The organism is Bacillus sp. IS1 (assembly GCF_032461585.1).
GTDB classification, from domain to species: Bacteria; Bacillota; Bacilli; order Bacillales; family Bacillaceae; genus Bacillus; species Bacillus velezensis.
This window is the reverse complement of record NZ_JAWCWR010000002.1, coordinates 173,014-230,684: the sequence shown is the minus strand read 5'-3', so window position 1 is coordinate 230,684 and position 57,671 is coordinate 173,014. Positions and strand designations below refer to the sequence as shown.

The following is a 57,671-nucleotide window of genomic DNA, read 5'->3' as shown; positions in this document are numbered from 1 at the left end:
GTCATCTGTTAGAAGCAGTTATTTTGCATATTATAAGGTTTTTTAGGGTACTGAATAACACAAGGCAAACGAAAACAACGAAGTGGTTAATTAGACTCTTACAAAAAATAGTGAAAAAGTTATATAAACGATCATCATTCATCAGCCGATACAATCTATAGAACCACAACAAGAGCAAAATTTCTTCAACCCATAGTCATTTTTACGGAAAATGACGTTATTTTTTAAAAAAGTGACAATTGTTTGAATACTTTTCGTTTGTTTTTTCGTACAATAATAATACCAAAACTTTTTTTGGGAGGTATGTAAAATGATGCTACTTATTTTTGCTGCTTTGACAGGGTATCTTGTTTTCTCTTTCAGTAAGGACAACCGCCGGAAAACGCCAAAGACAAGCCCGCTGGTGACAGCTGCCGACACGAATAACATCATTGATTTAAATGCGATCCGTCAAAAACGCCGGATGCCGCTATCATAAAAACGACAGCTGCCGCAAAATCGGCAGCCTTTTTTTTATGCACCCGGCCGATATGAAACCATCCGCCTCCTTTTTTCGTACAACATAAAAAAGGAGTTTTTTTATGTACCATTTTTATATCAAAGAGCGGATGTTGACGTTTAAGAATCGTTTTCAAGTGTTTCTTGAAAGCGGGAAAGAAGTCTACAATGTTGAAGGAAAGCTGTTTTCATTCGGTGATGAACTGAAGCTGACTGATTTGGACGGCCGCACGCTCGCCAGCGTCAATCAGAAACTAATGTCGCTCGTTCCCCGTTACGAGATTTCCGTCAGCGGCAAACCCGTCTGCCAAGTCATCAAGAAAGTCACGTTATTCAAACCGAAATTTGAAATTTCCGGACTCGGCTGGGATCTTACCGGCGATGTGTGGGGCCGGAATTTTCAAGTGACAGACGGAAAATCAAACCGGATGACCGTCACCAAATCATGGATGAGCTGGGGCGATTCCTATCATTTGCAGATTGAAAAGGAAGAGGATATCGTTCTTTGTCTCGCGATCGCCATCGTGATAGATATGATTCTATTTGAGGGTGACAAATAAAAATATTTATCGAAATATATTGACAATATAAGATAATATACTAAGATTAAGAGTATTACAGTTTATTCTGAAAAATAGCATATTTCCTTATCAAGAGAGGTGGAGGGACTGGCCCTATGATACCCGGCAACCGCTGTTCGCAGAATGGTGCTAAATCCTGAAGATAAGGTTGAGATTTGCGGACGCAAGCTCTTCCCTATCCGAGGGAAGAGCTTTTTATATTTCATCAGGAAAGAAGGAATCGTTCATGTCACAGCAAAACACAGAACAACCATTGCATACGCTTCTAAGAAAAAACCCGCCGTTTCGCGCGGATCAGGTCGGAAGCCTGCTGCGGCCGGCGGCTGTGAAGCAAGCCCGCCTGCAAAGAGCGGCGGGTGAGATTTCGGCAGAACAGCTGCGCGAAATCGAAAACAGAGAAATCATCCGCAGTGTGGAAAAGCAGAAAGAAACCGGCCTCAATGTCGTGACTGACGGCGAATTCCGCCGTGCCTGGTGGCATTTTGATTTTCTCGAAAACTTAGACGGCGTCGAAGCGTTTACGCCTGAAAGCGGCATTCAGTTTCACAACGTACAGACGAAAGCGCGCGGCATTAAAGTAACGGGAGATATTGATTTTTCTCAGCATCCGATGCTCGAAGATTATAAATTCCTGCACAGCATTGCCGGCGATGCTGTTCCGAAAATGACCATCCCAAGTCCGAATATGCTGTTTTTCCGCGGAAAATTGGAAAAAGCGTCCTACCAGAATGATTACAAACAATTTCAGCACGATGTGTCAAAGGCGTATAAAAAAGCGATTCAAGCTTTCTATGACGCCGGGTGCCGCTACCTTCAGCTCGATGACACCGCATGGGCCGTTTTCTTATCAGAAGCGGGGCTTCGTCAGATTGAAGCTTTCGGCACAACGCCGGATGAGCTGCGCAAGCTGTTTGCCGCTTCCATTAATGACGCCATCAAGGACCGCCCTGACGATCTGAAGGTTACGATGCATATCTGCCGCGGCAACTTCCAATCCACATGGACGGCTGAAGGCGGCTATGATGCAGCGGCTGAAACGATTTTTGACGGGCTTGATCTTGACGGATTGTTCCTGGAATATGATGATTCCCGCTCCGGCGGCTTTGAACCGCTCCGCTATGTCAAACGCTCTGATCTTCAGCTTGTGCTTGGATTGATTACGTCGAAACATGGCGAACTTGAAGACAAGGACGCGATTAAACGCCGGATTGAAGAAGCTTCACAATATGTCAGCCTGGATCAGCTTTGCCTCAGCCCGCAATGCGGATTCGCCTCCACTGAGGAAGGAAACCTGATCACAGAAGAACAGCAATGGGCGAAACTGCGCCATGTCGTCAACATTGCCGGTGAAGTCTGGAAATAAAAAAAAGACACGCGATTAGCGTGTCTTTTCCGTTTTACAGCGGACCGGTTCCGATTAAAATATCGATATCTATCGTGACAGCAGCCTCTTTCCGGCTGATAAACCGCCGGATGCTGTCATCAGTACATTTCCATGTTAAGGGCGTCATTTTCACAAGCCGCTCGAGGTCAGGCTGCGATAAGGTCTTCGTGTAACACAGCCGTTTGCGCTCAAAGGTTTGAAAGCCCGCTTGGAATCGTCCGGCCGCAGAATCGGCGGTGTCGTTCCGCCGAGGACTGTCTCCGAAGAAGAATTCCCTCACTTCTTTCAAATAATCACGCCGCGGCACCGCTTTAATGACTGTGCCGCCCTTTTTTAAAAGCCTGCTGCATTCCTTGTAATTCCAAGGTGATAAAACGGACATGACGACATCAAAACAGCTGTCGGCAAACGGCGCATCCGCCACATCAGCGACGGCAAAAACCATATGATTCCCGAAGGCCTTTGCGGCGTGCAGCACACCTTCTTTCGAGAGATCAATGCCGATTCCCGTCACGGAAAAAGCGGGCTGAAGCAATTTGCATACGGCGGCTAAATGAGAGCCTTCTCCGCACCCCGCATCCAATATCGCCGCCGGTTTATGCGGAGATTGCTTACGGCTGATGATGGCGGCGATCTCCTTTTGAACCGGCCCAAAAAATTCCCGGCTGTCAAAAAGCTCGCGTCTCGCTTCGAACAGCTGCCTGTCATAGCGGGTTTTGACCGATTTATTGAGGAAATTCACATATCCTTGTTTTGATATATCAAATGTATGCCCCTGTCCGCAAATCAAGCTTTTGTATTGTGAGACCGCCATGGCCGACCGGCATAGCGGACACCTGAACACGGACTGGCATGATTGCAGTAATTCCGCGCGTTTTCTTTTTATAGACGTCAAAAAAAACACCTCATTCATTCGTTATTCCGATGAAATGAAAAAGGCATAGACAAATAAACCTCGCCAAATTGGAAGGTTTAACCTATTTATCTATACCTCTCATTATCTGTAACGAATGAACTGAATGATCACGAAAATGACCCCTTTTCTGCCGTCTTTTGAAGGCTGTGCCCTCAGATCCATTTTATCAGCTGCATCCCGTCTTTACAATGAACCGGAACGGTTTTTGGGGGTATTTTAAACCTTTATTATCCAATTACTTATGAACATCCTTTATTTTCTTTATTTATAATATAAATTTATTATTTTGAAAATATCTAAAAAGGTTGATTTTCAAAAATTGAAACGATAAAATACTGCTATCTCATGTAATATCGTTATTCTTGTATATGATCAGTAATATGGTCTGATTGTTTCTACCTAGTGCCGTAAAAGACTAGACTACAAGAAAGTTTGCATAAATTTGAACGAGTGAAAAGCATATGACGCTGTCTATTCTTTTCTTTTGGCTCTTATTTATCACACTTTCTGGCTTTCAGGAATTTGTGACGAATAAGAGCTTTTTTTATTTCCATAATACCCTTATAGGAGTTGCTCACATGTACTTTTTATTGAACATTGTCGGTCTCATTGTTGTCATGGCTGTTGTTTTCTTATGCTCTCCCAACAAGAAGAAGATTAAATGGCGTCCGATTGTCATGCTCCTCGTCTTTGAGTTTCTGATTACTTGGTTTATGTTAGGGACAAAAGTCGGCGGCTTTGTCATCGGGAAGATCGGCGCGTTCTTTACATGGCTGATTTCCTGCGCCAGTCAAGGGATTGCGTTCGCTTTTCCGTCTGTCATGGCGAACCCGACGGTTGATTTTTTCTTCAGCGCATTGCTGCCGATTATCTTCGTCGTGACCTTCTTTGATATGCTGTCGTATTTCGGTATTCTGCCGTGGCTCATTGATAAAATCGGCTGGCTGATTTCTAAAATATCCCGTCTGCCGAAGCTGGAGAGCTTTTTCTCCATCCAGATGATGTTTTTAGGAAATACGGAAGCTTTAGCCGTCATCCGCCAGCAGCTTGCCGCCGTCAGCAACAATCGGCTTTTGACATTCGGGCTGATGAGCATGAGCAGCATCAGCGGCTCGATCATCGGATCGTACTTGACGATGGTTCCGTCCACTTATGTGTTTACAGCCATCCCGCTGAATTGCTTAAACGCCCTTTTAATCGCCAATATGCTGAATCCCGTGGACGTTTCTAAAGAGGATGATATTATTTACGTTCCTTCAAAAGCGGAGAAAAAAGACTTCTTCTCCACGATTTCTAACAGTATGCTTGTCGGCATGAACATGGTCATTGTCATTTTAGCGATGGTGATCGGCTATGTGGCGTTAACGGCCGCGTTAAACGGCGTACTCGGACTGTTCATGCACGGTTTGACCATTCAAAAGATTTTCTCATACATCTTCAGTCCGTTTGCCTTCCTTCTCGGATTAGGCGGACATGACGCGATGTATGTCGCACAGCTGATGGGCATCAAGCTCGCGACGAATGAATTTGTGGCAATGGCCGATCTGAAAGGGCAGCTGAATTCACTTCCGCCGCACACGATTGCCGTGGCTACGACATTCCTGACATCATTCGCAAACTTCAGCACCATCGGTATGATCTACGGATCTTATCAATCTCTGCTTGATGGTGAAAAATCAGCCATCATCGGAAAAAACGTCTGGAAGCTGCTTGTCAGCGGAATTGCCGTTTCCTTATTGAGCGCGGCGATTGTCGGATTGTTTGTCTGGTAATAGAAAAAAAGCGATACCGCTCCGTTTTGGAGTGATATCGCTTTTTTTTATTGATAGACGGATGCAGGTACGAAAACGTCCCGGATTCCTGCCGCGTACGGTCCGAGATCATATTGTCCGAACACAACGGCAATGCCGTTTTTCGTAAAGAAGAAAGGTCTTTCGTTATTCAGGATGATCTCCTGTTTTTTAACGTCCTGATCGAACAGATCATCATGTTTCTTGATGTAACCGTAAAGATAGTCTCTCGTCTTGTTAGCTTTCGTTTTTGTATTCAGCACATTATCGAGTGTGACCCGTTTTTTTGCGGCCAAGTCGTAATTAAAGGTCTGAACGGATGTCAGCCCGTGTGCGCCGCCTGTGTAACTGTAGTCTTCCGTCTGAATGCTGAGCTTGCCGTCTTGATTATACTTCACCTTGAAATCTGCCTGGTATTCCGCTTTGTAGCCTTGTTTCTCACCGTCTTTTTTGTTTTTCACATATTCTTTGTACGATTGTTCAATATAGCGCTTGAAGTCCTGATTGATTTTCTTTTCAAAAGATGCGTTTCCCGTATTTGTGACCTCGGGGTATGTCAGCTGCTTTACATGCTTATACGTATGGCTTTTGACAACGGGCTTTGCGGTTTGCGCGGCCTCGGCTGAAGGCGCGAAACCTCCGAACGGCGCGGCTGTCAGCACGGTTAAGAGCACAGCCGCCATCATTTTGAATGCCTTTTTCATCACAACTCCTCCTTTTCATTACCGTTCCCTTTTTGAAAACGGATTACACTCTATAGACAGCGCAGATCAGCAAATTGTTTCTGGGCCTTCTTTCACATTTTCTCCATGAAAAAAAGAGACATGGAAAATCCACGCCTCTTTTACCGTGAAGGTCTTTGCGCAATGGCTTCATAAACAGCTTCCGCCAAATCGGAGTTGCCGAACATCTCCAAAACGCCGATAACGGTTTGATCAGGAATCGGTTCTGATTCCTCCTTCGGCACGACAAGTTCTTCAGCCGTTTTTCGCAGCTCTTCGTTTAAAGGCTGTCCGGGATAAGCCTTGCTGTAAATGGCCATCGGATCAAGGTCATGATTGACGCACCATTGGGCAAACACCAAAATCATCATGTTTTCGTCACGCCGGTAATATTCTTCGAGTTGTTTTTCGGTAAACGGCTTCACTATCATTCGCTCCTCCAGAAAATCTACCCCTAAGATACACAAACACAGAGCGGAAGTAAACCAAAGAGGGTGAAACATATTATTTCATCAACCCGACTGCTTTAAATAGCGCATGCCCTGACTCTCTAAAAACTGTTGTCTGAATGTCCCGGACAGCGGAAGGGACGGATTTGCACGGAAGCCATTTTCGTTTTCTCCCAATATTAATGCTTCGTTCAGATATTTCACTTTCACAATAAAAAAGCGCCCCTCTCATAAAAGGCGCTTTTTCATTCTTATATGCTTCTGTCCCAATGCCGATGCTCAGCCACGGCCTTCAGAAATTGTTCATGGTTTCCGTCCGGAACAAGGCCGGGGCCGTTTTCGGTTCCGGCGGCGAGGGCGAGAAGTTCTTTTCCTTCACCGGAGGCGCCGATCGCTTTGTAATGGCTGAAGGCTTCGCTGACGAAGTCTCTGGCCGATTTTTGGGCTTTGAGGCTGTCTGTGCTTTGTTTTCCGCCCGGAATGAAAACAGCGTCGTACAGGACGGAATCCGCTGTCAGGAAAGTGGCTGACGCTTCGAGCTCCGTGCCGTTTTCTCCCTTGATGGTTCCCAGCGCGGGGCTGATGATATCGGCTCTGACTCCCGCCTGTTTGCATGCATCAAGCACTTGTTTGACTTTCTCATCAGAAAACCCGTGGTCGGTTAAAACCGCAACCTGTCTTGTCGCTGCCGTCTTCACCGTGTTTTCCTGGCTTAAGGCAGGGGAAGTGAACGTTTCATCAGATTCACGGTCCTTCGGCGGCGGGTTCACGCCGATTCCTTTCGCAACACGCTCGGCAAGCCCGGCGTCGACGTGACTGAAGACATCAACCACCTGCTGCTGCACATCCTTGCTGTTCACTTTTCCGACTTCAAAACAGAACGCGGAGATGATATGTTCTTTCTCAGCGGGAGACATGCTGTTCCAGAACATCTTGGCCTGAGAAAAATAGTCATTGAAGCTCTCACTGCGCTGGCGGATTTTTCTGCCTTCTACTTTTTCCTGGTAATGAACGTATCCGCCTTCTTCTTCTGAGGCCGGCGACGGATCATTGTTCTGCAGGGAATTTTTATGATAGGCGACGGGACCCTTATTAATCGTCATCCGGTGGTAGCCGTCGTATTGGTTGTTATGGAACGGGCAGACCGGCCGGTTGATCGGAATCTCGTGAAAATTCGGCCCGCCAAGACGGATGAGCTGTGTATCTGTATAAGAGAAAAGCCGGCCTTGAAGAAGCGGATCATTGGTGAAATCAATGCCCGGCACGACATTTCCCGGGTGAAAGGCGACCTGTTCCGTTTCCGCAAAGACATTGTCCTGATTGCGGTCAAGGGTCATTTTTCCGATCAGCTTGACGGGAACCAACTCCTCCGGCCACAGCTTCGTCGGATCAAGGATATCGAAATCGAATTTGAACTCGTCTTCTTCGTCAATCATCTGAACACCGAGCTCATACTCGACTTTGCCGCCGTTTTCAATCGTTTCCCACAGGTCGCGGCGGTTGAAATCGGGATCTTTCCCGGCAATTTTCTGCGCTTCATCCCATACGAGGGAATGAACGCCGAGCACGGGTTTCCAGTGGAATTTTACAAAGCGCGCTTTTCCTTTCTCGTTGACGAAACGGAACGTATGCACGCCGAAGCCCTCCATCATCCGATAACTTCGCGGGATGCCGCGGTCAGACATCGTCCACATGACCATGTGCGCGGATTCAGGATTGTTTGCGACAAAATCCCAGAACGTATCATGAGCCGTCGCAGCCTGCGGCATTTCATTGTGCGGTTCCGGTTTTATGGCGTGAACGAGATCCGGGAATTTGATCGCGTCCTGAATGAAGAACACCGGAATATTGTTTCCGACGAGGTCATAGTTCCCTTCTTCAGTATAAAACTTCGTCGCAAATCCCCTGGCGTCACGGACGGTGTCGGCTGACCCCTTGGAGCCCGCCACTGTTGAGAAACGGACGAAAACAGGCGTTTTGACGGACGGGTCCTGCAAAAATTTCGCCCGTGTATATTCCGTCATCGGTTCGTACACCTGAAAATGCCCATGAACGCCGTACCCGCGCGCATGAACGACCCGTTCCGGAATCCGCTCGTGGTCAAAGTGCGTCATTTTTTCACGAAAATGAAAATCCTCCATCAGCGTCGGGCCGCGGACGCCCGCTTTTAAAGAATGCTCATCCTCAGACACGCGAAGCCCCTGATTGGTCGTCATTTTTTTGCCGCTGTTATCAGACCGGTACTGCTCCAGCTGTTCGTCCTTTGAGTGTTCATTTACTCGTTTGTTTTGATCATCACTCATGTCAGTTCCCCCTTTTAAAACGAAACATTCTACAGCACATTTACCCGCGGCGTTCTTCATATAAACTGCTGATCCGCTCATTAGGATTTTAGGTCTGTATTTACATATGCGGTCATACACATTTTGAAATAAGCCATTTTCACAGAAATAAATCGTGAAAGCGCTTACTAATACAGCTGTTGAACAGGGGAGGTCATATCGTGCTTGCCATACTCGGTTTTGTGATGATGATTGTCTTTATGTACCTTATTATGTCTAACCGGCTTTCCGCTCTTATTGCTTTGATTGTCGTTCCTGTTGTGTTTGCCCTGATCAGCGGATTTGGCAAAGATCTCGGCGAGATGATGATTCAAGGCGTTACAGACCTCGCTCCTACCGGGATCATGCTGTTATTCGCCATCCTGTATTTCGGCATTATGATTGACTCAGGTTTGTTTGATCCCCTCATTGCCAAAATCCTATCGCTTGTCAAAGGGGACCCGTTAAAAATCGCCATCGGCACAGCGGTTCTGACGATGACCATTTCGCTGGACGGAGATGGGACAACAACGTATATGATTACGATTGCGGCAATGCTGCCCCTTTACAAACGGCTCGGCATGAACCGTTTGGTGCTGGCGGGGATTGCGATGCTCGGTTCAGGAGTCATGAATATTATTCCGTGGGGCGGGCCGACGGCGAGGGTTTTAGCTTCCTTGAAATTGGACACGTCGGAAGTCTTTACGCCGCTGATTCCCGCTATGATCGCCGGCGTTCTCTGGGTGATCGCCGTTGCTTATCTCCTCGGAAAAAAAGAACGGAAGCGGCTCGGCATCATTTCGATTGAACATGCGCCGTCTTCTGATCCGGAGGCAGCGCCGCTCAAGCGTCCGGCTCTCCAATGGTTCAACCTGCTGCTGACTGTCGCCCTGATGGCCGCGCTGATCACCAGCCTGCTGCCAATCCCTGTTCTTTTTATGATCGCGTTCGCCATCGCCTTGATGGTCAACTATCCAAATGTCAAAGAGCAGCAGAAACGGATCTCAGCGCATGCGGGTAATGCGTTAAACGTTGTCTCAATGGTGTTTGCGGCAGGCATATTCACAGGCATTCTCTCCGGCACAAAAATGGTCGATGCGATGGCGCATTCTCTCGTATCCCTCATCCCTGATGCCATGGGCCCGCATCTGCCGTTGATCACTGCGATTGCCAGCATGCCTTTCACCTTTTTCATGTCGAATGACGCCTTTTACTTCGGTGTCCTTCCCATCATCGCCGAAGCCGCTTCCGCTTACGGAATAGACGCCGCTGAAATCGGAAGAGCCTCCTTGCTGGGCCAGCCGGTGCATCTGCTCAGCCCGCTTGTGCCATCCACCTATCTATTGGTCGGAATGGCGGGCGTCAGCTTTGGCGACCATCAAAAATTCACTATTAAATGGGCCGTGGGAACAACGATTGTGATGACGATTGCGGCGCTTTTGATTGGGATTATTTCGTTTTAATTAAAAAAGGATTTCCGTTTGCGGAAATCCTTTTCTGTACATTATTTTTTTGTATAGCGCACCCAGTCATAATGAGCGTATAGCGGATTTACACCATTGTAGGAACCGAGCCAGTCATCGACACCTATCCCATTCCACAAGTTCATCATGATCTTTCCCGGTGTTGTCGGAATTTGGTTTGTTGCAGTATGTTTTAATTGCCCGTCGACATACCATTTAATAGAGTTTGCCTGCCAATCGAATGCATACGTATGATAGGCATTGGCTGCATCAAACCCGAGATCAACAATCTTCTCATGGTTTCCTGCACCATTTGTATAATAGTTAAATTGAACCTTCGTTGTGTCTTTTCCTAAAAATTCGATATCAATCTCATCCCAAGGAGTTCCATCTGTTGGACCTGTGTAAGTGAAGAACGATGAAACGATCCCTGTGTTTTTAGCTGGTTTCATTCTGACTTCATAAAGTCCATAGCCATATGTTTGAACAGAACGGTTTTCCCCGCAGTCAAACTTGTTATAAGCTGGGCTTGTTAGCGCTAAACGCATTTCACCCAATGACGTCATTGATACGTTATTAGCCCGCCACGTGCAGTTGAACATATTTCCATTCGAATAACCATCTGCTTTTTGCCAAAAACCGGAGTTATAGCCGTTAAAAGGGTCAAAAAACGATCCACCTGTTTGAGCCGAGGCAGTAGAAGTGACTGCAAACAAACTCATAAACAATCCAGTGACAAGAAGCAGCAACACTCGTTTCATACGATAAAACATGTCGGCATTCTCCTTTCTTTGAAAGCGGTTTCTTTATCGATCATACATGATTCTGTTAAAAGGGGACATCGGTCAGAATAATGATAATAATGAATCTTAAAAAACCTAAATTACCATCAGCACAAACAGAAATGATCAGCGCTCATTGTAATTTAGGTTTTGCCTGCTTATCAGTAACAATCCTAACAAGATCATATGTGAATGAAGAAAAAATGCCAACGCTTTCATTATGCTTATTTGACTACCCTTTCTATGTGAATCGTTAAATACAGCAGCTCGTCACTGGTGAGCTTGTGTTCATACGCCCGCTCAATGCATGTTTGGATTTTCTTCGTGCATTCATACGCCCGATGGTACTTTTCTTTCACTGTCTTCAGCAAAAAATCGTCCTGGCTTTCCATATGTGTGCCGTTAAAAAGACGCTGCGCGAAAAACTTTAAGTGGGTGACAAATCGATAATAGTGAAGTGATTCCTCGTTGAAGTCAATCTTAAAATGGTATTTTACGATACTCAAAATCTCTTGCATGACTTTTGTAATGTTGATGATATTGGGCATCTCTTCATTCAGCTCGGCATTGACAATATGCAGCGCAATAAAGCCTGCTTCATCCTCCGGCAGAGACACGCCAGTCTTGTTTTTTACCATGGCCAACGCTTGTTTGCCGATTGCAAATTCGTCTTTGTACAGCCGTTTTGTTTCCCACAGTAAGGCGTTTTTGATATCAAGCCCTTTTCGGTTGCGCCGGATGGCAAAGTTAATATGGTCGGTCAGCGACACATAGATGCTGTCATTGAGCTTTTTTCCGAGCTGTAATTTCGCATAGCTGATAATCTCTTCGGATACTTCCATACATTCGATCGGGATATCATACAAAAGGGTTTTGAACTTTTCGGATACATCTTTGTTATCGAGCGTAAACACTTTCTCAATGCGGGCTTCATCTACCGGGTCTCCCGTTTTCTTTTGAAAAGCAATGCCCCGGCCCATGATGACCAATTCCTGATTGCCTTCTTTGAGCACACTGACGACATTATTATTAATGACTTTCGCAATCTTCAATTCTGTCTCCCTCCCGCCTGACCATTTACCTGCTACACCTTGATTGTACATTCTTTTTGAACTAGGTCAATATCTCCATGTCAATCAGAAAACGCCGTTCAGAAATCTTTGTCCAACGATGCGGATGAGGCGCATATAATGCAGAGAACCGGTTTTTGGGAAGGAGCGTGTGTGATGAAACGGTTTTCGAAAGAAGAAAGCAGCTGGATGCTGTATGATTGGGCCAATTCAGCTTATTCGGTCATTATTATGACGGCGGTGTTCCCCTTGTTTTTTAAAGCCGCGGCAGCGGAAAACGGTGTCAGCGCGGCTGATTCTACCGCTTATTTGGGCTATACGATTGCCGCCGCGACTTTTATTTTGGCGATGCTCGGCCCCGTCTTAGGAACGATTGCCGACTACAAAGGATGCAAGAAACGGTTTTTTGCCTTCTTTCTTCTGATCGGTGTGGCGGGCACAGCCGCGCTGGCTTTGATTCCCGGCGAATCTTGGATGCTGTTATTAATTTGTTATACGATTTCCACGATCGGCTTTGCCGGGTCTAATGTGTTTTATGATGCGTTTCTCGTTGATGTGGCCGCAAAGGAGCGGATGAATATGGTGTCCTCCAGGGGATTTGGGCTGGGCTATATCGGCAGCACGATCCCTTTTCTCCTCAGCATTGCCGTCATTCTTTCAGCACAAGCGGAGGTGATTCCGCTGTCCGCCCAGACTGCCGGGCGCATTGCCTTTTTGATTACGGCGGCATGGTGGGGGCTGTTTTCGATCCCGCTCCTTCTCCGCGTCCGCCAGCGCTATTATATCGAGAGGGAGCCGCGGCTTGTACTCAGCAGTTTTATACGGCTGGCCGGAACGCTGAAGCAGATTAGGAAGCACCGGGCGCTGTTTTTGTTTCTGCTCGCCTATTTCTTCTACATCGACGGGGTCGGCACCATCATTACAATGTCCACGTCATACGGGGCTGACCTCGGCATCAGCGCGGCAAATCTGCTGATTGTTTTATTTGTCACACAGGTCGTCGCCGCGCCTTTTTCGATTTTGTACGGACGGCTGGCCGAACGGTTTAAAGGAAAAACGATGCTTTATGCCGGAATCGGCGTGTATATGATTGTCTGCACGTATGCTTATTTTATGGATTCCGCTTTTGATTTCTGGGTTTTGGCTATGCTTGTCGCCACTTCCCAAGGAGGTATTCAGGCGCTGAGCCGCTCTTACTTTGCCAAGCTTGTCCCCAAACAGAACGCCAATGAGTTTTTCGGCTTTTATAATATCTTCGGCAAGTTCGCTTCGATTATCGGCCCGCTTTTGATTGCCGTGACCGCCCAGCTGACCGGAAATTCGTCAGCCGCCGTGTTCAGCCTGATTTTATTATTTGTGATCGGCATTGCCATCCTTGCGTTCGTCCCCGAGGAGACGGCGTAAAAAAAGCCTGCGCGCGGCAGGCTTTTTTTTTATTTCTTGGCTTTATGGACTTTCAGTTTTTTGCCTTTGACCGTCGTATTTTTCATGATGTCAAGAACGTGCGGGCCTTTGCCGTTCAGAATTTCGACGTACGATGCGTTGTCCAGAATCGTGATAATCCCGATATCATCGGCTGAAACGCCGTCGATTTTCGCAATCGTTCCGACAAAATCGACCGCTCTGAGTTTTTTCTTTTTCCCGCCGTTAAAGTACAGCTTCATGATGTCTTTGTTTAACTGTTCGCTTTTGTCTGTTTTGACATCGGGGCGGGCGTTCAGTTTTTCCGCAAAAGCCGCTTTCCGTTCCGCTGTTTCTTTCTCAGACGGCGCCTCCCGCTTCTGGATGCGGAAACCGATATATGTCTCAATGTCATTCAGAAACCGCGATTCAGACGGTGTCACAAACGTGACGGCCCGTCCGCGGTGTCCGGCGCGGCCCGTTCTGCCGGTGCGGTGCACATAGCTTTCTTTTTCAAGCGGAATATCATAATTGATGACGAGGCTGATGTTTTCAATATCAATTCCTCTGGCGGCAACGTCGGTCGCAATGAGATAGCGGAACTCGCCGCGCTTGAATTCATTCATGACGTCAAAGCGGTCTTCCTGCACCATGCCGCCGTGAATTTTATCGCAAGGGTAGCCCAGCCTGTCCAGCTCATCGGTTAACTGGATGACTCTTTCTTTTGTCCGGCAGAATATGATGCAGCTGTCCGGGTTTTCGGTGATCAGGACATCACGCAGCAAAGATGTTTTGTCCTCTTCTTCTGTTCTGGTGACAAAATGCTCAATGTCTTTTGTCGTCAGGCCTTCCGCTTTTACTTCAATCAATTCAGGGTCTTTCATATATGTGCGGCTCAGCTTCTCGACGTCATCCGGCAGCGTCGCTGAAAACAGCATGGTGACTCTGTTTTTCGGCAGATGCTGAATGATGGCTTCCACCTGTTCAATAAATCCCATATTCAGCATTTCATCCGCTTCGTCAATCACCACATACGCCAGCCGTTCAAGCGGCAGCGTCCCTTTTTCTATATGATCAAGCACACGCCCCGGCGTTCCGGCAACAACATGGCTTTTTTGCTTCAGTTCGGTTTTCTGTTTGTCAAAAGAAGCTTTTCCGAAAACCGCCGTGGCTTTTATCCGTTTGAAACGGCCGATATTCGTGATATCTTCTTTAATCTGCGCCGCAAGCTCGCGGGTCGGCGTTAAAATCAGCGCCTGCGGTTTGTTTTCCTCCCATTCCGCAAGCTCACAGATCGGAATGCCGAAGGCCGCGGTTTTGCCGCTGCCCGTCTGCGATTTGACGACGAGGTCTTTTTTTTGCAGCGCGGCGGGGATGACGCGCCGCTGCACTTCAGTCGGCTCGGTGTATTGCAAGCCATTCAGCGCCCGTCGGATCTCGGGGCTGATCGCATATTCATTAAACTCATTCATGACTAAACTCCTTCTCTGTCCGGCTCCCCTCATTATACGCGAAATGCCGCCGCTTTACCCTGACGTTTTGCCGGGCCATTCGGGGGACTGCTTTTTCTTCATGTCAAGCACGACCCATTTGGCGCAATAAAAGCTCATGCTTCCTTCCCCGCCATCGACATAGTAGCGGATCGATTCCCAGCCGCCGTCGATCGGGCTGATATCCAGATGGATGTCGGTGATGCTTTCAAGATCATCCAGCCTCAGTAGAACTGCTTTCTCATGTTTGTGCCACTCCATTTTGCGCCTCCTTTTTTTCACCTGAATTGACATGTCTGACTCAAATGAATTTTTCTTACAAAGCCCCATGAACTTCTTTATATTCCTGCACCCAATCTCTTCATTCTTCTAACGTATGCAGATACGCATCAGGCGAATCTTTCAGATCAAACCCGCTCAAATATACGAGCATCTCCCAAACGGTTTCGTCCTCAACCGCCGGATCATCTGCAGCCACGTACTCGCACGCCCAATCCGACACTTCTTCCCTCGCCGCTTGACCGTTCAGGATCAGACCAGCCTTCTTCAGACATTCTGCTATTGTTGGTTCTTTCACGTCAGAAGCCTGCCTTTCTTGTTTAAAATGCTGACCAACAGCCCTCTCACCCGTTCATGCCGCCCGATTTCCCGGCTGAGCTCCGGATAATCCATTAAAGCGTTTTTCAGCTGCGCATATTGCGGATACAGCTCAAAAAAGGATTTATATAAGGCTTTACGCTGCTGCCGTGCAGGCATTTGTTTATTCGCCAAAACAAAATCTAAGCTGCCGCAGATAAGCGCAAAATACTCATAAAAATCCCCAGCGCAGGCGGCACCCTCAAAGTCTTCTTCAAATCTTCCTGCATCTGAAGGCAGCGGACCCTCTAATTCTTTTTTGTGTAATTTCAAGCTTCTGATGACGTCATTATTTAAAGAATATCTGTTGGATCTTAACATCTCATTTAGCCGCTTTCCCATTACTGATATCCCGCTTATAAATCCCTGAATTCGAGACCGCGTAAATGGCATTGCTAGTCAGCTTCAGCTGATGCCCGGAAAGCTCATCGCCATCCGCATCACAGCACGTTATCTCTTGCATCGGCAGACTGACATCAGCCGGAATGAGAGACAGTGAATGATCATCTTTGCATATCCAAAACCCGTCATCTGAAATCGCTAGCTGGTCGTAAACCCCGGAATATGTTTTATCAGAAATAATCCAAACTCGTTTCACGTCGGTTTCATCAAACGCAGCAATGACTGTATAAGCGTAATACAGCATGTAGATCAGTCCGTCTTTTTCTGCAAGTGCATAGCAGTCATCTGCCGCGGGTGCATATATTTCTGAAAGCTGCTGATCAATGTGAATTTTCTTTAGCTGCCCGTCTAAAGTGAAGCACAGCACACTGTGCCCTTCATGATTTTCATCACTATAAATACCTTCATCACTTAAACCGATCCACAGGTTTTGTTTTTCGTCCAAAAGACTGCATGAAACCCCTGAAGGCAGAGAAAATGCACTTTGTTCTGTTCCTTCTGCTGAAAATACTTTCACTTTATACTCATGCGATTCAAAGAAAATCAACACATACCTGGCAGCCGAACTCTGTTGAAACAGCATAATATCCTCACACGGAATTTGTTCATCGATATGAACCTCTCGGGTATCGCCGGATTCCTCCGTGATCGTAAACGAAAGACTGCCATTCTGATGCTGACCAAGATACTGACGTCCGCAGTTGTCAAAGTGACAAAAACATCCTTTTACTGATTCATCGTGTATCTTGTTCATTTTTATTTTCATGTCATTGCCCCTTGTATTTATAATGCGCGGCGAGCTTTTTTTGAAATTCATCCGGAACGATCTGATCCGTGAATACAACTGATATCCAGTCTAAAACATGATCCTCTAAGGGCCTCCATGATTCTAACGTTTTTCCCGCAACCTCCTGATCAATACCTAGAATACAGATTTCAAAATCTCTCTCTCCGTAAATCGCCCACTTTAAAGACGGTGAAGCCCATACGACGCGGGATGCAATTTCCATGATACAGTTGTCTTCACTGTATTTTGGATAATCCGTTAAAATGGATAGATATTCATCTTTGGTTATATTCAAGGGGATTTTTAACCAGTTAAAATATCCGAATTCCCCGTAAAACCGATTTATATCATCCGGGTGTTCCAGAACAGCCATTAAGATAAAATCATCGTGATGATGATGCGCCAAACTTTTGAGCATCTCCCAGCCTTCTTCAGACAAGACCCAGTGGAATTCCTCGAATAGATAATAATGTTTTTGTTGTTTAAATACTTGTTCGGGCAACGTTTTGTCTTCATGAAATAAGGAATATATCTGAGATTGAAAGACTGCCGATTCCTTTGTGTTCTTTATAAAAAAGGGATGCATCTTGTACCTCTTATTTTCGGCGGTTTATACGCAAGCTCACAGCCATATTCTGTGTGGAATAAACGGTTTCCAACGTATAAATGTATTTGCTGCAGATCCACGGTTTGGTTTCTGTCCTTTAAGAAAAGAGAGGCTGGGAACCTCTCTTATTTGTTTATTTATGATTTTGAATGATACGCATAAAATGATTGGTCGTCAAAGCGAACTGTTTCAGCTTCTATAGCAATCAGCATTCTGTTCATGTCAATGAGAAAATTAGCATTTGATTGATACTCCGGAATTACAGCATTTGATAGATTTCCGATTCCTTCCGGGTGGTAACTCATCTCAAATACTTGCCAATTGTATTCTTCAGGATCTATTTTTTCTAATCTCATATCACCAATATCTGCACTAAAATAAACAGATGCTACATTTTGAAAAAGAATGTTATGCGTATATTCGGCTTTATTTTCAACGACCTGAATCTTAAGTGAAAGTTCTTTTTTAAACACTTGAAAATCAAAATGAAGGACAGCGCACCCCCCATCTATGTAATCTACCCATTCATTAATTGTTTTGTACATCGTTTATCTCCCCAATGACGTTTTGGAGTCTTTGAGATCTGATTTTAAAGTCTTCACGAAAAGTTCTAGCTTCTCTTCATTACAGTTCACTTTATAGAAAGTCGTATTTAAGTGATTTTCCACAAATCTAATGATAAATCTGTAATATTCGTTTTCTTTATCAATACTCAAAATAAAAAATGGTTCAATTGTTTCTAAACGTATCCTATCTTGATTCCCTGCTAATAATGCTTCAATCCCTGATATCAGCATTTTATATTCACTTTCTAATAAAGCGGCGGAGTAATCGCGGGCGATTACTTTATTATGTTCTAACAGTTCAAACATTGTTGAGATAAAAGGATCATCCTCCGCCTCTTGATACCTTCTCGGTGTTATGTCAAGTTCCAGACAATCATCTCTAATTTTAGCCATGCTGCCTCCTCGTTTTGGGTGAAAAGAGAGGCCGGGAACCTCTCTTCACATTAATAGACTAGGATTCATTTAACATTTCAATCATTTCTGCCGCTTCTAAGTACAATTCATCTATCCTGTTTTGAATTTCTTTTGCGATTTCTTCATCACTTTCTAGATCTGATAAATATCCCACTTTCCCCGAAAACAACCTTCTTTCACAAATCCATATATCTAGGTGGTCTACACAATAGCCGACTTCATTATCGTGAAAGCCTGCGCCATCCACATAAGCTGCAGAAAAAAACACCAATGAATTATAGGTATTCTCAAAACAATCTGAGGGCTGTACTTCGTTTCCTATTACTTTTTCGTCTCCGACTCTTCCAAAAGCAGCTTCAATTTCCAATCCCATTTTTCTAAACTTTTCTTGATTGTTTCTTATTTTGTTTAATGCGATTCGTTCAAATTGTTTTTCTATTTGTAGTATCTCTTTCTGTGTAATAGAATTCAGGTTGATTTTTTTCATGTTATGCCTCGTTCAGCACTCAAAACACTTACTACTGTCAGTTTCTGTACAGTAAGTATCCTCTAACATTAATTTCAAGAATGTAAGGAATCAGTCTTTTACAATTCATTCTTTATGATTTCTTCCATTGACATTCCTTCAAAATATTTATAGAGAATAGATTCTACAGCCGAATGTCCAAATATACCTAATGGGTTAGGGATGTCCTTGCCCGTTTTCTCATCTGCCTCTGCTAATTCATCTTCTGATGCAAATGAATCGCCTTCACTTATGAGATATTTACCTTCTTCATATAAAACAAATTTTATTGAGAATGACTGTTTTTCTCTATTATCTCTTGAGGCATCTTGGATATTACTTTCCAATCTCCTTGCAGAAAACCTGTGTGCCCAGTATTAGCCGCAAATATTTTCTTATTTTCTTCTTTCATTAGACGAATGATTTCTTCTCTGCTAAGTGTATTTTCAGTGAAAATATTATAATACTGAATAAGAATGTCATCGTCTTTATTTTTTGATAGATCACCTTCAATGACCCAAGCATAAGTATACTTCCCTATCTTATCCAAAGGTATTTGAATAACAGCTCCCGGTATTACTTTAGCTATTGGTTTCACTTTCCTGGTCGTTGGCTTTATTTCTACTATTCGCTTATCAACTAACTCTGTGAACGAAGAATCTCCATTTGTATTCATTACTGTAACTAAAGTTGCTAAGAATTCTTCTAATATCGGTTCTCTATCCAGCTCTCTCTTATATAATTCACAAAATTTTTCTACAGCATCAAAACATATATCTAAGCCTTCATCACTAAGTAAAACTTTCTTGTTTTTATATTCTTCTTCCCAATATCCCAATAGAACGGCCTTCTTTCTTTTCTATTTCATACCGCTCATATCCTGAAATGTCGTGTTTAAATTCTGTACGCGCAGAGGTTAAAAAGGTTGCCTTCATCAACTACTCAATATCGTAATCCTCCCACTCCCTCCAGTTATTATCACCTAAATCAACTGAACCTGCGCCTTTTTCAAGATATTGCGCAAATGATTGAAAAGAAATTAGTTGACTTGGATCTGTCAGATAATCGGGATATTCCCAATCCTCTGTCTCGAATACTTCATCTGCTTCGCTTTTTAGATCCAGTATATTTAATGGTTTTTTGGTTTTATCCAAAGCGCCTCTCTAAAAGAAGCATCCTCAAACAAATTCCTGAAATAAGTTTTCCAAGCCCTCTCTTCGTATGATTTTGGAATTCATTTCGTTGCTGAACCTTCACAAAATAACGAGTCTCTTCAAATTCAATTTCCACTGCATTTCCTAATTGTTGAAAATCGCTTTCACCATATGTTACTTTCTCACCTGCTTCAGTCTTCAGGGCGAAGTCATCAATTATTATCGATTTGTATTTATCTGTTAAACAGTTACTGTAGAGATGAAGATCTAGAAAAGGTCCTTTAGCATCTATTTGAAAGCATTGAATAGCCAGTAACCAATATTCTTTACATTAGATTCAGCTATTCAAAAACAATCAAAATTTCTTTTTTTGTTGTCAAAAGAAAAACTCTTTCACAGGAATTTAAATTAAGAGAGACAGAAAATTGTCTCTCTTAAAAAGTTTTTAGTTATTAATAGTTTTCTAATTCATCCTCGATATCAGAAAAAACCTGAGGAATCGGTATTGAAATTGAATCAGTATTATTATAAAAAATGGATATACCGACATTATCCTCAAGCATACCAGGAAGCCAATTCTCTACAAAATCCTCTAAACTAATTGATTCCGGATTTGTATCCTTCCACTTCTCAATTGCACAATACTTTGCATGCTCTTTTGTTGGCCAAAAATGAAGTTGTATTTTCCCATTGTCGTCTTCAGATGTAACCCACCCTCTATCATTACTCAATGACCAGACTTCTTCATAGTCAGCAACTTTCTTAATAAAATAACGATACCTTTTATTGGGATCCAACTTTAATGTCATTTCAAGTTCTTTTTCGTTCATTTTTTTATTCTCCTTATTATCCTCTATATTTCCATCGGGTATTTTTATTTTTTCTTCCTTTACCATAACCATCATGAAAATGCTGTAACCTATGATTTCTTATTACTTGTAAATCAGAATGCTTGTAGCTCGCACCTTTTCTTGCCTCGTAACCACGTTTGTGAGCTAGTTCATACCCTTTTGGAACACGTATCGATTTTCTGTTTTTGTATTTCTTATGTCTAATTTCATTTTTTATCCACCCTCTAACATGCCTAGGCTGTTTATGATCCTTTAATAAAGATTTTAACTTAGCTTGTTTTCCTTGTCTGCCTGCTGTTTTTGCAAACCTATAAACCCTTTTAGCACCCTTAAATAACTTCCCAGGACCAAAGTTCGAAGCCGCTGCCCAGGCTGCACCTCTCCATCCTTTACCTGATTTATATGCCTTATATCCATCATAGGCTGCAAATCCGGCATTTACCACAAGCCACACCCAATGCCCGTCCGGATCGACATTCATGACCGGGTTGTTGTTTCCGTATGCATATCCATTCTGATCCAGTGAATCGCCGTCGCTGCCCGGGTCTGGGTCTAGTGATAAGAATACACCGTTTCTTGGTTCGTAGTAGCGGGCCATGAGATAGTACAGGCCGGTTTCTTCGTCGTATTGGTAGCCTGCGTAGCGGTAGCGGTTGTCTTTTACTTCGTCGCTTGCTTCGGTTTTTGTCGGATTTCCCCATGCATCGTACTGATATTTGGCAACGGTTTTTCCGGTGCTGTCTGAGATGGCGATGACGTCGCCGTGTGCGTTGTAGTGATAGAAATATTTCTTGCCGTTCTCTGTATAGGATAACAGCTGGCCGCTGTCACCGTACGTGTATGATTTTGTGACGTTGTTGTCGGCGTCTGTTTCATACAGGACGTTCAGGCTGTCTCCGTCGTAGAAGTAGTTCGTAACTTTTCCGTTGACGGTTTTTTGGATTCTGTTTCCTTTTTCATCGTATTTGTATGTTGCGAACGGCTTGTCTTCGCCTTTTTTCGTGACGGCGGTCAGGTTGTCTTCCGCGTCCCACGTATATGTGTATTTGCCGTCCGATGTGCGGTTGCCGTTTTTATCATAGGACAGGTCTTCGTCATTCACCTTCGTCAGCTGGTTCATGATGTTGAAGGATGCGTTGACTGATTTGCTTGCGCCGTCCTTTGTGGTGGTGACGTTTGTCCGGTTGCCGAAGCCGTCGTACGTATATTGAATGACGGTGCCGTCTTCATGAGTTTCTTTGACGAGCTGGTTGAGCTTGCCGTATTCGTACTGCACCTTTCCGCCCGCTGAGCTGTCGATGACCGTGCGGTTGCCGTTGGCGTCATATTCATAGCTTTCCCGGAAGATGCTGCCGCCGTTTTTCGTTCCGATATGAAGAGAGCTGACGAGATTCCGCTCATCATATGAAAAACTCGTGCCGACTTCATTGCCGCTGATGAATGTCTGGACATTGCCGTTTTCATCATAATCAAATGTATAGGCTGAAGTGCCGTCTTTCATTTCAATCATTTGATCAAGTTTGTTGTACGTAAAGCTGTTTGTTCCTTTTTGGCCGCCGTGGCTCCATGAGAAAGTTTTCAGCTTATCCGAATCAGCCGGATACGTCCAGCTTTGGCTGCCGCCGCGGTCGGTTAATTCGGTCAGGCGGTTTTTGTTGTCAAAGGTGCGTTTTTTCGTTGTATTTTGTTCTTTGTTTGTGACAGACGTTTCATTGCCGTTTTTGTCATAGGTAAAGTTATATTTTTCAGTGCCGTTATACGCTTTTGACTTAACCCGATCGGTGCCGTCATAGGTCAGCGACACTTCATTGCCGTTGGCGGAAACGGTTTTCGTCAAGTTACTGTTGGCGTCATATTCACTCTTCAGTACATTGCCGAGCGGGTCGGTTGTTTTGACGAGCTTGCCCATGACGTCATATTCATATTGATAGGTCTGGTCCGTGCCGGCCCGAATCGTTTTTGTCAGCTCATTTCCTTCCTTGTCATAGCTGTGAAGGATGGATGTGCCGTTTGACAGGGTCAGCTTTGTCAGCTGGTCGGCCTGATCGTATTCGTAGGCGGTTGTTTCGCCTTTCGCGTCGGTTTCAGATGTTTTCTTGCCAGTCTCGTCATATGAAGCAGTGCTTGCATAACCTAGTTCGTCTTCTTCTTTTGTGACGTAGTTTCCTTTTTCGTCATAGGTGTTTTTCGTCAGGATGCTTCCTTCGATTAAACGGATATCATCAAACCACGCCGTTCCTGTGGCGCTTTTTTGGAACAGAATGCTGATTTCGATTTTATTGATCGGCTTTGTTTTCGGAATGACTGCCGCTGCCCGGTTCCATTCTTGGGTCCCCTGCGGGAATTTGGCGGTGTAGACGCCCGTCGTTCCGTCCGCATAAGTGACGCCGGCCTGAAGAGCGTAATCATTGTCGTTCGTTAATTTTACACCGTCAGCCTTGGACATTCCTGTCAGCGTGATATATACCGGCTTATCGTCCGCGCTTTGGCCTAATGTAACGGTTTGTTTTGCGGCCGCATTGGCTTGTGATGCATTTGTGCGGGACGCTTTTAATGAGCTGTCATCATCGAAGCCTTCATCAAGGTCAGCGGCGGCTCCGCTTGTGCTCCAGCCGTCTGCTTTAGCCGTGAAACTGCTGTTTTGCACCGGGTTATAGCTTGAAGAGACTTCGCCTTTTTCCAGCTGAACCTGATCAAACCACGCTTTTCCTTTGCCGTCCTTGTCGTTATGGTCCACTTCCATATAGACGATGGCTTTTCCTGCATTGGCCGGTGTTGTAAAGGTGATCTGCCGTTTCGTCCAGTCATTCTTTCCGGCTAATGCGCCTGATTCATTGTGAATCCATTGAATGCGTTTTTGGTCTTTGTCACGCAGATCAATGTTGAAATACGCTCTTGCCTTTGTCAGATCCGTTTTGATCTGGCCGCTGAGTGTATACGTCGTATTCGGCTCAAGCTGCACTTCCTGCGTTGCGGACGCATGGCCGTGCTCTGTTCCGGCTGAAGCGGATTGTGAGGAGATCTCCAGTGCTTTTTGTCCGGACAGCGCGCCGCTTCTTGCTTTTACAGATGCAATACTTCCGCTGTCTCTCGTAGCGGTGAGATTCCAGCCCAGCTTTGTTCCTTCAAAGCTGCCGTCTTTCAGCAGGCTTGCCGAAGCTGCCAGCTCTTTGCTTGATTGAATGAGATTTCCATACTTGTCATACACGGCGGCGGATGAGGATTTTCCGCTTTGATCCGTCTCAGAAACGGCATCAAGTCCGTCGTACGCAATATCAGTGACGTTCCCCTCGGTGTCCTTCATTTTCGTTACGTCATTGTTTTTGTTGTACTGATACGTTTCGGTGCCGTAGTTGTCTTTTACGGCTGTGACGTTGCCGTCTTTATCATATTGATAGCTTTCTGTCGCTTTGCCCGTATCCGCGTCGTTCGGATCGGTGTCCTGAATGACGTTGTTGCCTTCGTATACGGTGTTGGTCGTGATTTTCAGCCCTTCGGCATCATCGATCATTTGAATCGGGTTGCCCGCCTCATTATAGCCGTACTGCACTTTGCGGCCGTTCGGCTGCGTCATGAGCAGCGTTTTTTTGTCCGCGTCATAGCTGTAGTCGTACGTTTCTTTTTTCGCATTGACGGCTTTGGCCAGGCGGTGGCCGCTATATTGGTATTCAGTGAACAGCGGTTTGTCATCCGTGCTGTTTGCGGAATACTGCTTGACGAGGCGCCCTTCGGCATCATAGTCATAGCTTGTGACGCTGCCGTCAGTATCCGTCACCTTTTTGAGAAGGTCTTTGTCATATGAATACGAAATCTTTTTGTTTTTCGGCCCTGTAAGAGATGTGACATGGCCGTTTTCATCATAGGTAAATGTCAGCTTGCGCCCTGATGCGTCTGTTATGGCGGTCAGCTGATTGCTGTCGTTATACTCGTATACGGTTGTGTTGTTGTGTCCGTCAACGATTTTTTGGAGCTTTCCGCCTTTTTTGCTGAAATAAGCGTTCGTCTGATCTTTTGTTTTTAATACAAATTGATCGCTTGTTTCCGTCAGTTCGAGATAAACGCCTGTCGGCGGCTGATACGTGCCGTCAGATTTTTTCGTGAAGACATGTGTTGTCGCGTCCTCATCAATATAAACGGCTCTGCCGTCTTCAGAAAGAATCGACGTTTCCGCATCGGCATACCAGCCTTGGCCGAACATATGGTCAGAGCTGTCAAGGCTGTTGAAGGTCCGGGAGAGTCCGAGCCCCGGCCCGCGTCCGTCGATTGACATATCTTCCTCATTGACGATGACATTTCCCGTCGCGCCGTTCAGCTGTCCGTCCGGAATGTCAATAATGGACCAGAATTCTTCCGTTCCGAGGAATTCCGCCCCTTCATGGAAAACAGGGTTAAAAGGTGCCGTCGGTATGCTGTCACCGTTTGCGTCATAGGCGGTCAGCGTAAAGGAATAGTTCTTCTTCCCTTTGTAATTGCCGTTTGCGTTTTCGTAAACAGGTGAAGGGTCAAGCGCCAGTTCGCCGCCCTTTCCGTCCGTGTGAAGCTGGAATCTTCCCGCTTTCACTTCATCGGCTGACGGCCAGATGTGTTTGTTTTGGGTCGTCCAATGATCAGTATCACCGATATCGAATGATTGATAGTCTTTTCCGTTGTAGATGTTGATTTTGTAGCCTTTCGCGTTTTTGACCTTATCCCATATGAGATTGACATAACCCGTTTGGCTCGATTTCGTGTTCGTATAGACATAGCCTGTCAGGTTTTTCGGCTTTGCGATATCAGGCAGCGCCGGACTCACTTCCGGTGAGGCGATCGCTTCTCCGTCTTTGTTATAGGCAATGACTTTAAATCCGTAGGTTTTCCGGTTCGCATCTCCGCCGGCGTTTTTATAAACAGAGCCCGGGTTGATCGGCAATTCCGCGCCTTTTTTGTCTTTCAGGTGAAGCGCATATTTTCCGGCGCTGATTTCCGCCTTTGTCGGCCAGATGTTTTGATTTTTTGTGGACCAGGATGTTTTATTTCCGAGGTCAAGCGTTTCAAAGCTTTTGCCGTTATAAACTTGCATTTTATACCCGGCAGCGCCTGATACGGCTTTCCAGGAAAGATCAAACCAGCCTGTTGCGTTGTTGTTATTAAAGCCTTTCGTGCTTGGTTTCTGAACTCTTCCAATATTCGGAATGACGGGCTTGGCGGCCGCAGACATGGCGCCTTCTCCTTGGTCAAACACCGCGCTGACCGCGACCCAGTAATTTTTACTTGCCGGATAGCTGCCGCCGGAGTTTTTATAGACCGGCGAAGGATTAAGCGCTAATTCACTTCCGCCTTTTCCGTCTGTATGCAGCTTATATTTGCCGGAGTCGATTTCCGCTTTTGTCGGCCAAATCTTTTTCCCTCTTGTGCTCCAAGAGGTTGCATTGCCGACCGGAATGGCTTGATATTCTTTCCCGTTATAAAGCCACACTTTATAGCTTTTGGCGCCTTCAGCTTTTTTCCAGCTGATATTGAAAAATCCTGTCGAATCTCCGTTATGATACGCTTTGACAGACGGCGTGTCCGCCTTCGGAATCGTGTATGTCACTTCAATGTATGGTTTTTTAGCAGAGTTTGCTGATGACATCAGCTTCTTCCAATATTCTTTTCCGTTGCCGTTTGCGTGAAGCTTAAAGCCGTAATTGGCGCCGCCGCTATTCCACGACTTGACTGCGGAGGTGACATCGAAGCTTGCCCATTGGCCTTTATAGACCTCGGCTTTGCCGATGTTTTTGGAGCCCGGCTTGTTCTTCCACGTAATCTTGGCATTGTCGTAATTGCTGTTAACGGTGTCGAGCCAAAGCCCCGTCGCCTTTGATCCGTAATAGGAGTGGGCTGTGTATGCTTTGAGCGTCGCTTTCGTCACCGTCATGTTTTTGATCGGCTTTAGATTATCAAACTTCATAAAAGCGTAGTTCGTTCCGGTTGTGCCGTCATAATATCCAGTTTTCAGCACGTACGCTTTCAATCCGGCATCCCATTTCTGCGATGCGGCAGAGTAGTTTGTCGTCGGGTACGCGCTCATGACAAAGGTATCGGATGACACAGATACTGATGTTGAAGGGTCAATAGATACCGGATAAACCCGCTTGGGATCTTTCAGCCATTTTTCATCGGCCGTTACATGGAGCAAGTAGCCTTCGCTGTTTTTTTCAAGTTTGAAGCTGACATCTTCTGACCTGTTGACTTCACCTGACTTTTCGTTGAGATCTGAGTCGGTCATAAAGGGCTTCGGCACGGTGTAGACGACATTGTCTTTATCATCAGAAAACGCGATCGAGCCGTCTTCCTGTTCTTTAGCCTGCAGGTCGGTTTTGATTTGAAAGGTGAAGGAATTGTAGCCTTCATATTTGTGAAGCACAAGGTCTTCTTTTATGTTTTCGTTAAATGTGTAGGTTTGTAAATCAATTGCAGGAAACACTTGCTGATACGTAAGCTCGTTGCTGTCTTCCCTTACTTTTGCTGAGGCATCTGTCGGAGTAATTGCAGCCTGATCGGGGCCTTTTGCGCCGGTTAATGAGTATGTGAGCTTATGATCATCGTGTTCAAATGTAGCGTATAATCCGTTTTTCATTTGCTTCAGAAAATCGGAGTTCAGCACTGTATTTTCCGTTCCGACTTCCTTTGAGCCGGTTTTCAATTCAGGAGAAATGTCTTCCCAGTCCGCATTGGCGGTTTCTTTCGTATGAATGGGGTCTGTGTAGATTTCCTGTTTGTACACACCCTCGCCTTCATAGTAAAGCTTTGAATTCTCAGTTCTTTCAGACGTGATCTCACCGTCTTGATTGATATCTTTTTGATCAAAAGGCATCTGCTCAGATGCTTTTTCTGCCGGAAGATCTTTTTCCGGGTCTGCGGCCGGAATGGCGGCGGTTTTCGCTTGAACTTGTTTATCACGCGTTTCTGCCGCAAACACATCGGCAGGCGCAATGGAAATCATCAGCGTGGCCGCAAGAGTGCCGGCCAGCCATTTTTTCCACTTGTTCTTTTTTCCTATTTTCATAGGTTCTCCTCCTTCTTTTGTAATATAGGCTTAACAATAGTAATATTATTGAAATTGTTTATCAATATTTTCCTAGGTATTTAAGGTTATTTTAAGGATTATAGGGATTTTGAACCTTTTATTCATATAAAAAAACCGCCGGCTGCCGGCGGTTTTTCGTATTATGGATAGCGGAGATTTGTATTTTGCGCTCCCGCGTAGGATTGGGCGAAGTTTTTGGCGTCCTGGGCTGAAAGCGTGCCGTAGCTGTAATTTGATCTCGGATTCCAGCTGGTGCGCGGTGATTTCGGGGCTTTGAGCGACGGGAATGAACCGGTGTCGGTGAATTGGGCCGTCCCGTAGTCGTCTATCATTCCGCCTTTTTCATTTCCGTTACCGAAATAGTTGGCTTCTGAGAAGACAGTCGCGTTTGTATGAATGGTGAATCCTAAATTGAAATTGGTCACATAGTTGTTTTTCGCGTGAAAATAGCCGTATCTCATCAGGCCCGGTGAACGCACATAGACGTTATTAAAATAGTTGTTGGTGATCGTCATATGCGGATAGCCGATATAATTGCGTCCTTCGTTATCATCATTCGGATAACCGAGAATCAGGCCGTACAGATGGTCTGTGAATTTAGAGTTAGACAGCGTCACAAAATCCGCTTTGGCGCCGACATACAGAAGCTTTCCCAAATCACTGCGGCTGTTCGGATTGTAGCTGTGTCCTTCAAACCACACGTGGTCAATCCAGTAATTCTGTCCGTTCGCTATGTACATCGGAATGTCGTTGTTGCCCGTAATGGCGGCACTATGGCTGATAATGAGATTTTTGAAAATCACATTGTTTGAGCCGGAGCCGGTGGTCAGATAGATGTTGGTCAGCCTGTGGCTGGTATAAGAGCCGACGATGGTTTTATTGGCGCCGACTGTCACAACGGCTTTACCCGGGGAAGAAATATCACTTGTGATGACGATGGTTTTGCGATCCGTTCCGCCCGCATTGTTTTTCAAATCATTGAGATTGCTGACGTAGACGACGGGGCCGCCCTGGCCTCCCGATACGGCGGATTTTGCTTTTCCGTTATGATCCTTCGCATTTCCCGCGAATCCGGTAAGTCCCTGCATCACATCCGGATAAGCCGCTGCCGCTTCTGCCTGCTTTGATACGGAACATACGATGGCCAGACAAAGCGCAAAGCCGAGTGCAGCCAAGAAAGCGAGATGACGCGTCTTGTTTATCATGCCCTTCACTCCTTTAATCTCTTAAATTGTAAACACAAGAAGTATTATACAATTACTATCCTCTTTTTCCATGATCTGTTTGTCTGCTTTTTCGTTATGGCTGAATAGACCCAAAATAAAAAAAGCAGCCGGTACGGCCGCCTATATACGGGTGCTGTCTGCCTGAGTTTCCGCCGGCACGGCTTTTTGCTTTCGAATCAGGGACAGCGCCATTCCCGCAAAAATCAATACAATCCCCAAAGATTGATAAAGGTCGGGGCGAAATCCCGTAAATACGGTGTCAAGCACAATCGCCACCGCCGGATCAAGAAATACGATGATTGAAATAAACCGGGTGGATAAAAACCGCAAGCTGTCAAAAAAGAGCAAATACACAATTCCCGTATGAATGATGCCGGTCGACACAATCATGATCCAGTTCACATGCGACAAATCAGAAAAAGCGCCGAAACGGACGAACGGGAGAAGAATGATAACGCCCAATCCGGTCTGCAAACAGGTGACGGCGTATGGGCTGAGGCTGTTGATGCCTTTCCCGGCCAGTGTCGTAAAAGCATAAAAAAGGGCGGCCAGCACGGCCCAAATAATACCCGATCCCATCAGCTGAGAAAATGATGTACTTCCGTTGATGCCGGAAATCAGGGCGGTGCCCAGAAAGCAAATCACGATGGAAGTGATGGATATGAGATGCAGTTTTTCCCGGTATATAAGGCTCCCTAGGAGAAGGACGAGAACCGGAGCCAGATGATAAACGGAAATCGCTATCGTCACTGATGTCTCCTCAAATGATTTAAATAAAAACACCCAGTTCAGCACGAGAAAAAATCCGCAGGCCAGTGTCTGCAGCACCTCACGCCGGTTCCATTGTTCGGTGCGGTACCGTCCGGAACCAAACCAGCAAACGCCCAGAAACAATGAGGCGCACAGACATCTCACAAAGACCAGTTCAATTGAAGGCACATTCGTATGTTCCGAGAAAAAGCCGATTGATCCGAAAATGACCATGGAAATGACCATTTTGATAACGGCATTTGATGTTTGTTCAGCTTGCATTGATTTGCTTCCCCCATATCATTGACTGTTTATTCAGACAAATACTAACAGCCATTTTACTTGATTCAGAGGAAGATTTCATCCTATTTTTCGAAAGCCGGCGGTCTTTTCTCATTAAAAAAACCCCGCATCAGCAGGGTCTTCTGTTTAATGAACGATCAGTACAGGACAAGGAGACAATTGTGAGACCTTATGGCTCACACTTCCGAGCATCATTTCTTTAAATCCGCTGATTCCGCGGCTTCCGACGACAATCAGATTGAAATGCTGTTCTTTCGCTATGTTTAAAATTTGATGCGCAGGTTCGCCTTGGACGTACAGGCTTTCCGCGTTTACTCCGCTTTCTGCCGCTTTCTGCTTGGCATCTTCCAGAATGGCCGCTCCTTTTTGCTCGACTTCATGTTTGATGTCTTCAATGAAGTTTTCCGGAACATAGACAATCCCTGTTAAGGCTGATGTGGAGACAACGGCTTCACGTCCCGCATAGAGAATGGTGAGTTCAGCCTGCTGTTCTTTCGCCAGATGGATCGCTGCGTCCAAAGCTTTGCCGCTCATGTCTGAACCGTCTACTGCTGCAAGAATTTTTTTAAACATATGAATCCCGCCTTTCTGCTTTTATTGTCCTCCTCTCTTTGCTGAATGTCAATTTTGCCGGCTTTCTCCGGAACATTGCGCTTACAGACTTTCTCCGTTTGTGGCGATGACGTCTTTATACCAAACCAAACTACCTCAGCGTTATTTTTTTAGCGCTTAATAAATAGGACTTTATTCTCTTCTTTTTTAGTATTACCTATTGGTAAGAGTAGTGATAAAATGGAATTATTGATATAAAAAAGGAGATTATGATGAGAAATCATAGAGGCTTCCATGAGGAAATTCAGCAACAACAAAAACTTTATCCAACATCACATCGCATTCAACCGGTCAGCCCAAAAGAATATGCAGAGGTTTTGACTTTACATACGGCAAAACAACTGAGCGAGACATTTCAAACACTTGTGGATCAAGATCAATATGAACAAGCGATTCAGCTGAGCGAGAAGGTTGCCTCTCAGCTTGGACAACATACGAATTTTTCATTACCACTTTCCACAGTGCTTTATAGTTTAAACGAAGTGGAACTTCCTATTTCAGAGGAATTTTCTCTACATCGTCTGAAACTGCTAGGAAATCATCAAACTCATGATAACTTTTTCAAAGCATTAAAACACGAGATGTTAACGGCGGATCGGGTAGACTTTATGGTTAGTTTTACAAGGTGGTCTGGTGTTCAACTTTTGATCCCTCCGCTTCAGGAGCTTGCGAAAAGACATGTCCCTGTACGTATCATTACATCTACCTATATGGGTATTACAGAACCGAAGGCGTTAAGACATCTTCTTCAATTTGAAAATGTTGAGTTGAGAATTGTAAATGAATATAAAAAATCTTTCCATACGAAAGCATACTTATTTGAACGCTGTTCTGGACAGCATAGTGTCATTGTAGGATCTTCAAATCTATCACAAGCTGCACTTACGACCGGGTATGAGTTAAATGTTAGACTGCCCGAAACCAGATATCTCCCCGTTTATCAACAAACAAAAGATTTGTTTGACACTGTTTGGAATGAAAAGACACAGCCTGTTGACGAACAATTTTTACAAGCCTATGAGGAATTCCAAGCAGGAAGCCAAAAGGTAAGTGCTTCCTTTGCCGCTCAAAACTCTCTTTACAAAACGAAAATGTCCCCGAATGCCATGCAAAAGGAAGCGTTACGAAACCTTAAAAAAACAAGAAACGAAGGGGAGACAAAAGCAGTCATCATCGCCGCCACTGGAACCGGAAAAACATTTTTAGCAGCATTTGATTTTGAGCAATTTAAACCAAATAAATATCTTTTTCTTGCCCACCGGGAAGAGTTACTTACAAAAGCAATCGAAACATTTCAGAAAGTCACCAATAATCATGAAGATTTTGGTTTATTGACTGGAACCAAAAAAGAAAGAGATAAACGTTTTCTATTTAGCACAGTACAAACGTTACATAAAAAAGAAACGTTGGAATCCTTTTCAACAGATGAATTTGACTACATTGTGATTGATGAATTCCATCATGCCGAAGCATCTACTTATCAAGCTATATTAAACTACTTTACACCAAAGTTTTTATTAGGGTTAACTGCAACTCCAGAGCGCCTTGACGGTAAAGACGTCCTTCAGATTTGTGATCATAATGTTGTTTACGAAATTAGACTCCGCGATGCTCTAAAGGCAGAGCTACTTGCGCCATTTCACTATTTTGGAATTTCAGATCATACTGTAGATTACGAAAAAGTAAAAGTGAAAAATGGGCTGTACGAAGAGAAATCGCTAGTAGATCATTTAAAAACTCATAAACGAGTAGAATATATCATTAAGATGATCAACATGTATGGATTTTACGGCGAGAAAATGGTTGGCTTAGGTTTCTGTACAAACGTCGAACACGCAATATACATGAGTGATGAATTTAACAAATTGGGTTTTTATACAACTTACTTAACAGGCAATGATTCTCCTTCAAAAAGACAAGAGGTCATTCGCCAATTGGAGGACCCGCACCACAGTTTAGAACTTATATTTACAGTAGATATTTTCAACGAAGGAATAGATATTCCAAAGCTCAATCTACTATTGTTCCTTAGACCAACAGAATCACCAACGATTTTCATTCAGCAATTAGGACGGGGACTTAGAAAAACTGACGACAAAGAGTTTGTAACGATACTGGATTTTATCGGAAACTATCAAAAGTCATTCGTTATTCCACTCGCACTATCTGGACAAACAAGTCAAAAATCGTTTGATAAAGATTCCCTCCGAGTGGCTGTGACGCATGAGTTTTCAGATTTACCTGGAGGATCTTATGTTGACCTTTCAGCCGTAACGAAGAAAGAAATTTTAAATAAGATCGATCATATTAAACTAAATTCAGATGCCATGCTGAAAACGTTATACAAGCAATTTAAACAAGAGCTAGGACGCTCTCCAGAATTAATTGATTTTCTATACTCTGAACAGGCACCTGGGCTTACCTTTTTTATAAAGAAATACAAATCGTGGGTACAGACCAAAAAGAAAATGGACGATTTGAATGTTACAGATGAAGGAATTCTCAATAACCCCTTGGTTGTAGGTATAGTAGCAAGATTAGAACAGCAATTACCTATTAAATGGCCTTATGAATGGTTAATTTTACAGAGTGGTTTTCACAAAAATATCATCACAATAGAAGATGTAAAAGAATCGTTAGAAAAACAGTTTCATATTCAAATCACAACAGATACACATGATGACCTCATACAGCGAGCAATGGAGCGTTTAACGAAATCAGATCAAAAACAGAATTGGCGCTTTGGTACATTACAAGGTGATACATTCAAGTTAGATACAGAAGTGAGCGACATATTAAACGATCCATTATTCGGACCGTATATTAAGGAGCGCGTCCACTATGGACTGATTGAATTTAGACGTATGAACAATATAGAAGCCCTTGCTTCAAAAGAGATTAAGCTTACAATGTATCAAACCTATACAAGAAATGAGCTTATTTATCTTTTTCAGTCAACTGATCAGGAAGGGACTTGGCGAGAGGGTGTACGTAGAGTTAAAAATCACTATTTAATCTTTATCAATTTGAATAAGTCAGAAAAAGTAGAAGATCATTTGCTATATAAAGATTATTTTATTGATCCTAGCCATTTTCACTGGCAAAGTCAAAACCAAACCTCACATACATCAAGCGTAGGGCAAAACTTTATTCACCATAAGGAAAAAGGATACCGTATTCATTTATTTGTGAGGAAATTCACTGAAATGCATAACATCACTTTACCATTTATTTATGTAGGAGAAGCGGATTATGTATCAAGCCACGGAGACAAGCCAATGAATGTCAAATGGAAGCTCCATCAGCCTGTCCCAGAAAACTTGTATGTGGATTTAACGAATTAAAGCAGATACGGTCGGAAGATCAGCGGGTGCCCACTCTAGTGATTCTAGCTCACGAATAGGCACCCATCTGAATTCCGCATGCTCTTTTGCTACCGGCTCCCCTGATACAATCTTCGCTTTTATTGAAATTAAATTGACGATGACCTTCTCATATTCATGATGAATATCGGCTATCACATCGCCCGCAACAATTTTACAGTCAAGTTCCTCTTCAATTTCTCTTACAAGTGCTTCTCGTGCATTCTCCCCTTCTTCAAGTTTCCCACCAGGAAACTCCCACAGATTAGGAAGAGACATAGTTGGAGAACGTAGAGCACATAGAATTTCATTGTTTTCATTTTGTATGACTGCGGCGGCTACTTTTATTGTTTTTTTCAAAATTAAACTTCCTTTCGTTTTTTCTTAGTCGGTAGATCAGTTAAATTACTATTTAATTATAATTCATGTTAGGAAAGCTTTTTTCTATTTTCTGAAAGAGTTCAGTTAGTTAACAAAATTCTCACATCTTAAATATCTTGTTAGTTCACTTTTATTATATAAAAAAATAGCACTTTTTATAACGAGGTTGAAAATGTGATTATCCTCATTTGTCAAGGTTGTTTTCTTATAAATGCTTATTCAAAAACTGTTTTATACGCTCAGGCTCTCTACTTTCGTTGGTTCTCAATCTGAGGATAGGTATTCCTGCTTTATCTAAAATTGTGTTTTTAATTCTATCTCGTCTCTTTTGATCTTTTGAGTGATGGTATGCAACACCATCTACCTCAATTACTCCAAGAGGTTCATTACCCATCTTATAGTGAAGAAGAAAATCAACTCTTGCCGCTGTTTTAATAAATTGTTTTTCGTCTTCATGTAGGTGACTTGTATCATTCACCAGATCTTTCAAACGATACTCTCTTTTAAAGTTGATTTTTTTAAATTTTTCTTCTGAAAGAATATCCCTAAGTAAGCTGGCTATAATTCTTTCTGTCTTGTATTTTGAATCACTTTTCCGAAGTTTATTTTCTCTTTCAATAAGTACTTCAGAGAATTCTTTATAAAGTAAGTCAAACACTGAAATTACTTTGCTTTCATGGTATAAACTCGATTCAGTATAGTATTCCATATACCTAATAAGTTCGGAAATTTCTTTGTTGCTTTTTTTAAATACTTCAACATCTGATACTAAAACAAAACGCTTTTTAGCTCGTGATATAGCAACATTTATTAAATTTGCGCTATCAACGAATTGAACATCATTCTTACTTCCTTTTTTATCAAGCACAGTAGAAAAAATAATACCATCGCATTCTCTTCCCTGGAATTTATGAACTGTATCTTTCAAAATCTCCTCAGGTAAACGCTGTTCGGCATGATTAATCTGTTCTCTATAAGGAGCAATAAAGCCTGTTTCATAAGATTCAGGAAACACAAGATTTTTAATCGAATCCTCATCAAGAGAATCTAATTCACGAATATTATGTTTCCCACCCTGAAACCGCATATGATTACCTTTAACAGTCTTAATGAGTACGATGGAAGGTTCATTATCACTTTTTTGTTTTGTCAAAGGAATAAGCTTCCCATCATAATATTGTTCATTACAAAATTTAATTATCATTGGCTCACATCGATAATGTTCTTTTAGAAGAGTAATCGGTATTCGATACTTTTATAATCGAATCAAGCATACTATTTTTAACATAATTAAAGCATGATTCTATTTCAAACTGGGAAAGCTCGGCTGATGTATCGGGAATGTGGGGGAGCTGATTCCTATCTCCTACTATCACCACATTCTTAGCACACCCAAGAGCAAGTATCCCTGGCATTAATTCTAATTGCGAGGCTTCATCTATAATTAAGTAATCAAACAAAAAACCCGCAGGTATAGACTTTTGCAAAGAAAAAGCAGTACTCAATATAATGGGAAATTGATCTATAAACGATGAAAAATATTTAGACTTTTTGAAATTCTCCTGAGTATAATGCGTTTTTCTGTCGAAATTCCCCTTTTTATTCAAATAACTCTTAAAAAGTTGTTTTGAGGTTAATTGAATTCTTTCCGTTAAATCATGGAAGTTTTTCATTTCCAGAATGTCTTCGATTCTTTTTAATTCACTTTTTAATTCCTCAAGCTTCAGTCGATAAAAATGATATTGAAGCTGTGTAATGATTTTTTCTTTGTGAGATTGATCTTTTATTTGTTTCGGGCTGTATAAGCCATAATAAAAAAGATATTTTGTTTGTTTAAACAATGTCATTCTATTCTTATGATTTAATGCCTCATCAACCAAAAAGTCGATGATCTTACTTTTCGTGAATTTGTAAAATGGTAGAAGTTTTGGTTGAACAGCTTCTAGTGATTCAAAATGTTTTGTATAATATTTCTGTTCCATTTCAAGATCTTTTATTTGCTGCTTTATGACTGCTTGTTTGTTTTGTAATTCAAGTAACTCTTTCATTGATCTAATATTGTTCCACAAAATTTGTTCCATTTCTACTTCAACATCCATATTAATTTCCCAGCTATTGAAGTCTTGGGGAAGCTTTGGAGGATTCTCAAAAAATTTCTTCTGATTCACCTGACTCCCTAATGATGCAAGAAAAAAACCTAGATCTGACTTCATTAATTTCTCACTGACATTTGCGACGGCAGAATTATTACTCGATACAATAGCAGCATTTTTTCCTTGCATCACAATGTTAGAAATAATATTTAGGATAGTTTGTGTCTTACCGGTTCCTGGCGGTCCTTCAATTACGCTAACCTGAGAAGAAAAAGCAGATTCAACCGCTTGAATTTGACTAAGATTCAAACCAAACGGATATATAAGCTTTTTTTCCTTATTGAAGGATTGACTAGTTTTTGTAAAATAAGCATGAAGAGCACTTTCTGTTCTTAGAGGAAGGTTATGAATTTGCCCTTCTAAAATAGCAGGTATACCATTAACTGTTCTATCCTTTATCCCAGCTATGAAAGAAAAATAATTTAACAGGTTTTTGAATTTAGTATTCTCCAGCCTTACTTTCTTAACCGCATCTTTTTTATAAATATATCTGTGCTTACCACCCCTGAAAGAAACAACTGCATATTTATTTCCATAAATAACAGAAGACTCAATATTCTTACTAATCTCACCATTTAATTCAAAAACTTCATCTTCACTTAACGTAAGTTGTTCAAATGGATATACTTTGCAATAATCTAGCTTTTTGACTATTTTCGTTTTATCATTTAACACCATATGTATAGTGAGGTCGCCATTTTGACTGTTCAATTTCCATGTTTTAATTTGTTCAGAGTATATTGCGTCTTCTATCTGAATGATTGTACGTACCAATTGAGTACCCCCGTGTCCCAAAAATGTGTGTTAATTTATGTTATAGTATACAAAATTAACGAACTATTTACAAAATAGTGCAAAAATAGAACCCTCTAGAAGCAGGAGGGTTCTAAAAATGTTTCACTTCACTCCCCAAACAGCCTCCCCATCACCGCTCAGCACACTAAACGTCACAACTTCTTTCTCTCTCGCTGAGTCCCATTCTTTCAGGAAGACGCCGTCATAATTTGTGCCGTTCAGGTTGATTCGGGCTTTGCTGCTGTCCGTTATTGTCCAGGTTCCGGTCATTTCCCCGGAAATGGTGCCGTCGTTGTTAAGCCGGATGTTTTTTGGGGTTTTGATCGTAGCTGTGATGTCTTTTCCGTGCTGGATGAGTTTGTAGGTTCCGGATGCGGCGGCCGGCGGAATGTGTGTATCCGGTTCTCCCGCATAGCGGTATGGCGCTGCAACGGGCCATCCGTCTTTGTTCATGTACAGCCGATGCACTCTGACTTCATGCTCTTCTCCTCTGTTCGGGAAACGGGTGTGGAAAATGAGGTATGATCGTTTCGTTTTCCCGTCGTAAAACACGGAGTTGTGTCCCGGCGATACGTAGCCCGTGCCTTTTTCAGATTGTGAGGCGAAGCTATAGCCGCCCATGAGTTTAACCCCGTACGGTTCAATTGCTTTGTCGTCGAAGAAACTGCCGTCTTTTCCTTTAGCATCAAGCATGTTATGACCTGCGGCGTCATAGTACGGACCGTCCGGATTTTTAGAGCGCGCCACACGCATATTGTAACCGCCGGCTGTGTCAAGTCCGCCGAATGACAGATACAGATAGTAATATTTCGTTTCCGGATTGTAGCTGATGTACGGGCCTTCGATTCTGCTGTGATTTCCGCCGAGCAGTTTTTTTCCGTAGCCTTGGTTAGGGAGCGGGAAACCGGTTTTCGGATTCATTTCCAGTATGAAAATTCCGCCGGAGTAAGAGCCGTACACCATCCAGAGCTTGCCTTTATGGTCAAAAAACGTTTGCGGATCTACGACGTTCGGGTGAACGTTTGCATGATACGTCGTGCCGTCTTCGCTTTTTCCTTCCATGCCCGATTTCAAAAAGATGCCTTTGTTTTTGTAGGGTCCTTCGATTTTGTCACTCACGGCGACACCGAGAGCGGATCGCGGCGAGTCTCCTTTACAGGCGTTATAGTACATGTAATATTTCCCGTCAGACAGCTGGGCGACGTCCGGCGCCCACAGCGTATCAGACTGGGCCCAGTCGAATGTCTCTTTTAATTCGGTGTAGACGTTCGGGATCAGGGGATTATTGGGATTGACGCTTGAAGATATCTGCTGCCACTGCATCAGGTTTTTCGACTTGGCGGAAGCCAAATGCGAGCCGAATACATAATATGTATCTCCTGTTTTGATGACGGACGGATCATGCACGCTGACCTCTGAAAAAACCGGATGCTGGGCTTTTGCCTGCGGCAGAGTGAACCCGATGACCGCTGCCGAGACCAGGCACACACGAAAGAAACTGGTTTTCATTTTCTGAAATCTCCTCGCTCTCTTCTTTTCTTAAAACGCTTTCAAGACAACGCTCCATTTTATGACGCGGATGGCGGAAATATGTGATCAACAGCGCCGGCTTCACGATGTACCGCTTTACTTCGATAGCAATCTGATTTGTGAAAGACTGGAAAAAAAGTTTTGACTTCTGATTCGTAAACACTTAATATAAAAAACAGTTACTAGTTATCAGAATATTTAAGAATTGAGTGAAGCATATATGACCTTACACAAAGACCGCCGCATCGGGCGACTGTCCGTCCTTCTTCTGCTTCATGAGACTGAAGAAAACCAGCAGATCAGCCGGCTGGAACGGGACGGCTGGAAAGTCTGTCTCGGCAGGGTGGGTTCAATGGATGCGCATAAGGTGGTAGCTGCAATTGAAACCGCTTCCAAAAAGAGCGGCGTCATTCAATCTGAGGGTTATCGCGAATCACATGCGCTGTATCATGCCACAATGGAAGCTTTGCACGGAGTGACGCGGGGCGAAATGCTGCTTGGCTCGCTGCTTCGTACCGTGGGCCTGAAGTTTGCCGTCTTGCGGGGAAATCCGTATGAAAGCGAGGCGGAAGGCGATTGGATCGCCGTTTCACTTTACGGCACGATCGGAGCTCCGATTAAGGGGCTAGAGCACGAAACATTCGGAGTCGGAATTAATCACATATGAATCAGCCCATAGATTTCAGATGATAGGGGGCTATGCGTGAAACATCATTTTCATGGCATAGCTCCTTTTTGTATGGGCGCTTTACCAAAGTAAAGGAAAAGGGGTTGAAATGATGGTGACGTTAGACGGTTCCTCACTGACAACCGCAGATGCCCAGCGTGTGCTGTTTGATTTTGAAGAGGTTCAGGCATCTGCCGAAAGCATGGAACGTGTGAAAAAAAGCAGGGCAGCGGTTGAACGGATCGTTCAGGAGGAGAAGACCATTTACGGGATTACAACGGGGTTCGGCAAGTTCAGCGATGTGCTGATTCAAAAAGAAGACGCCGCGGATCTGCAGCTGAATCTGATTCTTTCTCACGCGTGCGGCGTCGGTGATCCATTTCCGGAATCTGTATCGCGGGCCATGCTGCTTTTGCGAGCCAATGCCTTGCTGAAAGGCTTTTCCGGCGTGCGGACTGAGCTGATTGATCAACTGCTCGCGTACCTCAATCATCGCATTCACCCGGTCATCCCGCAGCAAGGGTCACTGGGGGCGAGCGGAGATTTGGCGCCGCTTTCTCATCTCGCACTGGCGCTTATCGGGCAAGGCGAAGTCTTTTACGAAGGGGCCCGGATGCCGACAGCTCATGCTTTAGAAAAGACAAACCTTCAGCCGGCCGTCCTGACCTCTAAGGAAGGGCTCGCGCTGATCAACGGAACGCAGGCTATGACCGCAATGGGGCTGATCGCTTACCTCGAAGCCGAAAAACTGGCCTATCAATCGGAACGGATCGCGAGCTTAACGATCGAAGGCCTTCAGGGCATTATCGATGCGTTCGACGAGGACATTCATGCCGCCCGCGGATATCAGGAACAGATGGATGTCGCAGAGCGAATCCGCTATTACTTGTCAGACAGCAAGCTGACGACCGTCCAAGGGGAGCTGCGTGTCCAGGACGCCTATTCGATCCGCTGTATCCCTCAGGTCCACGGCGCATCATGGCAGACATTAGCGTATGTAAAAGAAAAATTAGAAATTGAGATGAATGCCGCGACAGATAACCCGCTCATTTTCGAAGACGGCGCCAAAATCATCTCAGGCGGAAACTTTCACGGACAGCCGATCGCCTTTGCCATGGATTTTCTCAAAGTGGCGGCGGCCGAGCTTGCGAATATTTCTGAACGCCGTATTGAACGGCTTGTGAATCCGCAGCTGAATGACCTGCCGCCCTTTCTGAGCCCTCAGCCCGGCTTACAATCCGGAGCGATGATCATGCAATATGCGGCGGCCTCCCTCGTGTCAGAAAATAAAACCCTGGCCCATCCCGCCAGTGTCGATTCCATTCCTTCATCGGCAAACCAGGAGGATCACGTCAGCATGGGAACCATCGCCTCAAGGCACGCCTACCAGATCATCGCGAATACGAGACGGGTGCTTGCCGTTGAAGCCATTTGCGCGCTGCAGGCTGTGGAATACCGGGGTGCGGAACATTGCGCCTCGTACACAAAACAGCTCTATCTCGAAATGAGAAACATCGTGCCGTCCATACAAGAAGACCGCGTGTTTTCTTATGACATCGAACATCTGAGTGACTGGCTGAAGAAGGAGTCTTTTCTGCCGAATGAGCATCACCAAAAACTGATGACCAATGAAGGGGGACTTACAAGATGACTGATGTAAAGAAATCAATCCGCGCCGGCCGCGGCACCGAACTTGAATGCTTAGGATGGGAGCAGGAAGCCGTGCTCCGCATGCTCCGAAACAACCTTGACCCGGAGGTTGCCGAAAAGCCGGAGGATCTGATCGTATACGGCGGCATAGGCAAGGCCGCGCGAAACTGGGATGCTTTTCACGCGATTGAGCGCTCCCTCAAAACGTTAAAAGATGATGAAACACTGCTGATCCAATCCGGAAAACCGGTCGGACTGTTCCGCACGCACAGCCGCGCGCCCCGCGTCCTGCTGGCTAATTCGGTCCTCGTGCCGAAATGGGCGGATTGGGAGCATTTCCATGACCTTGAGAAAAAAGGACTGATGATGTACGGGCAAATGACCGCCGGCAGCTGGATTTATATCGGTTCACAAGGTATTTTGCAAGGCACCTATGAAACCTTTGCGGAGCTTGCGAGACAGCATTTCGGCGGCAGTCTGAAAGGAACCCTTACGCTGACGGCCGGACTTGGCGGAATGGGAGGCGCCCAGCCGCTGTCCGTCACGATGAATGATGGCGTCGTCATCGCCGTTGAAGCGGATGAAACACGGATTGATAAACGGATAGAAACAAACTATTGCGACCGGAAAACCGCATCAATTGACGAAGCGCTGCGCTGGGCCGAAACAGCCAGACAAGCCGGAGAACCTTTATCGATCGGCCTTCTCGGCAATGCGGCAGAGGTGCATCATGAGCTTTTGAACCGCGGCGTCCATATTGACATCGTGACCGATCAGACTTCCGCTCACGACCCGCTGATCGGCTATATTCCGGCAGGATACTCACTTGAGGAGGCCGACCGCCTGCGCCGGGATCAGCCTGATTTATACGTAAGGCTTTCCAAGCAGAGTATGAAAAAGCATGTGGAAGCCATGCTCGCCTTCAAGAAAAAAGGGGCTATCGTCTTTGATTACGGCAACAACATCCGCCAGGCTGCCAAAGATGAGGGTCTCGCCGATGCTTTTGATTTTCCGGGATTCGTTCCCGCCTACATCCGGCCTTTATTTTGTGAAGGAAAAGGGCCGTTCCGCTGGGCTGCGCTGTCCGGTGACCCTGAAGATATATACCGCACGGACGCTTTATTAAAAGAGCTGTTTCCAGAAAATCAAGCCCTTCACCGCTGGATTGACATGGCGCAGAAAAAAGTCACGTTCCAAGGCCTGCCGTCCCGTATTTGCTGGCTCGGCTACGGTGAACGGGAAAAGATGGGGCTCGCCATCAATGAATTGGTCAGAAACGGCGAGCTGAAAGCCCCGATCGTCATCGGAAGAGACCATTTAGACTGCGGATCTGTCGCCTCTCCGAATCGGGAAACAGAAGCGATGAAAGACGGAAGCGACGCGGTCGGCGATTGGGCGGTGCTGAACGCGCTGATCAACACGGCCTCAGGCGCAAGCTGGGTTTCTTTTCACCACGGCGGGGGCGTCGGCATGGGGTATTCCCTTCACGCGGGAATGGTCGCGGTCGCTGACGGCAGCATCCTTGCGGAACAGCGGCTTTCCCGCGTTCTGACAAGCGATCCGGGAATGGGCATCATCCGCCATGCGGACGCAGGGTATGAAAAAGCGGCTCAAGTCGCCGAGGAACAAGACATTATGATACCGATGAAAAAGGAGCGGTAACATGCCGAAACAAATAGATACCATACTCACCAACATCGGCCAGCTGCTGACGATGGAATCCGGCGGCCCCCGATCAGGCGGAAGCATGCAGGATCTTCATGTCACGGAAGATGCCGTCATCGGCATTCACGACGGGCGCATTGTTTTTGCCGGACATCAAGGAGCGGCGGAAGGATACGAGGCAAGAGACATCATCGACTGCGGGGGACGGCTCGTCACCCCCGGCCTCGTCGATCCCCATACCCATCTTGTATTCGGAGGGTCCCGGGAAAAAGAACTGAATTTAAAAATTCAGGGCATGTCCTATTTGGATATTCTGGCGCAAGGCGGCGGTATTTTGTCAACGGTCAAAGACACGAAAGCCGCTTCCGAAGAAGAACTGATTGAAAAAGGGCTTTTTCACCTCGGACGCATGCTGTCATACGGCATCACGACCGCGGAAGTAAAAAGCGGGTACGGACTCGACAAAGACACGGAGCTGAAACAGCTGACCGCAGCGAAAAAACTGGGCGGGCGCCAGCCGGTCGACCTTGTCACGACCTTTATGGGGGCACATGCCATTCCGCCTGAGTACCGGAACAGCCCTGACGAATTTCTGAATCACATGCTGCAGCTTTTGCCTGAAATAAAAGAAAAAGGCCTCGCGCAATTTGCCGATATTTTCACAGAAACAGGCGTCTTTACCGTCAGCCAGTCGAGGGACTACCTGAAAAAGGCGTCTGAAGCTGGTTTCGGCCTGAAAATCCATGCTGATGAGATTGACCCGCTCGGCGGCGCGGAATTGGCGGCAGAACTGCATGCTGTTTCTGCCGATCATTTGGTGGGGGCGTCTGACGAAGGCATCGAAAAGCTAGCGGAGTCCGGAACGATCGCCGTCCTGCTGCCGGGCACGACTTTCTATCTTGGCAAACACACTTATGCGAGAGCCCGGGAGATGATTGATGCGGGCGTACGGGTCAGTTTGGCGACTGACTTCAACCCGGGCAGCTCACCGACGGAAAATCTCCAGCTCATCATGTCAATTGCCGCGCTTCATTTAAAAATGACCGCAGAAGAAATCTGGCACGCTGTCACCGTTAATGCCGCGTATGCGATCGGAAAAGGCGAAGAGGCCGGACAAATTAAAGCCGGACGGGCGGCTGACATTGTCATTTGGGAAGCGCCGAATTACATGTATATCCCGTATCATTACGGCGTCAATCATGTCCGCCGTGTCATCAAGAACGGAAAGACGGTCGTTTCAAGGGAGGGAGCCGCTCTTGGATAAGTATCCGTTTCTGCAAAAAGCCGGCTCTCTCTTCAACGACCGCCATGTGACAAGGATCGGCGATGTGACGGAAGCGTGGGCGGGACAAACGATCAAAGGGCCGGCTTTGATCGGCGTTCCGCTTTCTAAGTCGTCAATCAGCCATTCCGGCGCCTGCTTTGCACCCGGTGCGATCCGCCGGGCGCTCGGCGGCATTTCCGCATATTCCGCAGAGCTGCGGGAGCATGTCATTGACCATCTGTACGATATCGGCGATATTCAGATTCACGTCACGGATGTCGTCAAATCTCACGAACACATTTATCGGACCATTCATGACATTCTGACGGATCAGCCTGACTGGGTGCCCGTCATTCTCGGCGGCGACAACTCCATCAGTTATTCCACTATTAAAGCCATTGCGGAAACGAAAGGAACAACAGCCGTCTTTCAATTCGACGCCCACCACGACGTCCGCAACACAGAAGACGGAGGGCCGACAAACGGCACGCCATTCCGCCGGCTGTTAGATGAAAATATCATAAGCGGACAAAACCTGATTCAGCTTGGAATCAGGGAGTTCAGCAACAGCTTGGCATATGAACAATATGTAAAAGAGCGGCAGGCAGACGTGCATACAATGGAGATGATCCGGGAGAAAGGGCTCCTCCGAACGATACAAGAGGTCTTGCCGGCCGTTCAAAAAAGAGCCGACGCCATTTTTATTTCGGTTGATATGGATGTGCTGGATCAAGCTCATGCGCCCGGCTGTCCTGCAATCGGCCCCGGAGGTCTGTATACCGAAGAACTGCTTCAGGCGGTCAGGTTTTTAGCCCAGGAGGCTGACACCTCGGGTATTGAGATCGTTGAGGTTGATCCGACACTTGATTTTCGAGATATGACAAGCCGGGCAGCCGCACACGTCATTTTACATGCATTAAAGGGATTTAAATTGTCACGTTAAAGTCAAATCCGGCACGCGTGCTCTCGGCTGCCGGAAGATTCTCACGCCACGCAAAAAGGGGGAGATCACGATGGATGTTGATCAAGGCGGCAATCAACTAAAGCGCACGATGAAAAGCAGGCACTTATTTATGATTTCATTGGGAGGGGTCATCGGCACGGGGCTGTTTTTGAGCACAGGGTATACATTGAGCCAGGCCGGGCCGGGCGGGACGATCGCCGCCTACTTAATCGGCGGCTTGATGATGTATCTTGTCATGCAGTGTCTCGGAGAATTGTCAGTAGCCATGCCTGTGACCGGTTCATTTCAAACGTATGCGACAACGTTTATCGGGCCGTCCACGGGTTTTATGGTCGGTATCATGTATTGGGTGAATTGGGTGGTGACGGTGGGATCGGAGTTTACAGCTTCCGGTATCCTCATGCAGCGCTGGTTTCCCCACAGCAGCGTCTGGATGTGGAGCGCGATTTTCGCGGCTCTCCTTTTTGCCGCCAATGCATTCTCCGTTAAATTGTTTGCAGAAACAGAGTTTTGGTTTTCCAGCGTCAAAATCGTTACCATCCTTTTATTTATCATCTTAGGCGGCGCCGCGATGTTCGGTTTGATTTCATTGCACGGTTCGGGTGAAGCTCCGATGCTGTCGAATTTCACCTCACACGGCGGGCTGTTTCCGAACGGCTTTCTTGCGGTTTTCATCGCAATGATTTCCGTAAGCTTCGCCTTTTCAGGGACGGAGCTGATCGGAATTACCGCGGGTGAAACCGCCAATCCGGCAAAAGATATTCCGCGTTCGATCCGAAATGTCGCCTGGAGAACGGTCATCTTTTTTATCGGCGCCATTTTTGTGCTGTCCGGACTGATCTCCTGGAGGGAAGCCGGTGTGATTGAAAGTCCGTTTGTCGCGGTCTTTTCCCAAATCGGTATCCCATACGCCGCAGATATCATGAACTTCGTGATTTTAACGGCTTTGCTTTCGGTCGCCAACTCCGGACTGTATGCTTCCACCCGGATGCTGTGGTCTCTTGCGAATGAAAACATGATCAGCGCCCGGTTCAAAAAAGTCACGCCGAAAGGCATTCCGCTGAATGCGCTGCTCGCCAGCATGGCCGTTTCCTGCATATCCTTGATCTCAAGCATCGCCGCCCCGGGCACGGTCTACGTGGTGCTCGTGGCAATAGCCGGATTTGCCGGCGTCGTGGTGTGGATGAGCATCGCCCTGTCTCAGCTGTTATTTCGAAAACATTATGTGAAAAACGGCGGACGCGTCTCGGATCTGACCTTCCGCACACCGTTATACCCTCTCGTTCCGATCGCCGCCATGATCTTATGTTTCGCTTCATGCGTAGGCCTTGCATTTGATCCCAATCAAAGAATCGCCCTCTTCTGCGGAATTCCTTGTATGATCCTGTGCTATCTCATTCGTTTTTTGAGAAAGAAACAGCCGAAACAATCCGTCCGTGACATTCATTTGGATAAAACCATGCCATAAAAAAAGGCACATACTGATGAGGTATGTGCCTTTCTTCTCTTATTCCGTAATCAGCGTATGAATCAGTTTCGGCGCTTCCGCTTTTTCTGAGATGCGGATGTTGTCATAGACTTTGGCGGTCACGTCTTCAACGTTTTCGCGGTTGGCGTAAAGGGTGACGAGCGGCTCGCCTTTTTCGACGTTGTCACCGACTTTTTTGCGGAGCATAATGCCGACGGCAAGATCGATTTCGTCCTCTTTTGTCGCACGTCCCGCGCCCAACAGCATCGCTGCGACGCCGATTTCGTCGGCGACGATTTCTGAAACGACACCCGCTTCTTTCGCCGGAACGTCAATTTTGTACGCCGCCTGCGGAAGTTTGGACGGATCGTCAACAACGGAAGCGTCTCCTCCCTGATTGCTCAGGAACTCTTTGAACTTTTCAAGCGCTTTGCCGTTTTTCATGACTTCTTGGAGCTTCGTTCTCGCTTCTTCCAATGTCTCAGCTTTTTTCGCCAATACGACCATTTGGCTGCCGAGCGTGAGGACGAGTTCGTTTAAGTCTTCAGGCCCTTCCCCTCTTAACGTATCAATGGCTTCTTGTACTTCCAGGGCATTCCCGATCGCAAAACCGAGCGGCTGCGACATGTCAGAAATCACGGCCATCGTCTGGCGGCCGACGTTGTTTCCGATGCGGACCATTGCTTTGGCGAGGTTCACGGCGTCTTCATCCGTTTTCATAAACGCGCCGGCTCCCGTTTTGACGTCAAGCACGATAGCATCTGCTCCGGCGGCGATTTTTTTACTCATAATTGAGCTTGCGATCAGCGGGATGGAGTTCACCGTACCCGTTACATCACGCAGCGCATACAGCTTTTTATCGGCAGGCGTCAAATTGCCGCTTTGTCCGATGACCGCTACCTTGTCGCGGTTCACAAGCTTGATGAATTCATCTTTTGATAATTCCACGTGGAAGCCTTCGATCGCTTCCAGCTTATCAATGGTTCCCCCCGTATGGCCAAGACCGCGGCCGGACATTTTAGCGACGGGAACGCCGAGCGCCGCGACGAGCGGTGCGAGTACGAGAGTTGTCGTGTCGCCGACCCCGCCCGTAGAGTGCTTGTCGACCTTAATGCCTTCAATGGCGGAGAGATCAATCGTTTCCCCTGAATTCACCATCGCCATTGTCAGATCGGCGCGCTCCTGATCTGTCATATCCTGAAAGTAAATCGCCATAGCCAGTGCGCTTGCCTGATAATCAGGGATGCTTCCGTCCGTGTATCCTTTTACGAAAAATTGAATTTCTTCTGTTGTCAGTTCTTTTCCATTTTGTTTTTTTACAATAAGATCTACCATTCTCATGATCTATCACCTGTCCTTCATTTATGTTCAGTGAATCAATCCGACGATCGCCGCTGTCAAGAAGCTGACGAGTGTTGCGCCGTACAGCAGCTTCAGACCGAACCGCGCGACGACGTTTCCTTGTTTTTCATGCAGCCCTTTCACCGCACCGGTAATGATTCCGATAGAGGAGAAATTCGCGAATGAGACAAGGAATACAGATACCACTGCCTGTGTATGCGCACTGAAATGGAAATCGCCGGATGAGAGTGTCTGCATCGCCACAAATTCATTCGATACCATTTTCGTCGCCATAATGCTTCCGGCGCTCACCGCTTCATTCCACGGAATACCGGTTAAAAACGCAAACGGCGCGAATACATATCCGAGCAGCGCCTGGAATGTAATGCCGAAGACCGCGTTAAAAACGCCGTTGACCAGGGCAATGAGTGCGACAAATCCGATCAGCATCGCCGCTACGACAACGGCGACTCTGAATCCATCCATTATATACTCACCGAGCACTTCAAAAAAGGATTGCTTTTCTTCTTCAGGAACGACGATCAAATCCTCTTCTTTGCTGACGGTGTACGGGTTGATGATAGAAGCGATGATAAATCCGCCGAATAAGTTCAGCACAAGCGCCGTCACGACGTATTCAGGCTTCAGCATCATCATGTAAGAACCGACGATCGACATTGAGACCGTCGACATTGCGGACGCGCAAAGCGTATATAAGCGCTGTTCAGTAAGATAACCGAGCTGTTTTTTCAAACTGATAAAGACTTCTGATTGCCCTAAAATCGCGGATGCGACAGCGTTGTAAGATTCGATTTTCCCCATTCCGTTCACCTTGCTTAACGCAAGACCGATATACTTCGTGATGAAGGGAAGGACCTTCCAGTGCTGCAGAATTCCGATTAAAGCGGATATAAAGACGATCGGCAGAAGCACGCTCATGAAGAACGTCGTCTGTTTCGCATTCACAAGCCCGCCGAATACAAAGTTAATCCCTTCTGATGCATATTCCAGCAAGTAGTTAAATCCTTTTGCAAAACCGCCGACAAGAAAATTCCCGATACCGGTGTTGAGGAGAATATAACCGAGAATCAGCTGCAGCACGAGCATGACCGCGATCGGCCGGATTCTGATTCTTTTTTTGCCGTTGCTGGCAAGCCAGGCAAGACCTAAAAACACAATGATTCCGATAATTCCGATGAGATACTTCATATGTGTTCTCCTTTTATTTGTATTCGCTTACAATTTTTTATGCATCAACAAAGAAAGAGGATGGCGGAAGCTTTCAGCTTCCGCACTGCTGATTAATAGTCGCTGCTGCCGCTGTCTCCGCCGCTCACGATAGAGACGCCCGCACTTGCGCCGATCCGGCTCGCGCCCGCAGCGATCATGCTGTCAACATCAGCTTTTGTTCTGATGCCGCCTGATGCTTTGACCCCGATGTCCGGTCCGACTGTTTTTCTCATAAGAGCGATATCTTCAGCCGTTGCCCCGCCTGTAGAAAAACCGGTAGACGTTTTGACGAAATCGGCGCCTGCTGATACCGCTAAGCGGCACGCGCGCTCTTTTTCTTCATCTGTCAAAAGGCATGTTTCGATGATCACTTTGACGAGCGCTTTTTTATCAGCTGCTTCAACTACTGCGCGGATATCAGCTTCAACCGCTTCATCATCGCCGTCTTTTAATGCGCCGATATTGATGACCATGTCAACCTCAGTGGCTCCTTTTGAGATGGCATCCTTCGTTTCAAATGCTTTTGTTTCCGATGTGGTTGCGCCGAGAGGAAATCCGATAACGGTGCAAACGTCAACTCCCGTGCCCTTCAGTTCCTCCGCTGCGAGTTTGACCCAAGTCGGGTTTACACAAACGGAAGCGAATTTATATTCTTTTGCTTCTTTTATCAGTTGTAAAATATCCGCTTTTTGTGTATGCGGTTTCAAAGCAGTATGGTCTATTTGACTTGCAATTGACATTGTATGCACTTCCTTTTTCCTAGGATACGTTTAGAATAACCGAATTTTGAACATATGTAAATTGGTAATTGAAATTATGTTCATGAATTGTCACAATTCTTGAATGAGTTTTTTGGCCGTATGCTGATCGGTAATCAAAACGTTGGCGTACTTTCCTTTCAGGGCACCGTGAATGGCCTTGCATTTTCTGCTGCCGCCCGCCACCAGAATCGAACGCTCTTTCATTTTCAAGTCGCTGAGCTCGACTCCGATCGTCCGGCCGTTAATGCTGCTGCTGCAAATCCTGCCTTCCTCGTCAAAAAAGCGCGAACAAATATCGCCGACCCCGTGCGCTTTCAGCAATTGTTTCTCTTCTTCCCGGAAATAGCCGAGTCTGAAAAGCAGCGCCTCATCCCGGACGGTTCCGACCGTAAACAGGGCGATATTAGCTTGTCTGCCCATTTCAATGATCCGCTTAATATGTCTGTCCCGCTCGACCATCTGTTTCACATCGGCGCTGTCAAATATAACCGGCAGCGGCAAATACCTCGGCATCGTCTGAAATGCTTCGGCGAACAGCTGAATCGTTTCTGACGAATACGTATTGACATTGGAATGACTGATGCCGCCTTTCAGCTGCACAACTTCAACGCTCTTTACCTGCTTCGGCTCCATGCGGCTTGCGATCTGGTACATCGTCGTCCCCCAGCTTACGCCGAGTATATCGCCGTCCTTTACGGTTTTATGCATATAGTCTGCGCCATAGCGGCTTAAGTAATGTGTAATGGCCTGGTAATCGTCGCTTGGAGAAAAGACGACGTGCGCCTCAAGCAGCCCGTATTTTTCTTCCAGCTTCGCGCCGAGTTCGTCCAGATCCTCAAACGGGTCCATAACGCGGATTTGCACATACCCTTTTTCCTTTGCGTACTGAAGCAGCCTTGAAACGGTGGGGCGTGACAGATTAAGCCGTTCGGCGATCTGCTGCTGGCTGTAATCTGATTGATAATATAGTTTTGCCGCTTCTATGCTGAGCTGCTGTTTTTCACGATCCATGTCGCGCCTCCCCTCTCCGCTTATCATATCACCAAAACACGCGGTAAAAAAGCACCCTCTGATGGGGTGCCTATTTTTTCAGCACAAGCTCCTGAATCGCATGCGCCACGCCGTGTTCGTTATTTGATTTCGTTTCAAAATCGGCAATCTCCCTTACTTCCGGGATGGCATTGGCCATTGCCACACCGCAGCCGGCCCACTGAATCATGGACATGTCATTGCCGTTATCGCCGATTGCCATGACGTCTTTCTGTTCAATGCCGAGTTTTTCGGCCAGCAGCTTGACCGCGTTTCCTTTACTGACTTTCGGGTGAAGAATCTCATGGAAGAATGGCGCGCTTTTGACCATTGTGTATGTTTCCTTGAATGATTCCGGAATGGAAGCGACCGCTTTCTCCAGCTTGTCCGGATCGTCAATGAACATGATTTTCGGAATCAGAATATCCTTCGGCACTTCATCGATTGTGCGGAAATGAAGCGGCACTTTCGTAATGTATGATTCGTATACCGTGTATTCACTGATATCCCGGTTCGGCGTGTACAGATTGGCTGTGTCAAAGTAATGCATCGGAGTATCCAGCTGTAAGCTCAGCTCGTAAAGCGACTTCAAATCCTCATAACCTAATGACTGCTCGGCCACGACACCGTTTGTATACGTATTTTGGACGAGTGCGCCGTTATAGGCAATCACAAAGTCGCCTTCTTCCTGTAAGTTCAACTCTTCCAAATACCGACGCACGCCGCCGATCGGCCGGCCCGTGCACAGGACGATATTGACCCCTTCCGCTTTGGCGGCATCAAGCGCCCCGCGGACTTCAGCCGTCACTTCATGATGATCGTTTAGTAGTGTTCCGTCCATATCTATTGCGATTAACTTGTACATCCTGCATCTCCTTTGTATCCTTTTCTTCTTATGCTTTCATCATATCGTTTTTTCGTTTCAATGAAAAATCAAACGGACAAGTTTCTCCGCCTTCTCTTCGTATACCGGGCCTGCCTCCGGATGCGGGGCCGTCTTTTCCCCTTGTCAGCTTGTTCGCCGCCGTCGTCTGTTTTCTGCTTCAAGAGCATCAGCCCCGCCGCAAAGAAAGGGACGGCCGCTATGTCCAGAAGGGCAAGCTTTATTCCCATCGCTGCGGGAAAGTATGCCCATAATGAACGGCTGTTCCGCCTGATCATGATATAAGAAACGATTTCCAGCAGGATAAACAGAGCGTTCACCCACAAGTAAATGAGCATTGCCGCAAACAGAAACAGCAGAAGCGTATTCCGCAGCGTGCCGGAAAACAGAAGAGCGCGCATCATATCAAAGAATGAAAAAGACTGCATGCTGCCGTTGACGACATTGGGATTATAAATGGTAAAACGCCCGAACTGATCAAAAAGCATAAAAAATAACCATAACAGTGAAAACCATTGAATGATATGTACGATGACACCCGTCAAAACGAGTCTGTCGGCAGCCTTATTTCTCATGTGCATCCTCCCCGCCAGTTTTTATTCTTGTCATTGTTTTTGTTTCTCCGTATATCTTCCAAATGAGCGTATCGTTTTTTCCTCTTTTCAACGTGCTTTTGACGGGGTGCGGATGGCCGAGGTATTCAATCTCGATCGTCCCGTCTGTGTTTTGTGAGATCACCTTGTACACATCTGAGGGCATGGCAACCTCGCCGCGGCCTTGAATGACCTGCTTTGTCAGCACGCTGTCTTTCGTAAACGTGACGGTTTCAGATCTGACCCCGTCCATCGGGCCCGGTTTCAGCCCCGCATCCCATGTCCCGTAATAAAAAGGGGTATCGTCTGCTTTCTTTTGCGAGCAGCCTGTTAACATGACGCATCCGAAAACAAGAACCGTCATGATGAAAATCCGTATGTTCCGCAACATGATCACCTTCCTTTGAAGCTTTTTACGCCTGTAACTTAGGCAGATGCCGTGGCACTGTGCAATTGACTACATAGTGTATAAAGACTTCACTAGATAAGGAGAATGATGAATGAACCCATATCAGTACTACACCCCATCTGCCTATTTCCCTCAGCAGCAGGAATACGAAGTGAGCCGCGTTGAGTATGAGCCGTATCAGCAGCAGGAAAGCTATTATTATGCGCCCCCTCAGTCCGAAGAGCGGCAGCCGACAGGTTTAGAACGGAGAGTTGCCCAGCTTGAAAGACAAAACGCCCAGCAAACGAGAGAGCTCACCCGCCTCTCACAAGAAGACCAGCGCCAAAACCGGGAAATCACGCGTATGAATGAGCAGATCAGACGGCTGAGCCAGTCCATTGAAATCCATACCCGCCGCTTAAACCGTTTGAATCAGCGCCTGCGCGCAGTCGAAAACAGACTCAATATTCCTTTTCACGCTACAGAAGGCGGCTTCTGAGAAAAAGGGCCGGAATACAAAGCTCGACAGGCCATCCCGAGCCTTGTATTCCGCTCTGTACATAACAGGTAAATATTTGAATCCTTTTCTTGCATGAATGCCTCTCCTATTCTTTCACATGATAAATGTGTAAAATCAATCACTCCGGGAGGTCTTCATGATGTATCAAAACCAATACAGCGGAAATCAGCTGCAGCAATGCCGCCAAACAGCACAGCAGCTTATTCAGCAGACACAGCAAAGCAGTCAGCAGTACAAGCAAATGCTCCAGCAGGAACAGCAAAACATTCAAATGCTTCAGCAGATGCTTAACCATGAACAGCATGCCGTTCATACCATTCAGCAAGCGCTGCAGGGGCATGAAGCGGCCATTCAGAAATGCCAGCAAATCGTAAATGTGTGCAATCAGCTTCAGCAGGAAGTAAGCGGACACATACCTGCACCGATGGCGAACGCTAATGTTTCTTCATTCCCGCAAACACAGCATCACACACCGTTTCAGCAGCACTCATACCAGCAATAGGCCGGTCATGCAAATGACAAAGCGCGAGATACCGGCTTTGTCATTTGTTTTTATCCCTGTTTTGTCAGATCAATGCGATGAGCGGGGTTTCCGCCGAATTTTTCCTCCGCCTCATGCCTTACCGCTTCAAACGCTCTTGCTTCGACGTTTTGTTTAAACACATCAAGCTGTATCAAATAAGCCGCCCGCACTTTCAGCCCGCGGATGATGGAGATGACCCATAAAGGCAGCACGATATACACGCCCGGCGTGCTCGGCAGCACAAAAGCAATTGCTAAAATAATAAAATAGATAAGTCCGTATTTCAGCCATTTTTTGTTCTTGGCCCGGTAGCCGATATAGAAAAAGGCCAAGAAAGCGGTCAGCGCAAACGGCGCAAAAGTCAGCAGCAGCCACCAGCTGTGCAGCACTTCCCACCAAGTCCCTCTTTTCGTAATCAACATTCATTCCTCCTCCTTTACTACTATAACATGGATAATCAAGGAAGGTTTTCTATAAAAAACATAGACGGAATGACGTCTTCCTGCTATATTAATAATGATAATCATTATCACCGAAATAGGGGGATCATTATGAAGAAACAATCATGGCTGATCGGCCTGGCACTTCTGCTTGTTTTCGCATTAAGCGCTTGCAGCGGCGCGAAGGAGAACAACGGATCGGCATCAGGCAAAGGAAAGACAGACATGCGTACATATGAATCAACAAAAGGAAATATTGACATACCCGCACATCCGAAACGGATCGTCACTGACTTTTATGCAGGTGAGCTGCTGTCCGTTGACGCAAATGTCGTCGGGGCGGGCTCATGGGCTTTCAAAAATCCGTTTATCAAAAAACAGCTGAAAAACATCACGGACATCGGCAATCCCGTCAATGTGGAGAAAGTGATGCAGCTGAAGCCTGATTTAATCGTGCTGATGAAGGATGACCAATACGAGAAACTATCGAAAATCGCACCGACGATTGTCATTCCTTTTAACACCGCAAAGAATACGAAAGATACGGTCAGCCTATTCGGCGACATTGCCGGGGCGAAGGATAAAGCCAAAAGCTTTATGGCAGGCTTCAACAAAAAAGCCGAAGCGAATCAAAAGCGCCTCAAAAACGTGATCGGCAAAGACGAGACAGTCGGCCTTTATGAAACGACGGATAAAGGCGAAATCTGGATTTTCAATGACAATTCCGGCCGCGGCGGCCAAGCCGTTTATAACGCACTCGGATTGAATGCGCCGGCCAAAATTGAAAAAGACATCATGAAAACGGGCGCCATGAAACAGGTTTCCCAAGAGGTCATCCCTCAATATGCGGCTGATTATATGTTCATTACCGATTACAATCCGAATGGAGAAAGCAAAACATTTGAGCGTCTGAAAGATTCATCCGTTTGGAAAAATCTCGATGCCGTAAAAAACAATCGTGTCTTTATCAACGATTTCAACACCTTCTATCCGTATGACCCGATTGCCGTCAGCAAACAGATGGATATCATCACCGACATGCTGATCAAACGAGCCGAAGAAAATAAAAAATAAAAAAACGGCACAGTCATGACACTGTGCCGCTTCTCATGTTCACTTTAATTTTGACTGTACGGAGCCCGGCATATCTTCAAATCTGACTTCTTCCCAGGTCTCGACATACTTTCCTTTCGCCTTCACCTTCAAATACGCGTTCTTCCGAAGGTCTTTCCCGGCGAAAAAGGTCACTTCTTCTTTTTTCCCGGATGCGTTATATCCGTCTAATGTATACTCAGTACCGCCCGGGCTAAGATGTTTGCCATCTCGATCAATCTGTACATAAACATCTTGCTGGTGAATAAACGGATTAAATCTGTCTGTAACATCATTATGAAAAAAGAGAAGTCCGTATATGACGGCAGCGGCCGCCAAGACGGCCAGGATTGCCAATGCTTTTTTCATCTTTGCACTCCCCTTACTTGTTCATTTTTTTCAAATAGCTTGTCCGCACCGCGAGGAAGAACAGAAGCTGAAAGATGAAAAACCCTCCGATGGTCAGACTGAGCGGCCCCGCTACATCGGAATAGCCTTCCACGGCCAATGTTCTCAAAGCAAACAGCGTATGCATGACGGCAATGACAAATGGGAAGAAGAACAAAATCGCCAATTGTATCGTTACGCTTTGTGCCATTTCGCGCTCACTCAGACCGATTTTGGCCAATGAACGGTAGCGCTCCCGGTCCTCATCTAAATCGGTGAACAGCCTGAAATATAAGAAACTTGCTGCCGCGACAAAGAAGACGATCGCGATAAACAGGCCGATGAATAAACTCAGGCTCGGCAGCTGCACCGTATCATAGTACGTCCCGGCTTTTGACATAAAATCAGAATGGACGTCGATATAGTTGCCGTAAATCTCATTTTTCAAGGATTCGCTGATCCCAAGACTGTCTTTCCAATGATCGTAGCTGTAGCCGTATAATGACGCTTTATCACCGAGTGATTTCAGCTGATCAAAGGTTTGATCGTTCACCGCGATGATGGCATTCAATGAGATCAGCGGTTTTTTGACTTCTTTTACTGACAGTTTTTGTCCGGACAGCTTGCCTTTTTGGTTCAGCAGCTTCAGCTGATCCGGCGCTTCGTTTTTGAAATTGCGGTCATACGTGCCCGGGAAATAGACAGCCTCATCATGTTTCAGGCCGCTCAGCTTGACATGGAAGTATTTTGATACATCCGATTTGCTGATCATGTAAACAGGCGGAACAGTATCTCCTTCCTGATAGCGGACATAGGAAACATTTATTTTGTCTTTCTTATACGTAAAGCCGTGTGTTTTCAGTTCATGGTCAATATCTTTCAAATGAGTCTTTTCTTTTGAATTATTGCTGAAAGATACATACTCCATCTCATAGGCGGACTCTTCCGCCCCGACGGTCGATTTGTACATTGCGAGCACGCCTGTCGCAGTAAACGCAACCGCGGAAATAATGCTGACGATAAAGAACAGGCGGGCGTTGTCTTTTAAACGATAGACAAGGTCAGAAACCCAAATGACATTTTTCCCGCGCAGATAAAAGGTTTTCCACTTCTTCAGCGCGCGCAGAATCCAGATGCTGCTTTGGCTGAAAAAGAAATACGTGCCGATGACGGTAAGCAGTAAAATGATGAACGGTTGAGTCCCGTGGACATTGCCTTTCAGAACCATGCCGTACCCGCCGCAAAGACAGGCGATGCCGAATAAGGACAGAAGCACGGACGGCTTCGGCTCCGGCTTGATCTTGTCAGTGCCCTTTATTAATTTGATCACCGTATTTGATCTGACAAAAAGGATCGTGAACTGCGATAAAAGGAAAAATAAGAGCAGAAATCCGCCGGCCGTAATGCCGAGCGCTTTCCAAGGCATGTACAGAGGCAGCGCGTCCATTTCTAAAATATAAGCGCCGACCGTAAAGAACGTTTTCGAAAAAATGAATCCTCCGATAATCCCGGCTGCGATCGACATGACGCCGATGATCATGTTTTCCGCCGTAATGAGCTTTCTCAGCTGCACCGGCGTAATACCCTGCATCAGCAGAATACCGAATTCTTTATTTCTCGATTTCAAAAATGCGTTAACCGAATACAGAACAAATAAGAAAGAAAAAACAAAGATCATCCATTCCGCGGCGGTTAAGCCTTTTCTGGCGATGTTATTCAGGTAGCCTTCCTTTAAAGCCGGATGAAACAGGAACATCGCAAAGGTAAAGAAAATCAAAACGGAAAAAGCGCTGCTTAAAAAGAAAGCAAGATAGGCCCTTTTGTTTCTCGTGACGTTTTTATAAGCGAACTGAAGAA

The 57,671-nt window shown here is 45.7% G+C and carries 55 protein-coding genes and 2 riboswitches (2 of these 57 only partly in view); of the genes, 16 read left to right on the top strand and 39 right to left on the bottom strand.

Translation table 11 applies throughout. The features are described 5' to 3' along the window. Window positions 1-310: 310 nt before the first annotated feature. From RUW00_RS09220 to RUW00_RS09210, 3 genes are all read left to right on the top strand, one after another. The gene (locus RUW00_RS09220) at window positions 311-478 is read left to right on the top strand and encodes a hypothetical protein (RefSeq protein WP_003150808.1); all 168 of its coding nucleotides are present in this window, start codon (window positions 311-313) and stop codon (window positions 476-478) included. Window positions 479-581: 103 nt separating this feature from the next. Further along, the gene (locus RUW00_RS09215; RefSeq protein WP_017418594.1) at window positions 582-1,058 is read left to right on the top strand and encodes an LURP-one-related/scramblase family protein; all 477 of its coding nucleotides are present in this window, start codon (window positions 582-584) and stop codon (window positions 1,056-1,058) included. Between the two features lie 84 nt (window positions 1,059-1,142). Further along, a riboswitch (SAM riboswitch) is annotated at window positions 1,143-1,228 on the top strand. Between the two features lie 77 nt (window positions 1,229-1,305). Beyond that, entirely contained in the window at window positions 1,306-2,442 is a 1,137-nt protein-coding gene (locus RUW00_RS09210) for a 5-methyltetrahydropteroyltriglutamate--homocysteine S-methyltransferase (RefSeq protein ID WP_029972954.1), read from the top strand. A 34-nt stretch (window positions 2,443-2,476) separates the two neighbouring features. Here RUW00_RS09210 and RUW00_RS09205 read toward each other — a convergent pair whose 3' ends face one another. After that, window positions 2,477-3,358 carry a methyltransferase domain-containing protein gene (locus tag RUW00_RS09205; protein WP_203249416.1) on the bottom strand — a complete coding sequence of 294 codons (882 nt, stop codon included), beginning with the start codon at window positions 3,356-3,358 and terminating at the stop codon, window positions 2,477-2,479. 363 nt (window positions 3,359-3,721) lie between these two features. Then, window positions 3,722-3,822, top strand: a riboswitch (purine riboswitch). A gap of 135 nt (window positions 3,823-3,957) precedes the next feature. Between RUW00_RS09205 and RUW00_RS09200 the strand changes: the two genes are divergently transcribed. After that, a complete protein-coding gene (locus tag RUW00_RS09200) occupies window positions 3,958-5,151 on the top strand; it encodes a NupC/NupG family nucleoside CNT transporter (RefSeq protein ID WP_014419242.1) in 1,194 nt (397 codons plus the stop codon). A gap of 47 nt (window positions 5,152-5,198) precedes the next feature. On the opposite strand, the gene RUW00_RS09195 is transcribed toward RUW00_RS09200, so the two are convergent. The 4 genes from RUW00_RS09195 to RUW00_RS09180 all read right to left on the bottom strand — a co-directional run bounded on the left by RUW00_RS09195 (window position 5,199) and on the right by RUW00_RS09180 (window position 8,643). Beyond that, entirely contained in the window at window positions 5,199-5,873 is a 675-nt protein-coding gene (locus RUW00_RS09195; RefSeq protein ID WP_021494710.1) for a DUF3298 and DUF4163 domain-containing protein, read from the bottom strand. A 140-nt stretch (window positions 5,874-6,013) separates the two neighbouring features. Continuing rightward, a complete protein-coding gene (locus RUW00_RS09190) occupies window positions 6,014-6,322 on the bottom strand; it encodes a hypothetical protein (protein ID WP_015418528.1) in 309 nt (102 codons plus the stop codon). Between the two features lie 81 nt (window positions 6,323-6,403). Beyond that, on the bottom strand, window positions 6,404-6,550 hold the full coding sequence (locus RUW00_RS09185; RefSeq protein ID WP_017418589.1) for a hypothetical protein: 147 nt from the start codon (window positions 6,548-6,550) through the stop codon (window positions 6,404-6,406). Between the two features lie 41 nt (window positions 6,551-6,591). Further along, a complete protein-coding gene (locus tag RUW00_RS09180; protein WP_315956595.1) occupies window positions 6,592-8,643 on the bottom strand; it encodes a catalase in 2,052 nt (683 codons plus the stop codon). Between the two features lie 200 nt (window positions 8,644-8,843). Between RUW00_RS09180 and citH the strand changes: the two genes are divergently transcribed. Next, window positions 8,844-10,124 (top strand): citrate transporter CitH, encoded by a 1,281-nt coding sequence (citH, locus tag RUW00_RS09175; protein ID WP_014419246.1) that lies wholly within the window; start codon window positions 8,844-8,846, stop codon window positions 10,122-10,124. Between the two features lie 41 nt (window positions 10,125-10,165). Here citH and bglS read toward each other — a convergent pair whose 3' ends face one another. Continuing rightward, on the bottom strand, window positions 10,166-10,897 hold the full coding sequence (bglS, locus tag RUW00_RS09170; protein WP_315956593.1) for a beta-glucanase: 732 nt from the start codon (window positions 10,895-10,897) through the stop codon (window positions 10,166-10,168). 233 nt (window positions 10,898-11,130) lie between these two features. Then, entirely contained in the window at window positions 11,131-11,958 is an 828-nt protein-coding gene (licT, locus tag RUW00_RS09165; RefSeq protein WP_280144742.1) for a BglG family transcription antiterminator LicT, read from the bottom strand. 171 nt (window positions 11,959-12,129) lie between these two features. On the opposite strand from licT, the gene RUW00_RS09160 reads away from it, so the two are divergent. Then, on the top strand, window positions 12,130-13,380 hold the full coding sequence (locus RUW00_RS09160) for an MFS transporter (RefSeq protein WP_280145419.1): 1,251 nt from the start codon (window positions 12,130-12,132) through the stop codon (window positions 13,378-13,380). Between the two features lie 29 nt (window positions 13,381-13,409). On the opposite strand, the gene RUW00_RS09155 is transcribed toward RUW00_RS09160, so the two are convergent. From RUW00_RS09155 to RUW00_RS09075, 17 genes are all read right to left on the bottom strand, one after another. Then, on the bottom strand, window positions 13,410-14,849 hold the full coding sequence (locus RUW00_RS09155; protein WP_007407785.1) for a DEAD/DEAH box helicase: 1,440 nt from the start codon (window positions 14,847-14,849) through the stop codon (window positions 13,410-13,412). A gap of 54 nt (window positions 14,850-14,903) precedes the next feature. Continuing rightward, window positions 14,904-15,128, bottom strand: a complete 225-nt coding sequence (locus RUW00_RS09150) for a hypothetical protein (protein ID WP_280144743.1) — start codon at window positions 15,126-15,128, stop codon at window positions 14,904-14,906. Between the two features lie 100 nt (window positions 15,129-15,228). Then, window positions 15,229-15,444, bottom strand: coding sequence for a DNA-binding protein (locus RUW00_RS09145; RefSeq protein WP_280144744.1), 216 nt, complete (start codon window positions 15,442-15,444; stop codon window positions 15,229-15,231). After that, window positions 15,441-15,824: a YxiJ family protein gene (locus RUW00_RS09140; RefSeq protein ID WP_315956591.1), complete on the bottom strand. Its 384-nt coding sequence runs from the start codon at window positions 15,822-15,824 to the stop codon at window positions 15,441-15,443. Before RUW00_RS09140 ends, RUW00_RS09145 begins: the two co-directional genes overlap by 4 nt. Window position 15,825: 1 nt before the next feature. Next, window positions 15,826-16,671 (bottom strand): DNA-binding protein, encoded by an 846-nt coding sequence (locus RUW00_RS09135; protein WP_280144746.1) that lies wholly within the window; start codon window positions 16,669-16,671, stop codon window positions 15,826-15,828. Window position 16,672: 1 nt separating this feature from the next. Beyond that, complete coding sequence (locus tag RUW00_RS09130; RefSeq protein WP_280144747.1) at window positions 16,673-17,278, bottom strand: hypothetical protein; 606 nt, start codon at window positions 17,276-17,278, stop codon at window positions 16,673-16,675. A gap of 158 nt (window positions 17,279-17,436) precedes the next feature. Then, on the bottom strand, window positions 17,437-17,844 hold the full coding sequence (locus RUW00_RS09125) for a YxiG family protein (RefSeq protein WP_015387499.1): 408 nt from the start codon (window positions 17,842-17,844) through the stop codon (window positions 17,437-17,439). A gap of 3 nt (window positions 17,845-17,847) precedes the next feature. Then, window positions 17,848-18,258: a WapI family immunity protein gene (locus tag RUW00_RS09120; protein WP_280144748.1), complete on the bottom strand. Its 411-nt coding sequence runs from the start codon at window positions 18,256-18,258 to the stop codon at window positions 17,848-17,850. Between the two features lie 58 nt (window positions 18,259-18,316). Further along, on the bottom strand, window positions 18,317-18,766 hold the full coding sequence (locus RUW00_RS09115) for a hypothetical protein (RefSeq protein ID WP_095271171.1): 450 nt from the start codon (window positions 18,764-18,766) through the stop codon (window positions 18,317-18,319). Between the two features lie 98 nt (window positions 18,767-18,864). After that, the gene (locus tag RUW00_RS09110; protein WP_228092438.1) at window positions 18,865-19,131 is read right to left on the bottom strand and encodes a hypothetical protein; all 267 of its coding nucleotides are present in this window, start codon (window positions 19,129-19,131) and stop codon (window positions 18,865-18,867) included. Then, on the bottom strand, window positions 19,071-19,622 hold the full coding sequence (locus tag RUW00_RS09105; protein ID WP_228092439.1) for an Imm26 family immunity protein: 552 nt from the start codon (window positions 19,620-19,622) through the stop codon (window positions 19,071-19,073). Before RUW00_RS09105 ends, RUW00_RS09110 begins: the two co-directional genes overlap by 61 nt. A 100-nt stretch (window positions 19,623-19,722) precedes the next feature. Further along, window positions 19,723-19,938 carry a hypothetical protein gene (locus tag RUW00_RS09100; protein WP_048367823.1) on the bottom strand — a complete coding sequence of 72 codons (216 nt, stop codon included), beginning with the start codon at window positions 19,936-19,938 and terminating at the stop codon, window positions 19,723-19,725. A 452-nt stretch (window positions 19,939-20,390) separates the two neighbouring features. Continuing rightward, entirely contained in the window at window positions 20,391-20,768 is a 378-nt protein-coding gene (locus RUW00_RS09095; protein WP_043867560.1) for a DUF2750 domain-containing protein, read from the bottom strand. Window positions 20,769-20,784: 16 nt separating this feature from the next. Then, the gene (locus RUW00_RS09090) at window positions 20,785-27,816 is read right to left on the bottom strand and encodes a DNRLRE domain-containing protein (RefSeq protein WP_280144749.1); all 7,032 of its coding nucleotides are present in this window, start codon (window positions 27,814-27,816) and stop codon (window positions 20,785-20,787) included. Between the two features lie 161 nt (window positions 27,817-27,977). Continuing rightward, window positions 27,978-29,042 carry a polysaccharide lyase family 1 protein gene (locus tag RUW00_RS09085; RefSeq protein ID WP_280144750.1) on the bottom strand — a complete coding sequence of 355 codons (1,065 nt, stop codon included), beginning with the start codon at window positions 29,040-29,042 and terminating at the stop codon, window positions 27,978-27,980. A gap of 141 nt (window positions 29,043-29,183) precedes the next feature. Further along, on the bottom strand, window positions 29,184-30,095 hold the full coding sequence (locus tag RUW00_RS09080; protein WP_095060389.1) for a DMT family transporter: 912 nt from the start codon (window positions 30,093-30,095) through the stop codon (window positions 29,184-29,186). A 147-nt stretch (window positions 30,096-30,242) separates the two neighbouring features. Beyond that, the gene (locus RUW00_RS09075; protein WP_021494690.1) at window positions 30,243-30,689 is read right to left on the bottom strand and encodes a universal stress protein; all 447 of its coding nucleotides are present in this window, start codon (window positions 30,687-30,689) and stop codon (window positions 30,243-30,245) included. A gap of 251 nt (window positions 30,690-30,940) precedes the next feature. On the opposite strand from RUW00_RS09075, the gene RUW00_RS09070 reads away from it, so the two are divergent. After that, window positions 30,941-34,072 carry a DUF3427 domain-containing protein gene (locus RUW00_RS09070; RefSeq protein ID WP_280145420.1) on the top strand — a complete coding sequence of 1,044 codons (3,132 nt, stop codon included), beginning with the start codon at window positions 30,941-30,943 and terminating at the stop codon, window positions 34,070-34,072. Here RUW00_RS09070 and RUW00_RS09065 read toward each other — a convergent pair. The 4 genes from RUW00_RS09065 to abnB all read right to left on the bottom strand — a co-directional run bounded on the left by RUW00_RS09065 (window position 34,061) and on the right by abnB (window position 38,928). Continuing rightward, on the bottom strand, window positions 34,061-34,450 hold the full coding sequence (locus RUW00_RS09065) for a (deoxy)nucleoside triphosphate pyrophosphohydrolase (protein WP_021494688.1): 390 nt from the start codon (window positions 34,448-34,450) through the stop codon (window positions 34,061-34,063). The genes RUW00_RS09070 and RUW00_RS09065 overlap by 12 nt on opposite strands. Window positions 34,451-34,676: 226 nt before the next feature. Then, the gene (locus RUW00_RS09060) at window positions 34,677-35,675 is read right to left on the bottom strand and encodes an AAA domain-containing protein (protein WP_280144751.1); all 999 of its coding nucleotides are present in this window, start codon (window positions 35,673-35,675) and stop codon (window positions 34,677-34,679) included. Window positions 35,676-35,679: 4 nt separating this feature from the next. Continuing rightward, on the bottom strand, window positions 35,680-37,398 hold the full coding sequence (locus tag RUW00_RS09055) for an AAA domain-containing protein (protein WP_280144752.1): 1,719 nt from the start codon (window positions 37,396-37,398) through the stop codon (window positions 35,680-35,682). 123 nt (window positions 37,399-37,521) lie between these two features. After that, window positions 37,522-38,928 carry an arabinan endo-1,5-alpha-L-arabinosidase AbnB gene (abnB, locus tag RUW00_RS09050; RefSeq protein WP_095271188.1) on the bottom strand — a complete coding sequence of 469 codons (1,407 nt, stop codon included), beginning with the start codon at window positions 38,926-38,928 and terminating at the stop codon, window positions 37,522-37,524. 241 nt (window positions 38,929-39,169) lie between these two features. On the opposite strand from abnB, the gene hutP reads away from it, so the two are divergent. The 6 genes from hutP to RUW00_RS09020 all read left to right on the top strand — a co-directional run bounded on the left by hutP (window position 39,170) and on the right by RUW00_RS09020 (window position 46,627). Continuing rightward, window positions 39,170-39,616, top strand: coding sequence for a histidine utilization transcription antiterminator HutP (gene hutP, locus RUW00_RS09045; protein ID WP_004393292.1), 447 nt, complete (start codon window positions 39,170-39,172; stop codon window positions 39,614-39,616). Between the two features lie 112 nt (window positions 39,617-39,728). Further along, window positions 39,729-41,267: a histidine ammonia-lyase gene (gene hutH / locus RUW00_RS09040; protein WP_014722041.1), complete on the top strand. Its 1,539-nt coding sequence runs from the start codon at window positions 39,729-39,731 to the stop codon at window positions 41,265-41,267. Further along, a complete protein-coding gene (gene hutU, locus RUW00_RS09035; RefSeq protein WP_100001667.1) occupies window positions 41,264-42,928 on the top strand; it encodes a urocanate hydratase in 1,665 nt (554 codons plus the stop codon). The genes hutH and hutU overlap by 4 nt, the downstream gene beginning before the upstream one ends. 1 nt (window position 42,929) lies before the next feature. Further along, the gene (hutI, locus tag RUW00_RS09030; protein WP_280144753.1) at window positions 42,930-44,195 is read left to right on the top strand and encodes an imidazolonepropionase; all 1,266 of its coding nucleotides are present in this window, start codon (window positions 42,930-42,932) and stop codon (window positions 44,193-44,195) included. Beyond that, window positions 44,188-45,138: a formimidoylglutamase gene (gene hutG / locus RUW00_RS09025; RefSeq protein ID WP_280144754.1), complete on the top strand. Its 951-nt coding sequence runs from the start codon at window positions 44,188-44,190 to the stop codon at window positions 45,136-45,138. Before hutI ends, hutG begins: the two co-directional genes overlap by 8 nt. Before the next feature lie 70 nt (window positions 45,139-45,208). After that, a complete protein-coding gene (locus RUW00_RS09020) occupies window positions 45,209-46,627 on the top strand; it encodes an amino acid permease (protein ID WP_021494683.1) in 1,419 nt (472 codons plus the stop codon). Between the two features lie 39 nt (window positions 46,628-46,666). On the opposite strand, the gene RUW00_RS09015 is transcribed toward RUW00_RS09020, so the two are convergent. The 7 genes from RUW00_RS09015 to RUW00_RS08985 all read right to left on the bottom strand — a co-directional run bounded on the left by RUW00_RS09015 (window position 46,667) and on the right by RUW00_RS08985 (window position 52,855). Then, entirely contained in the window at window positions 46,667-47,968 is a 1,302-nt protein-coding gene (locus RUW00_RS09015; RefSeq protein ID WP_007407816.1) for a pyrimidine-nucleoside phosphorylase, read from the bottom strand. Between the two features lie 27 nt (window positions 47,969-47,995). Further along, window positions 47,996-49,177 carry a NupC/NupG family nucleoside CNT transporter gene (locus tag RUW00_RS09010; RefSeq protein WP_004393280.1) on the bottom strand — a complete coding sequence of 394 codons (1,182 nt, stop codon included), beginning with the start codon at window positions 49,175-49,177 and terminating at the stop codon, window positions 47,996-47,998. Between the two features lie 92 nt (window positions 49,178-49,269). Beyond that, window positions 49,270-49,938: a deoxyribose-phosphate aldolase gene (gene deoC / locus RUW00_RS09005; protein WP_004393277.1), complete on the bottom strand. Its 669-nt coding sequence runs from the start codon at window positions 49,936-49,938 to the stop codon at window positions 49,270-49,272. Between the two features lie 90 nt (window positions 49,939-50,028). After that, window positions 50,029-50,970 carry a DNA-binding transcriptional repressor DeoR gene (locus RUW00_RS09000; protein ID WP_044802363.1) on the bottom strand — a complete coding sequence of 314 codons (942 nt, stop codon included), beginning with the start codon at window positions 50,968-50,970 and terminating at the stop codon, window positions 50,029-50,031. Window positions 50,971-51,040: 70 nt separating this feature from the next. Then, window positions 51,041-51,853, bottom strand: coding sequence for a sugar-phosphatase (yidA, locus tag RUW00_RS08995; RefSeq protein ID WP_280144756.1), 813 nt, complete (start codon window positions 51,851-51,853; stop codon window positions 51,041-51,043). Window positions 51,854-51,921: 68 nt separating this feature from the next. Then, a complete protein-coding gene (locus tag RUW00_RS08990; protein ID WP_014306122.1) occupies window positions 51,922-52,446 on the bottom strand; it encodes a hypothetical protein in 525 nt (174 codons plus the stop codon). Next, window positions 52,436-52,855 carry a lipocalin family protein gene (locus tag RUW00_RS08985; RefSeq protein ID WP_280144757.1) on the bottom strand — a complete coding sequence of 140 codons (420 nt, stop codon included), beginning with the start codon at window positions 52,853-52,855 and terminating at the stop codon, window positions 52,436-52,438. Before RUW00_RS08985 ends, RUW00_RS08990 begins: the two co-directional genes overlap by 11 nt. 109 nt (window positions 52,856-52,964) lie before the next feature. Here RUW00_RS08985 and RUW00_RS08980 point away from each other — a divergent pair, with 109 nt between their 5' ends. Together RUW00_RS08980 and RUW00_RS08975 are read left to right on the top strand one after the other, a co-directional pair. After that, window positions 52,965-53,351, top strand: a complete 387-nt coding sequence (locus RUW00_RS08980) for a hypothetical protein (protein ID WP_061861682.1) — start codon at window positions 52,965-52,967, stop codon at window positions 53,349-53,351. A gap of 160 nt (window positions 53,352-53,511) precedes the next feature. Next, on the top strand, window positions 53,512-53,874 hold the full coding sequence (locus RUW00_RS08975) for a hypothetical protein (protein WP_238703829.1): 363 nt from the start codon (window positions 53,512-53,514) through the stop codon (window positions 53,872-53,874). Between the two features lie 50 nt (window positions 53,875-53,924). On the opposite strand, the gene RUW00_RS08970 is transcribed toward RUW00_RS08975, so the two are convergent. Beyond that, window positions 53,925-54,317 (bottom strand): hypothetical protein, encoded by a 393-nt coding sequence (locus RUW00_RS08970; protein ID WP_280144758.1) that lies wholly within the window; start codon window positions 54,315-54,317, stop codon window positions 53,925-53,927. A 129-nt stretch (window positions 54,318-54,446) separates the two neighbouring features. Between RUW00_RS08970 and RUW00_RS08965 the strand changes: the two genes are divergently transcribed. Then, window positions 54,447-55,409, top strand: a complete 963-nt coding sequence (locus tag RUW00_RS08965; RefSeq protein ID WP_280144759.1) for an iron-hydroxamate ABC transporter substrate-binding protein — start codon at window positions 54,447-54,449, stop codon at window positions 55,407-55,409. Between the two features lie 39 nt (window positions 55,410-55,448). On the opposite strand, the gene RUW00_RS08960 is transcribed toward RUW00_RS08965, so the two are convergent. After that, window positions 55,449-55,796: a YxeA family protein gene (locus tag RUW00_RS08960; RefSeq protein WP_004393256.1), complete on the bottom strand. Its 348-nt coding sequence runs from the start codon at window positions 55,794-55,796 to the stop codon at window positions 55,449-55,451. A gap of 13 nt (window positions 55,797-55,809) precedes the next feature. Next, window positions 55,810-57,671, bottom strand: partial view of an ABC transporter permease YxdM gene (gene yxdM, locus RUW00_RS08955; RefSeq protein ID WP_280144760.1) — the 3' portion only. It continues 7 nt past the right edge of the window; 1,862 of the gene's 1,869 nt are visible here — the last part of the coding sequence; the start codon falls outside the window, past its right edge; the stop codon is at window positions 55,810-55,812. Then, window positions 57,653-57,671 carry the 3' end of an ABC transporter ATP-binding protein YxdL gene (gene yxdL, locus RUW00_RS08950; RefSeq protein ID WP_007614823.1) on the bottom strand. It continues 755 nt past the right edge of the window, so only the last 19 of its 774 coding nucleotides appear in the window; the start codon falls outside the window, past its right edge; it ends in the stop codon at window positions 57,653-57,655. Before yxdL ends, yxdM begins: the two co-directional genes overlap by 26 nt.

What these genes read in the sequence shown, in the direction of transcription:
- hutU (WP_100001667.1), top strand. Translation starts at nt 41,264, where the DNA reads ATGACTGATGTAAAGAAATCAATCCGCGCCGGCCGCGGCACCGAACTT.
- RUW00_RS08980 (WP_061861682.1), top strand. Translation starts at nt 52,965, where the DNA reads ATGAACCCATATCAGTACTACACCCCATCTGCCTATTTCCCTCAGCAG.
- RUW00_RS09075 (WP_021494690.1), bottom strand. Translation starts at nt 30,689, where the DNA reads ATGTTTAAAAAAATTCTTGCAGCAGTAGACGGTTCAGACATGAGCGGC.
- abnB (WP_095271188.1), bottom strand. Translation starts at nt 38,928, where the DNA reads ATGAAAACCAGTTTCTTTCGTGTGTGCCTGGTCTCGGCAGCGGTCATC.
- RUW00_RS09020 (WP_021494683.1), top strand. Translation starts at nt 45,209, where the DNA reads ATGGATGTTGATCAAGGCGGCAATCAACTAAAGCGCACGATGAAAAGC.
- RUW00_RS09220 (WP_003150808.1), top strand. Translation starts at nt 311, where the DNA reads ATGATGCTACTTATTTTTGCTGCTTTGACAGGGTATCTTGTTTTCTCT.
- RUW00_RS09060 (WP_280144751.1), bottom strand. Translation starts at nt 35,675, where the DNA reads ATGATAATTAAATTTTGTAATGAACAATATTATGATGGGAAGCTTATT.
- RUW00_RS08965 (WP_280144759.1), top strand. Translation starts at nt 54,447, where the DNA reads ATGAAGAAACAATCATGGCTGATCGGCCTGGCACTTCTGCTTGTTTTC.
- RUW00_RS09155 (WP_007407785.1), bottom strand. Translation starts at nt 14,849, where the DNA reads ATGAATGAGTTTAATGAATATGCGATCAGCCCCGAGATCCGACGGGCG.
- RUW00_RS09140 (WP_315956591.1), bottom strand. Translation starts at nt 15,824, where the DNA reads ATGTTAAGATCCAACAGATATTCTTTAAATAATGACGTCATCAGAAGC.
- RUW00_RS09130 (WP_280144747.1), bottom strand. Translation starts at nt 17,278, where the DNA reads ATGCATCCCTTTTTTATAAAGAACACAAAGGAATCGGCAGTCTTTCAA.
- hutH (WP_014722041.1), top strand. Translation starts at nt 39,729, where the DNA reads ATGGTGACGTTAGACGGTTCCTCACTGACAACCGCAGATGCCCAGCGT.
- RUW00_RS09125 (WP_015387499.1), bottom strand. Translation starts at nt 17,844, where the DNA reads ATGTACAAAACAATTAATGAATGGGTAGATTACATAGATGGGGGGTGC.
- RUW00_RS08990 (WP_014306122.1), bottom strand. Translation starts at nt 52,446, where the DNA reads ATGAGAAATAAGGCTGCCGACAGACTCGTTTTGACGGGTGTCATCGTA.
- RUW00_RS09090 (WP_280144749.1), bottom strand. Translation starts at nt 27,816, where the DNA reads ATGAAAATAGGAAAAAAGAACAAGTGGAAAAAATGGCTGGCCGGCACT.
- RUW00_RS09180 (WP_315956595.1), bottom strand. Translation starts at nt 8,643, where the DNA reads ATGAGTGATGATCAAAACAAACGAGTAAATGAACACTCAAAGGACGAA.
- bglS (WP_315956593.1), bottom strand. Translation starts at nt 10,897, where the DNA reads ATGTTTTATCGTATGAAACGAGTGTTGCTGCTTCTTGTCACTGGATTG.
- hutP (WP_004393292.1), top strand. Translation starts at nt 39,170, where the DNA reads ATGACCTTACACAAAGACCGCCGCATCGGGCGACTGTCCGTCCTTCTT.
- RUW00_RS08985 (WP_280144757.1), bottom strand. Translation starts at nt 52,855, where the DNA reads ATGTTGCGGAACATACGGATTTTCATCATGACGGTTCTTGTTTTCGGA.
- RUW00_RS09190 (WP_015418528.1), bottom strand. Translation starts at nt 6,322, where the DNA reads ATGATAGTGAAGCCGTTTACCGAAAAACAACTCGAAGAATATTACCGG.
- RUW00_RS09135 (WP_280144746.1), bottom strand. Translation starts at nt 16,671, where the DNA reads ATGAAAATAAAAATGAACAAGATACACGATGAATCAGTAAAAGGATGT.
- RUW00_RS09000 (WP_044802363.1), bottom strand. Translation starts at nt 50,970, where the DNA reads ATGGATCGTGAAAAACAGCAGCTCAGCATAGAAGCGGCAAAACTATAT.
- RUW00_RS09015 (WP_007407816.1), bottom strand. Translation starts at nt 47,968, where the DNA reads ATGAGAATGGTAGATCTTATTGTAAAAAAACAAAATGGAAAAGAACTG.
- RUW00_RS08970 (WP_280144758.1), bottom strand. Translation starts at nt 54,317, where the DNA reads ATGTTGATTACGAAAAGAGGGACTTGGTGGGAAGTGCTGCACAGCTGG.
- RUW00_RS09150 (WP_280144743.1), bottom strand. Translation starts at nt 15,128, where the DNA reads ATGGAGTGGCACAAACATGAGAAAGCAGTTCTACTGAGGCTGGATGAT.
- RUW00_RS08960 (WP_004393256.1), bottom strand. Translation starts at nt 55,796, where the DNA reads ATGAAAAAAGCATTGGCAATCCTGGCCGTCTTGGCGGCCGCTGCCGTC.
- RUW00_RS09080 (WP_095060389.1), bottom strand. Translation starts at nt 30,095, where the DNA reads ATGCAAGCTGAACAAACATCAAATGCCGTTATCAAAATGGTCATTTCC.
- deoC (WP_004393277.1), bottom strand. Translation starts at nt 49,938, where the DNA reads ATGTCAATTGCAAGTCAAATAGACCATACTGCTTTGAAACCGCATACA.
- RUW00_RS09210 (WP_029972954.1), top strand. Translation starts at nt 1,306, where the DNA reads ATGTCACAGCAAAACACAGAACAACCATTGCATACGCTTCTAAGAAAA.
- RUW00_RS09195 (WP_021494710.1), bottom strand. Translation starts at nt 5,873, where the DNA reads ATGAAAAAGGCATTCAAAATGATGGCGGCTGTGCTCTTAACCGTGCTG.
- RUW00_RS09095 (WP_043867560.1), bottom strand. Translation starts at nt 20,768, where the DNA reads ATGAACGAAAAAGAACTTGAAATGACATTAAAGTTGGATCCCAATAAA.
- RUW00_RS09070 (WP_280145420.1), top strand. Translation starts at nt 30,941, where the DNA reads ATGAGAAATCATAGAGGCTTCCATGAGGAAATTCAGCAACAACAAAAA.
- RUW00_RS09120 (WP_280144748.1), bottom strand. Translation starts at nt 18,258, where the DNA reads ATGGCTAAAATTAGAGATGATTGTCTGGAACTTGACATAACACCGAGA.
- RUW00_RS09215 (WP_017418594.1), top strand. Translation starts at nt 582, where the DNA reads ATGTACCATTTTTATATCAAAGAGCGGATGTTGACGTTTAAGAATCGT.
- RUW00_RS09010 (WP_004393280.1), bottom strand. Translation starts at nt 49,177, where the DNA reads ATGAAGTATCTCATCGGAATTATCGGAATCATTGTGTTTTTAGGTCTT.
- hutI (WP_280144753.1), top strand. Translation starts at nt 42,930, where the DNA reads ATGCCGAAACAAATAGATACCATACTCACCAACATCGGCCAGCTGCTG.
- RUW00_RS09085 (WP_280144750.1), bottom strand. Translation starts at nt 29,042, where the DNA reads ATGATAAACAAGACGCGTCATCTCGCTTTCTTGGCTGCACTCGGCTTT.
- RUW00_RS09200 (WP_014419242.1), top strand. Translation starts at nt 3,958, where the DNA reads ATGTACTTTTTATTGAACATTGTCGGTCTCATTGTTGTCATGGCTGTT.
- yidA (WP_280144756.1), bottom strand. Translation starts at nt 51,853, where the DNA reads ATGTACAAGTTAATCGCAATAGATATGGACGGAACACTACTAAACGAT.
- RUW00_RS09115 (WP_095271171.1), bottom strand. Translation starts at nt 18,766, where the DNA reads ATGAAAAAAATCAACCTGAATTCTATTACACAGAAAGAGATACTACAA.
- RUW00_RS08975 (WP_238703829.1), top strand. Translation starts at nt 53,512, where the DNA reads ATGTATCAAAACCAATACAGCGGAAATCAGCTGCAGCAATGCCGCCAA.